53 protein-coding genes and 4 tRNA genes (1 of these 57 running past the window's edge) are annotated in these 57,671 nt (G+C 53.8%); 42 read left to right on the top strand and 15 right to left on the bottom strand.

Annotated features, from left to right (window positions below):
• The 11 genes from rffC to JQ822_RS22570 all read left to right on the top strand — a co-directional run.
• Positions 1-329, top strand: the final stretch of a protein-coding gene (rffC, locus tag JQ822_RS22620) for a dTDP-4-amino-4,6-dideoxy-D-galactose acyltransferase (protein ID WP_213135356.1). Its footprint begins 349 nt before the window's first position; 329 of the gene's 678 nt are visible here — the last part of the coding sequence; its start codon lies off the left edge, out of view; the stop codon is at positions 327-329.
• Positions 330-333: 4 nt separating this feature from the next.
• Positions 334-1,464 carry a dTDP-4-amino-4,6-dideoxygalactose transaminase gene (gene rffA, locus JQ822_RS22615; protein WP_213135355.1) on the top strand — a complete coding sequence of 377 codons (1,131 nt, stop codon included), beginning with the start codon at positions 334-336 and terminating at the stop codon, positions 1,462-1,464.
• Position 1,465: 1 nt separating this feature from the next.
• On the top strand, positions 1,466-2,716 hold the full coding sequence (gene wzxE / locus JQ822_RS22610; RefSeq protein WP_213135354.1) for a lipid III flippase WzxE: 1,251 nt from the start codon (positions 1,466-1,468) through the stop codon (positions 2,714-2,716).
• Complete coding sequence (locus tag JQ822_RS22605) at positions 2,713-3,792, top strand: TDP-N-acetylfucosamine:lipid II N-acetylfucosaminyltransferase (protein WP_213135353.1); 1,080 nt, start codon at positions 2,713-2,715, stop codon at positions 3,790-3,792. Before wzxE ends, JQ822_RS22605 begins: the two co-directional genes overlap by 4 nt.
• Positions 3,789-5,141 (top strand): ECA oligosaccharide polymerase, encoded by a 1,353-nt coding sequence (gene wzyE / locus JQ822_RS22600; protein ID WP_213135352.1) that lies wholly within the window; start codon positions 3,789-3,791, stop codon positions 5,139-5,141. Before JQ822_RS22605 ends, wzyE begins: the two co-directional genes overlap by 4 nt.
• 2 nt (positions 5,142-5,143) lie before the next feature.
• The gene (gene wecG / locus JQ822_RS22595; protein WP_213135351.1) at positions 5,144-5,884 is read left to right on the top strand and encodes a lipopolysaccharide N-acetylmannosaminouronosyltransferase; all 741 of its coding nucleotides are present in this window, start codon (positions 5,144-5,146) and stop codon (positions 5,882-5,884) included.
• A 279-nt stretch (positions 5,885-6,163) separates the two neighbouring features.
• Entirely contained in the window at positions 6,164-7,549 is a 1,386-nt protein-coding gene (thrP, locus tag JQ822_RS22590; RefSeq protein WP_213135350.1) for a bifunctional threonine/serine APC transporter ThrP, read from the top strand.
• 102 nt (positions 7,550-7,651) lie between these two features.
• Positions 7,652-7,728, top strand: a tRNA-Arg gene (locus JQ822_RS22585).
• A 56-nt stretch (positions 7,729-7,784) separates the two neighbouring features.
• Positions 7,785-7,860, top strand: a tRNA-His gene (locus tag JQ822_RS22580).
• A 20-nt stretch (positions 7,861-7,880) separates the two neighbouring features.
• Positions 7,881-7,967, top strand: a tRNA-Leu gene (locus tag JQ822_RS22575).
• A 41-nt stretch (positions 7,968-8,008) separates the two neighbouring features.
• Positions 8,009-8,085: transfer RNA gene (locus JQ822_RS22570), tRNA-Pro, on the top strand.
• 406 nt (positions 8,086-8,491) lie between these two features.
• Here the strand turns inward: JQ822_RS22570 and hemY are convergent.
• From hemY to hemC, 4 genes are read right to left on the bottom strand one after another with little or no spacing between them, the layout of a single operon-like run.
• The gene (gene hemY / locus JQ822_RS22565; protein WP_213135374.1) at positions 8,492-9,691 is read right to left on the bottom strand and encodes a protoheme IX biogenesis protein HemY; all 1,200 of its coding nucleotides are present in this window, start codon (positions 9,689-9,691) and stop codon (positions 8,492-8,494) included.
• A gap of 2 nt (positions 9,692-9,693) precedes the next feature.
• A complete protein-coding gene (hemX, locus tag JQ822_RS22560) occupies positions 9,694-10,899 on the bottom strand; it encodes a uroporphyrinogen-III C-methyltransferase (protein ID WP_213135348.1) in 1,206 nt (401 codons plus the stop codon).
• 21 nt (positions 10,900-10,920) lie between these two features.
• Positions 10,921-11,661 (bottom strand): uroporphyrinogen-III synthase, encoded by a 741-nt coding sequence (hemD, locus tag JQ822_RS22555; RefSeq protein ID WP_213135347.1) that lies wholly within the window; start codon positions 11,659-11,661, stop codon positions 10,921-10,923.
• Positions 11,658-12,599 (bottom strand): hydroxymethylbilane synthase, encoded by a 942-nt coding sequence (hemC, locus tag JQ822_RS22550; protein WP_213135346.1) that lies wholly within the window; start codon positions 12,597-12,599, stop codon positions 11,658-11,660. The genes hemD and hemC overlap by 4 nt, the downstream gene beginning before the upstream one ends.
• Before the next feature lie 389 nt (positions 12,600-12,988).
• On the opposite strand from hemC, the gene cyaA reads away from it, so the two are divergent.
• Positions 12,989-15,535, top strand: a complete 2,547-nt coding sequence (gene cyaA / locus JQ822_RS22545; protein WP_213135345.1) for a class I adenylate cyclase — start codon at positions 12,989-12,991, stop codon at positions 15,533-15,535.
• A 40-nt stretch (positions 15,536-15,575) separates the two neighbouring features.
• Here cyaA and cyaY read toward each other — a convergent pair whose 3' ends face one another.
• From cyaY to JQ822_RS22530, 3 genes are read right to left on the bottom strand one after another with little or no spacing between them, the layout of a single operon-like run.
• Positions 15,576-15,896 carry an iron donor protein CyaY gene (cyaY, locus tag JQ822_RS22540; protein ID WP_213135344.1) on the bottom strand — a complete coding sequence of 107 codons (321 nt, stop codon included), beginning with the start codon at positions 15,894-15,896 and terminating at the stop codon, positions 15,576-15,578.
• A gap of 54 nt (positions 15,897-15,950) precedes the next feature.
• A complete protein-coding gene (locus JQ822_RS22535) occupies positions 15,951-17,258 on the bottom strand; it encodes a DKNYY domain-containing protein (RefSeq protein WP_213135343.1) in 1,308 nt (435 codons plus the stop codon).
• On the bottom strand, positions 17,255-18,727 hold the full coding sequence (locus tag JQ822_RS22530) for a DKNYY family protein (protein WP_213135342.1): 1,473 nt from the start codon (positions 18,725-18,727) through the stop codon (positions 17,255-17,257). Before JQ822_RS22530 ends, JQ822_RS22535 begins: the two co-directional genes overlap by 4 nt.
• Before the next feature lie 187 nt (positions 18,728-18,914).
• Here JQ822_RS22530 and lptM point away from each other — a divergent pair, with 187 nt between their 5' ends.
• From lptM to corA, 8 genes are all read left to right on the top strand, one after another.
• Positions 18,915-19,118, top strand: coding sequence for an LPS translocon maturation chaperone LptM (lptM, locus tag JQ822_RS22525; RefSeq protein ID WP_213135341.1), 204 nt, complete (start codon positions 18,915-18,917; stop codon positions 19,116-19,118).
• Positions 19,119-19,154: 36 nt separating this feature from the next.
• On the top strand, positions 19,155-19,979 hold the full coding sequence (gene dapF, locus JQ822_RS22520; RefSeq protein ID WP_213135340.1) for a diaminopimelate epimerase: 825 nt from the start codon (positions 19,155-19,157) through the stop codon (positions 19,977-19,979).
• Positions 19,976-20,683: a DUF484 domain-containing protein gene (locus tag JQ822_RS22515; protein WP_135323728.1), complete on the top strand. Its 708-nt coding sequence runs from the start codon at positions 19,976-19,978 to the stop codon at positions 20,681-20,683. The genes dapF and JQ822_RS22515 overlap by 4 nt, the downstream gene beginning before the upstream one ends.
• Entirely contained in the window at positions 20,680-21,582 is a 903-nt protein-coding gene (gene xerC / locus JQ822_RS22510) for a tyrosine recombinase XerC (RefSeq protein WP_135323727.1), read from the top strand. Before JQ822_RS22515 ends, xerC begins: the two co-directional genes overlap by 4 nt.
• The gene (yigB, locus tag JQ822_RS22505) at positions 21,582-22,298 is read left to right on the top strand and encodes a 5-amino-6-(5-phospho-D-ribitylamino)uracil phosphatase YigB (RefSeq protein ID WP_213135339.1); all 717 of its coding nucleotides are present in this window, start codon (positions 21,582-21,584) and stop codon (positions 22,296-22,298) included. Before xerC ends, yigB begins: the two co-directional genes overlap by 1 nt.
• Positions 22,299-22,362: 64 nt before the next feature.
• Positions 22,363-24,525 (top strand): DNA helicase II, encoded by a 2,163-nt coding sequence (uvrD, locus tag JQ822_RS22500; RefSeq protein ID WP_213135338.1) that lies wholly within the window; start codon positions 22,363-22,365, stop codon positions 24,523-24,525.
• A 148-nt stretch (positions 24,526-24,673) separates the two neighbouring features.
• Positions 24,674-24,730 (top strand): YsgD/CorL family protein, encoded by a 57-nt coding sequence (gene ysgD / locus JQ822_RS24470; protein WP_212723238.1) that lies wholly within the window; start codon positions 24,674-24,676, stop codon positions 24,728-24,730.
• Between the two features lie 154 nt (positions 24,731-24,884).
• On the top strand, positions 24,885-25,835 hold the full coding sequence (corA, locus tag JQ822_RS22495) for a magnesium/cobalt transporter CorA (protein ID WP_213135337.1): 951 nt from the start codon (positions 24,885-24,887) through the stop codon (positions 25,833-25,835).
• A gap of 42 nt (positions 25,836-25,877) precedes the next feature.
• Here corA and rarD read toward each other — a convergent pair whose 3' ends face one another.
• Both rarD and yigI read right to left on the bottom strand, forming a co-directional pair.
• Entirely contained in the window at positions 25,878-26,774 is an 897-nt protein-coding gene (gene rarD, locus JQ822_RS22490) for an EamA family transporter RarD (RefSeq protein WP_213135336.1), read from the bottom strand.
• A gap of 51 nt (positions 26,775-26,825) precedes the next feature.
• Positions 26,826-27,293 (bottom strand): acyl-CoA thioesterase YigI, encoded by a 468-nt coding sequence (gene yigI, locus JQ822_RS22485; RefSeq protein ID WP_213135335.1) that lies wholly within the window; start codon positions 27,291-27,293, stop codon positions 26,826-26,828.
• A 165-nt stretch (positions 27,294-27,458) separates the two neighbouring features.
• On the opposite strand from yigI, the gene pldA reads away from it, so the two are divergent.
• From pldA to rhtC, 3 genes are all read left to right on the top strand, one after another.
• On the top strand, positions 27,459-28,328 hold the full coding sequence (gene pldA, locus JQ822_RS22480) for a phospholipase A (protein ID WP_213135334.1): 870 nt from the start codon (positions 27,459-27,461) through the stop codon (positions 28,326-28,328).
• An 88-nt stretch (positions 28,329-28,416) separates the two neighbouring features.
• Entirely contained in the window at positions 28,417-30,246 is a 1,830-nt protein-coding gene (recQ, locus tag JQ822_RS22475; RefSeq protein ID WP_213135333.1) for an ATP-dependent DNA helicase RecQ, read from the top strand.
• Between the two features lie 63 nt (positions 30,247-30,309).
• A complete protein-coding gene (gene rhtC, locus JQ822_RS22470; RefSeq protein WP_096758919.1) occupies positions 30,310-30,930 on the top strand; it encodes a threonine export protein RhtC in 621 nt (206 codons plus the stop codon).
• Between the two features lie 45 nt (positions 30,931-30,975).
• On the opposite strand, the gene rhtB is transcribed toward rhtC, so the two are convergent.
• Positions 30,976-31,596, bottom strand: coding sequence for a homoserine/homoserine lactone efflux protein (rhtB, locus tag JQ822_RS22465; RefSeq protein ID WP_135323720.1), 621 nt, complete (start codon positions 31,594-31,596; stop codon positions 30,976-30,978).
• Positions 31,597-31,706: 110 nt separating this feature from the next.
• Here rhtB and pldB point away from each other — a divergent pair, with 110 nt between their 5' ends.
• The 3 genes from pldB to JQ822_RS22450 all read left to right on the top strand — a co-directional run bounded on the left by pldB (position 31,707) and on the right by JQ822_RS22450 (position 34,513).
• Positions 31,707-32,723, top strand: coding sequence for a lysophospholipase L2 (gene pldB, locus JQ822_RS22460; RefSeq protein ID WP_213135332.1), 1,017 nt, complete (start codon positions 31,707-31,709; stop codon positions 32,721-32,723).
• Positions 32,724-32,737: 14 nt separating this feature from the next.
• The gene (gene yigL, locus JQ822_RS22455) at positions 32,738-33,538 is read left to right on the top strand and encodes a sugar/pyridoxal phosphate phosphatase YigL (protein ID WP_213135331.1); all 801 of its coding nucleotides are present in this window, start codon (positions 32,738-32,740) and stop codon (positions 33,536-33,538) included.
• Positions 33,539-33,613: 75 nt separating this feature from the next.
• Positions 33,614-34,513: a carboxylate/amino acid/amine transporter gene (locus tag JQ822_RS22450; RefSeq protein ID WP_213135330.1), complete on the top strand. Its 900-nt coding sequence runs from the start codon at positions 33,614-33,616 to the stop codon at positions 34,511-34,513.
• Here the strand turns inward: JQ822_RS22450 and metR are convergent.
• Complete coding sequence (gene metR, locus JQ822_RS22445) at positions 34,401-35,354, bottom strand: HTH-type transcriptional regulator MetR (RefSeq protein WP_213135329.1); 954 nt, start codon at positions 35,352-35,354, stop codon at positions 34,401-34,403. The genes JQ822_RS22450 and metR overlap by 113 nt on opposite strands.
• 248 nt (positions 35,355-35,602) lie before the next feature.
• On the opposite strand from metR, the gene metE reads away from it, so the two are divergent.
• Positions 35,603-37,864: a 5-methyltetrahydropteroyltriglutamate--homocysteine S-methyltransferase gene (gene metE / locus JQ822_RS22440; RefSeq protein ID WP_213135328.1), complete on the top strand. Its 2,262-nt coding sequence runs from the start codon at positions 35,603-35,605 to the stop codon at positions 37,862-37,864.
• 55 nt (positions 37,865-37,919) lie between these two features.
• Here the strand turns inward: metE and JQ822_RS22435 are convergent, their stop codons facing one another.
• Positions 37,920-38,729, bottom strand: coding sequence for a dienelactone hydrolase family protein (locus JQ822_RS22435; protein ID WP_213135327.1), 810 nt, complete (start codon positions 38,727-38,729; stop codon positions 37,920-37,922).
• Between the two features lie 266 nt (positions 38,730-38,995).
• On the opposite strand from JQ822_RS22435, the gene udp reads away from it, so the two are divergent.
• The 9 genes from udp to tatD all read left to right on the top strand — a co-directional run bounded on the left by udp (position 38,996) and on the right by tatD (position 46,934).
• Positions 38,996-39,757 (top strand): uridine phosphorylase, encoded by a 762-nt coding sequence (gene udp, locus JQ822_RS22430; protein ID WP_003828923.1) that lies wholly within the window; start codon positions 38,996-38,998, stop codon positions 39,755-39,757.
• A gap of 140 nt (positions 39,758-39,897) precedes the next feature.
• Positions 39,898-41,328: a DNA recombination protein RmuC gene (gene rmuC, locus JQ822_RS22425; RefSeq protein ID WP_213135326.1), complete on the top strand. Its 1,431-nt coding sequence runs from the start codon at positions 39,898-39,900 to the stop codon at positions 41,326-41,328.
• Between the two features lie 94 nt (positions 41,329-41,422).
• Positions 41,423-42,178: a bifunctional demethylmenaquinone methyltransferase/2-methoxy-6-polyprenyl-1,4-benzoquinol methylase UbiE gene (gene ubiE, locus JQ822_RS22420; protein ID WP_096758910.1), complete on the top strand. Its 756-nt coding sequence runs from the start codon at positions 41,423-41,425 to the stop codon at positions 42,176-42,178.
• Between the two features lie 13 nt (positions 42,179-42,191).
• Positions 42,192-42,797, top strand: coding sequence for a ubiquinone biosynthesis protein UbiJ (gene ubiJ / locus JQ822_RS22415; protein ID WP_213135325.1), 606 nt, complete (start codon positions 42,192-42,194; stop codon positions 42,795-42,797).
• Entirely contained in the window at positions 42,794-44,434 is a 1,641-nt protein-coding gene (gene ubiB / locus JQ822_RS22410) for a ubiquinone biosynthesis regulatory protein kinase UbiB (RefSeq protein WP_213135324.1), read from the top strand. The genes ubiJ and ubiB overlap by 4 nt, the downstream gene beginning before the upstream one ends.
• A gap of 78 nt (positions 44,435-44,512) precedes the next feature.
• Complete coding sequence (tatA, locus tag JQ822_RS22405) at positions 44,513-44,767, top strand: Sec-independent protein translocase subunit TatA (RefSeq protein WP_096758907.1); 255 nt, start codon at positions 44,513-44,515, stop codon at positions 44,765-44,767.
• A gap of 3 nt (positions 44,768-44,770) precedes the next feature.
• Positions 44,771-45,319 (top strand): Sec-independent protein translocase protein TatB, encoded by a 549-nt coding sequence (tatB, locus tag JQ822_RS22400; RefSeq protein WP_213135323.1) that lies wholly within the window; start codon positions 44,771-44,773, stop codon positions 45,317-45,319.
• Between the two features lie 2 nt (positions 45,320-45,321).
• A complete protein-coding gene (gene tatC / locus JQ822_RS22395; RefSeq protein ID WP_135323707.1) occupies positions 45,322-46,110 on the top strand; it encodes a Sec-independent protein translocase subunit TatC in 789 nt (262 codons plus the stop codon).
• Between the two features lie 41 nt (positions 46,111-46,151).
• A complete protein-coding gene (gene tatD, locus JQ822_RS22390; protein ID WP_213135322.1) occupies positions 46,152-46,934 on the top strand; it encodes a 3'-5' ssDNA/RNA exonuclease TatD in 783 nt (260 codons plus the stop codon).
• Between the two features lie 7 nt (positions 46,935-46,941).
• Here the strand turns inward: tatD and rfaH are convergent, their stop codons facing one another.
• The gene (rfaH, locus tag JQ822_RS22385) at positions 46,942-47,430 is read right to left on the bottom strand and encodes a transcription/translation regulatory transformer protein RfaH (RefSeq protein ID WP_213135321.1); all 489 of its coding nucleotides are present in this window, start codon (positions 47,428-47,430) and stop codon (positions 46,942-46,944) included.
• Positions 47,431-47,610: 180 nt separating this feature from the next.
• On the opposite strand from rfaH, the gene ubiD reads away from it, so the two are divergent.
• On the top strand, positions 47,611-49,104 hold the full coding sequence (gene ubiD / locus JQ822_RS22380) for a 4-hydroxy-3-polyprenylbenzoate decarboxylase (protein ID WP_213135320.1): 1,494 nt from the start codon (positions 47,611-47,613) through the stop codon (positions 49,102-49,104).
• Between the two features lie 40 nt (positions 49,105-49,144).
• Positions 49,145-49,846 (top strand): NAD(P)H-flavin reductase, encoded by a 702-nt coding sequence (fre, locus tag JQ822_RS22375; protein ID WP_213135319.1) that lies wholly within the window; start codon positions 49,145-49,147, stop codon positions 49,844-49,846.
• 185 nt (positions 49,847-50,031) lie between these two features.
• On the opposite strand, the gene fadA is transcribed toward fre, so the two are convergent.
• The gene (gene fadA / locus JQ822_RS22370; RefSeq protein ID WP_213135318.1) at positions 50,032-51,195 is read right to left on the bottom strand and encodes an acetyl-CoA C-acyltransferase FadA; all 1,164 of its coding nucleotides are present in this window, start codon (positions 51,193-51,195) and stop codon (positions 50,032-50,034) included.
• Positions 51,196-51,204: 9 nt separating this feature from the next.
• Positions 51,205-53,394: a fatty acid oxidation complex subunit alpha FadB gene (gene fadB, locus JQ822_RS22365; RefSeq protein ID WP_213135317.1), complete on the bottom strand. Its 2,190-nt coding sequence runs from the start codon at positions 53,392-53,394 to the stop codon at positions 51,205-51,207.
• Positions 53,395-53,583: 189 nt separating this feature from the next.
• On the opposite strand from fadB, the gene pepQ reads away from it, so the two are divergent.
• The 4 genes from pepQ to hemG are packed head-to-tail and all read left to right on the top strand — an operon-like array spanning position 53,584 to position 57,576.
• A complete protein-coding gene (gene pepQ / locus JQ822_RS22360) occupies positions 53,584-54,915 on the top strand; it encodes a Xaa-Pro dipeptidase (RefSeq protein ID WP_213135316.1) in 1,332 nt (443 codons plus the stop codon).
• Complete coding sequence (locus JQ822_RS22355; RefSeq protein WP_213135315.1) at positions 54,915-55,529, top strand: IMPACT family protein; 615 nt, start codon at positions 54,915-54,917, stop codon at positions 55,527-55,529. Before pepQ ends, JQ822_RS22355 begins: the two co-directional genes overlap by 1 nt.
• A 38-nt stretch (positions 55,530-55,567) precedes the next feature.
• Positions 55,568-57,019, top strand: a complete 1,452-nt coding sequence (gene trkH / locus JQ822_RS22350) for a Trk system potassium transporter TrkH (RefSeq protein WP_213135314.1) — start codon at positions 55,568-55,570, stop codon at positions 57,017-57,019.
• Between the two features lie 11 nt (positions 57,020-57,030).
• Positions 57,031-57,576, top strand: a complete 546-nt coding sequence (gene hemG / locus JQ822_RS22345; protein ID WP_213135313.1) for a menaquinone-dependent protoporphyrinogen IX dehydrogenase — start codon at positions 57,031-57,033, stop codon at positions 57,574-57,576.
• Positions 57,577-57,671 lie beyond the last annotated feature (95 nt).

The raw sequence follows: 57,671 nt of genomic DNA, 5'->3' as shown, positions 1-57,671 counted from the left end.
CAGATGCCAGCGCGCGTTTCTACGCGCAGTGGATTGAAAATGCCGTATTGGGTACGTTTGACCATCAGTGTCTTGTTTTTCGCACGCAGGCAGGCGATATCCGTGGTTATGTCTCGCTGCGTGAACTGAATGATACCGACGCACGTATTGGCCTGCTGGCCGGTCGCGGTGCGGGCGCAGAACTGATGCAGGCCGCGCTTTGCTGGGCGCAGGCTCGCGGTAAAACAACATTGCGCGTGGCGACCCAGATGGGTAACACCGCCGCGCTTAAACGTTATATACAGAGCGGTGCCAATGTAGAAAGCACTGCGTACTGGTTATACAGGTGACAAAATGATTCCATTTAACGCACCGCCGGTGGTGGGCACTGAGCTTGATTATATGCAGTCTGCGATGAGCAGCGGCAAGCTATGCGGCGACGGCGGCTTTACCCGTCGTTGTCAGCAGTGGCTGGAGCAGCATTTTGGCAGCGCGAAAGTGCTGCTGACGCCGTCCTGTACCGCTTCGCTTGAGATGGCGGCACTGTTGCTGGACATCCAGTCAGGCGACGAAGTGATTATGCCAAGCTACACATTTGTCTCCACCGCCAACGCCTTCGTGCTGCGCGGGGCAAAAATCGTCTTTGTGGATATCCGCCCGGATACGATGAACATTGATGAAACGTTGATTGAAGCGGCAATAACCGACAAAACCCGTGCTATCGTGCCGGTACATTATGCGGGCGTTGCCTGCGAAATGGATACCATCATGGCGCTGGCGGCAAAGTACAACCTGTTTGTGGTGGAAGATGCCGCTCAGGGCGTCATGTCAACCTACAAAGGTCGGGCGCTGGGCACGATTGGTCATATTGGCTGCTTTAGCTTCCATGAAACGAAAAACTACACTGCGGGTGGTGAAGGCGGTGCGACGCTGATCAACGATAAAAAGTTAATTGAACGTGCAGAGATCATCCGCGAAAAAGGCACAAACCGCAGCCAGTTTTTCCGTGGTCAGGTAGATAAGTATACCTGGCGTGATATCGGCTCCAGCTATCTGATGTCCGATCTGCAGGCTGCCTATCTGTGGGCACAACTGGAAGCGGCAGATCGTATCAATCAGCAGCGTCTGGCGCTGTGGCAGAATTATTATGATGCGCTGGAGCCGCTGGCGCGCGCCGGGCGTATTGAGCTGCCTTCCATACCGGACGGATGCGTGCAGAACGCCCATATGTTTTACATCAAGCTGCGCGATATCGACGATCGTAGCGCGTTGATCGGCTTCCTGAAAGAAGCCGAAATCATGGCGGTGTTCCACTATATCCCGCTACACGATTGCCCGGCTGGCGATAAATTTGGCGAGTTTGTCGGTGACGATCGTTACACCACCAAAGAGAGTGAACGCCTGCTGCGTTTACCGCTGTTTTACAATCTGTCGCCGGTTAACCAGCGCACAGTGATTACGACCTTACTCAACTACTTCGCCTGATATGTCGCTTGCTAAAGCGTCCCTGTGGACTGCAGCCAGTACGCTGGTAAAAATTGGAGCGGGCTTGCTGGTAGTGAAGCTACTTGCTGTTTCATTTGGCCCGGCGGGCGTGGGGCAGGCGGGTAATTTCCGCCAGATGGTCACCGTGCTGGGCGTGCTGGCGGGGGCCGGAATTTTCAACGGCGTCACGAAGTACGTTGCACAGCATCATGACGATCCGGCGCGGTTACGCAACGTGGTCGGTACCTCGTCTGCGATGGTGCTGGGGTTCTCCACACTGATGGCCGCCATTTTTTTGCTGGCGGCAGCGCCGATCAGCCAGGGATTGTTTGGTCATACCCATTATCAGGGACTGGTGCGTCTGGTTGCGCTGGTACAGATGGGCATTGCCTGGGCGAACCTGCTGCTGGCGCTGATGAAAGGCTTTCGAGATGCCGCGGGGAATGCGCTGTCGCTGATTGTCGGTAGCTTGGTGGGCGTGGTGGCCTATTATGGCTGCTATCGTCTCGGAGGCTATGAAGGCGCGCTGCTGGGCCTAGCGCTGGTGCCTGCGCTGGTGGTGCTTCCCGCTGCAGCGATGTTGATTAAACGTGGGACTATCCCGCTGCATTACCTGAAACCCTGCTGGGATAACGGTCTGGCCGGGCAGTTAAGCAAATTCACGCTGATGGCGTTGATCACCTCCGTGACGCTGCCGGTGGCGTACGTGATGATGCGAAACCTGCTGGCTGCGCAGTACAGCTGGGATGAGGTTGGGATCTGGCAGGGGGTGAGCAGCATTTCCGATGCGTATCTACAATTTATCACTGCTTCATTCAGCGTTTACTTGCTGCCGACGCTGTCGCGTTTGACTGAAAAGCATGATATTTCGCGCGAGGTGGTGAAGTCGCTGAAGTTTGTGCTACCGGCGGTTGCCGCCGCGAGTTTTACCGTCTGGCTGCTGCGTGACTTTGCTATCTGGCTGCTGTTTTCCGCGAAATTTATCGCGATGCGAGATTTGTTCGCCTGGCAGCTGGTGGGCGATGTCCTGAAAGTGGGAGCCTACGTTTTTGGTTATCTGGTGATCGCGAAAGCGTCGCTGCGGTTTTATATTTTGGCTGAAATTAGCCAGTTCACGTTATTGACGGCATTTGCCCACTGGCTGATCCCCGCACACGGTGCTCTGGGAGCAGCACAGGCGTATATGGCAACGTATGTGGTCTATTTTTCTCTCTGTTGCGGCGTATTTTTACTCTGGCGTAGGCGGGCATGACAGTACTGATTCACGTTCTGGGATCGGATATCCCTCACCATAACCAAACCGTACTGCGGTTTTTCAACGATTCGTTGGCCGTGACGAGTGAGCACGCGCGCGTGTTTATGGTTGCCGGTCAGGATGCGGGATTCAGTGAGAGCTACCCGGCGTTATCGCTGAGTTTCTACGGCGGGAAAAAGGCGCTGGCAGAGGCGGTCATCAAGAAAGCAAAAGCAGATCGTCAACAGCGTTTCTTTTTCCACGGTCAGTTCAATACCAGCCTGTGGCTGGCGCTTCTGAGTGGGGGAATTAAGCCTGAGCAGTTTTACTGGCACATCTGGGGCGCTGATTTATATGAAGTCTCCAGTGGCCTGAAATTCCGCCTGTTTTACCCGCTTCGTCGGATGGCGCAAAACCGTGTGGGCGGCGTATTTGCCACTCGCGGGGATTTACGCTATTTCGCCGAACAACATCCGCGCGTACGCGGTGAGCTGCTCTATTTCCCGACGCGCATGGATCCGTCGCTCAATACGATGAGTAACGGGTGTGAACGCAGCGGGAAAATGACGGTTCTGGTGGGAAACTCCGGCGATCGCAGTAATGAACATATTGCCGCGCTGCGTGCCGTCCATCAGCAGTTCGGCGACACGGTGAATGTGATTGTGCCGATGGGTTACCCCGCCAATAACGCAGCGTATATAGATGAAGTTCGTCAGGCTGGCCTGGCTTTGTTTAGTGTGGAAAATCTGCAAATTCTCAGTGAAAAACTGGAGTTTGAGGCTTATCTGGCATTACTCCGGCAGTGCGATCTGGGCTACTTTATTTTTGCCCGTCAGCAGGGGATTGGAACCTTGTGTCTGTTGATTCAGGCTGGTATTCCGTGTGTACTCAACCGTGAAAATCCCTTCTGGCAGGATATGGTGGAACAGAATCTCCCGGTGTTATTTACCACTGATGAGCTCAATGAGGGCGTCGTACGCGAAGCGCAGCGTCAGCTGGCCTCAGTCGATAAAAGCAGTATTACCTTCTTTAGCCCGAATTACCTGCAACCATGGCATCACGCGCTGAAAATTGCTTCCGGAGAAACGCTATGAGCCTGATGCAATTCAGCGGTCTGTTGGTGGTGTGGCTGCTCTCCACGCTGTTTATCGCCACGTTGACCTGGTTTGAGTTCCGACGCGTGCGCTTTAACTTCAATGTGTTCTTCTCATTGCTGTTTTTATTGACGTTTTTCTTCGGTTTCCCGTTGACCAGCGTGCTGGTGTTCCGCTTTGACGTCGCGGTGGCACCGCCGGAAATTCTGCTGCAGGCGTTGCTTTCCGCCGCCTGTTTCTACGCCGTCTACTATGTGACCTATAAAACCCGCTTACGCAGGCGAGCGGCAGAAAAACTGCGTAAGCCGCTGTTTACTATCAATCGCGTTGAGGCTCATCTGACGTGGATATTATTGATGGCGATCGCATTGGTTAGTGTGGGCATATTCTTTATGCACAACGGCTTCCTGCTGTTCAGGCTGCAATCCTACAGCCAGATCTTCTCCAGCGAAGTCTCCGGTGTGGCACTGAAACGCTTCTTTTACTTTTTCATCCCGGCGATGCTGGTGGTCTACTTTCTGCGTCAGGACAGCAAAGCGTGGCTGTTCTTCCTGGTGAGCACCGTCGCGTTTGGCTTGCTGACCTATATGATTGTTGGCGGGACGCGCGCCAATATCATCATCGCCTTTGCCATCTTCCTGTTTATCGGCATTATTCGCGGCTGGATTTCGCTGTGGATGCTGGCGGCTGCGGGCGTGCTGGGCATTGTCGGGATGTTCTGGCTGGCGCTGAAGCGCTACGGCATGAACGTCAGCGGCAACGAAGCGTTTTATACTTTCCTGTACCTGACGCGCGACACCTTCTCGCCGTGGGAAAATCTGGCGCTGTTGCTGCAGAATTACCACAATATCGAGTTCCAGGGACTGGCCCCGATCGTCCGTGATTTCTACGTGTTTATCCCGTCCTGGCTGTGGCCTGGGCGACCGAGCATTGTACTCAACTCGGCGAACTACTTTACCTGGGAAGTGTTGAACAACCACTCGGGTCTGGCGATTTCACCTACGTTGATTGGTTCGCTGGTGGTGATGGGCGGGGCGTTGTTTATCCCGCTGGGCGCGATCGTGGTTGGGCTTATCATTAAATGGTTCGACTGGCTGTACGAGTTAGGAAACCGCGAGACAAATCGCTATAAGTCGGCGATTTTGCACAGTTTCTGTTTTGGCGCCATTTTCAATATGATCGTTTTAGCACGTGAAGGTCTGGATTCGTTTGTCTCGCGAGTGGTCTTTTTCCTCGTGATTTTTGGTGCCTGTCTGCTGGTGGCAAAACTGTTGTTCTGGCTGTTTGACAGCGCCGGACTTATCCATAAACGCATAAAATCGCTGCCCCGGACACAGGTTGAAGGATAGTAATGACTGATAACACTACTGCGCCGCTGTATTCACTGCGCGGGTTAAAACTGATTGGCTGGCGCGATATGCAGCATGCGCTGAATTACCTGTTCGCCGAAGGACACCTCAGGCAAGGGACGCTGGTGGCGATCAATGCCGAGAAAATGCTGACGGCGGAAGATAATCCAGAAGTTCGCGCGCTGATTGATGCCGCCGAATTTAAATATGCCGATGGGATTAGCGTGGTGCGCTCGGTGCGTAAAAAATTCCCGCAGGCGCAGGTTTCACGCGTGGCAGGTGCCGATCTTTGGGAAGCATTAATGGCGCGAGCCGGGCGGGAAGGCACGCCGGTCTTCCTGATTGGCGGCAAGCCAGATGTTCTGGCGCAAACAGAAGCAAAACTGCGTGCGCAGTGGAACGTTAATATTGTCGGCAGCCAGGACGGCTATTTTACGCCACAACAGCGTCAGGCATTGTTTGAGCGCATTCACGCCAGCGGTGCGCAGATTGTGACGGTGGCGATGGGCTCACCGAAACAAGAAATTTTTATGCGTGATTGTCGGCAGGTTCATCCCGATGCGCTGTATATGGGGGTGGGTGGCACCTACGACGTGTTTACCGGTCACGTAAAGCGTGCGCCTAAAGTCTGGCAAAAGCTCGGACTGGAGTGGCTGTACCGCCTGCTGTCGCAGCCGAGTCGCATTACCCGTCAACTTCGCTTATTGCGCTATCTGCGCTGGCACTACACCGGCAATCTCTGAACCCCTCTCGTTTCTGCTACGTAGCGCATTCTGCTGAGTGTGCTACTTATTCTCAACATAATCGCTGCTTTCTCATACAATCTATTCATTTTTTGAATGCTTTAATTGCCATTTAAGCGATTTTAGGAAACCATTCGCAACAATCATTACAGTGCCGTGGTGTTTTTGGTGCCAGCCGTACAGCGGTCGGCGCCGTATGGCCTGTTATGGCAAAAAAACGATGTACCCATAACGATAACCGGTCATACCGGAAAGCATGCAAACACAACAAGAGGATTTATGGCAGAAAGTAAACCTGAGCTACAGCGTGGGCTGGAGGCTCGTCATATCGAATTAATTGCCCTTGGTGGCACCATTGGCGTCGGATTGTTTATGGGGGCCGCCAGTACGCTGAAATGGGCGGGACCGTCGGTCCTGTTGGCGTATATTGTCGCCGGGCTGTTCGTCTTTTTCATTATGCGCTCCATGGGCGAGATGCTATTCCTCGAGCCGGTTGCCGGTTCGTTCGCGGTATATGCCCACCGTTACATAAGCCCCTTCTTCGGCTATCTCACCGCCTGGTCGTACTGGTTTATGTGGATGGCGGTGGGGATCTCGGAGATCACCGCCATTGGCGTCTACGTCCAGTTCTGGTTCCCGGAAATGGCGCAGTGGATACCCGCGTTGATTGCAGTTGGGTTAGTGGCGCTGGCAAATCTGGCGGCAGTTCGTCTGTACGGCGAAATTGAGTTCTGGTTTGCCATGATCAAAGTGACCACCATCATTGTGATGATCGTCATTGGGGTCGGCGTCATCTTCTTCGGCTTTGGTAATGGTGGTCAGGCGATTGGCTTTGGTAATCTGACCGAACACGGTGGCTTTTTTGCCGGCGGCTGGAAAGGCTTCCTGACCGCATTGTGTATCGTGGTAGCTTCATATCAGGGCGTGGAGCTGATCGGCATCACGGCGGGTGAAGCCAAAAACCCCCAGGTCACGTTGCGCAGTGCGGTAGGGAAAGTACTGTGGCGTATCCTGATTTTCTACGTCGGCGCGATTTTCGTTATTGTCACTATTTTCCCGTGGAATGAAATTGGCAGCAACGGCAGCCCGTTTGTTCTCACCTTTGCCAAAATTGGTATTACCGCAGCGGCAGGGATTATTAACTTTGTGGTCCTGACGGCGGCGCTATCTGGCTGTAACAGCGGGATGTATAGCTGCGGTCGTATGCTGTACGCACTGGCGAAGAATCGTCAGTTGCCCGCAGTTGTCGGAAAAGTCTCTCGTCATGGCGTGCCGGTTGCCGGCGTTGCGATTTCTATTGCCATCTTGCTGATAGGCTCGTGCCTGAACTACATCATTCCCAATCCGCAGCGGGTGTTCGTTTATGTCTATAGCGCCAGCGTGCTGCCGGGGATGGTGCCGTGGTTTGTGATCCTGATAAGCCAGCTGCGTTTTCGCAAGGCGCACAAAGAAGCGATTGCCAGTCATCCTTTCCGCTCTATTCTGTTCCCGTGGGCGAATTATTTGACGATGGCGTTCCTGATTTGCGTATTAATCGGTATGTACTTTAATGAAGATACCCGAATGTCGCTGTTTGTGGGGATGGGCTTCTTGCTGGCCGTGACGCTCATTTATAAGGTTTTTGGTCTGAACAGACATGGGATCAGCCAAAAATTGAAGGAATAAGCGACAAAACGCACAAACCATGACCAAACGATAATTTATTTTAAAAAAGCACTAGACAGCAGACCGAGACCTCCGTAATATCCAGCCCCGCAACGGCGCTAAGCGCCCGTAGCTCAGCTGGATAGAGCGCTGCCCTCCGGAGGCAGAGGTCTCAGGTTCGAATCCTGTCGGGCGCACCATTTAGTGAGGTGCCGGAGCTGCGGTGGTTTTAATACCGCGTAAAAGATTTGCAGTGGTGGCTATAGCTCAGTTGGTAGAGCCCTGGATTGTGATTCCAGTTGTCGTGGGTTCGAATCCCATTAGCCACCCCATTAATTTAAAGTTGTGAAATGCGAAGGTGGCGGAATTGGTAGACGCGCTAGCTTCAGGTGTTAGTGTTCTTACGGACGTGGGGGTTCAAGTCCCCCCCCTCGCACCACGACTTAAAGAATTGAACTAAAAATTCAAAAAGCAGTAAAACGGCGAGTAGCGCAGCTTGGTAGCGCAACTGGTTTGGGACCAGTGGGTCGGAGGTTCGAATCCTCTCTCGCCGACCAATTTTGAACCCCGCTTCGGCGGGGTTTTTTGTTTTTTGATTTCCCTCTCTCAGCCCTCATTCCCACGAATTGCCTGATGTCTTAAAAAGTCCGAATACCTGGTTTTTGCAGTGCAATCGTGGCATGCGTTGTGCAATAATATACGGGTAGATGCTCATTCCATCTCTTATGTTCGCCATCTGGCCTCATAAACTCAGGAATGACGCAGAGCCGTTTACGGTGCTTATCGTCCACTGACAGATGTCGCTTTAGCCTCATCAAACACCATGGACATAACGTTGAGTGAAGCACCCATTTATGTTGTCATACAGACCTGTTTAACGCCTGCTCCAAAAGAGCGGGCGTTTTTTTATTTATGCCTCATTGAAAATGCCCGGTAAGCGAAGCGTCACCGGGCAATGGGGAATTACTGCGGGGGATTGTTGTTCTGCAGTGTTAGCATCAGGCCATCACGACGCATCGTCGCGGCTTCTTCCGGCTGATGCAGTCTGTCCAGCGCGTCGGCAAGCCAGGCGTAGTCGTAGGCATCCGGGCGTTGTTTAAGCGCGGCACGGAAGGCGAGCGTGGCTTCCTGCCATTCACCGTGTTTCATCAATGACTGACCGAGCGTACTCCACAGCAATGGGCGATCGCCCACGGCTTTAATCTGCTGGCGCAGTACTTTTTCTATCTGCTCAGGATTGTTGGTTTTCAGACGCGGGATTGGCAGCACCAGACGGTCATCATACTGGCGCTTCAGGCCGTCGATGATGATTTGCTGTGCCGTATCATGATCGTCGCACTCAATCAGATGCTCAGCCATTGCTACCTGCAGGGCAACCTGATGACGGGTTTTACGATTCTGGTTTTTCCACCATGCGCGTAGCCCCTCGCTGCCCTGATCGGCGCGAACCTGATCCATCAGACCAACCCAGGCCTGCTGTTCCAGCATGGCGCGGTGTTCTTCATCGCCCACGCGCGCTTTCGCCATGGAAGGAATGATATCCAGTAAGGAACTCCACGCGCCGGTGCGAATGTAAGCCTGCTCAGCCAGACGCAGCACTTCCGGATGACGTGGCGTCACTTCCAGCAGTTTGTCTACGCTGTGGCGCGCGGCGTGATTTTCATTACGCGCCAACTGCAGGCGAACGCGGGCGATCTCTACCGGAATTGTATCGTTCCCCGCGAGCTCCGTTGCGCGTTCGAGGTGTTGGTTGGCACGCGCTTCGTCACCGCGCTGCTGAGCCGCTTCTGCCGCCAGCAGGTAATTCACCACCGGCTGTTCTGCGTGATCGGCATTCTTCGACATCAGTTTTTCAACCTGCTGATAGTCGCCTTCTGCCAGCTTGAGCAGTGCCTGTTCGGTTTGCTTACGTGCGCGACGACGCTTGCGACCGACAAACCACCCACGGGTATGTGCGCCAGTGCGTAAAATTCGGCGCAACAGCCATTCAATCGCAAACAGGACGACCATGGCGACGATCAGGATGATCACCAGACCCGTCACGCTGGTTTCGATGTTGTAGTTATCCGTCTGGATCAGTACGTAGCCCTGATGACCGGCGATCATCGGACCGATGACGATCCCGGCGATCAGCAGCACAAAGAGCAATAATACTTTTAGCATCATTATTCTCCCTGCGGCGCGGTTGCCGGCGTGTCAGCCTGAGGTGCAGGTGCAGGTGCAGGTGCAGGTGCAGGTGCAGGTGCAGCTTCGGCCGGAGAGGTTGTCGGCTGGGCCAGTAAATTACGCACGCGTGTCTGCATGAGTTTCTCGAGAATCGCCTGGCTTTGCAGCGTGTCCGGCACGTTCATGCTGATGCTTTGCTGGCTTAGCTGATCCACTTCGTCAAGAAATGCTTTAGTGGTTGCATCGTCGGTATCGTAGTAGGCGCGTACCCAGGTGGAGACATTTTCCAGCGCCTGGCGCCAGGTCTCTTCCTGATGACGCGGCACGGCCTGTGCGGCGACTAACAGACGGGAACGGATATTTTCGCGCAGGTAAACGTCCTGGTTCGGTGCCAGCAGCGGGACGGCTGTTTCATCGCGACGGCGAATGGTAATAAAGCTGTCCATAAAGTTCTGCCAGCTTTTTTGCAGATTGACGCGCCATTCGCTAATGGAGCTGGAAAGCTCGCTGCTGTCGGAATCCATTGGCGAATCATCGGTGTCGTTGTCGGCCAGACGCAGGTTATCAATCTGGTTAGAAAGCTGATTCACTTTCAGGATAATGCCGTCGTAGTCGACTTGTGAAACCGCAGACAGGCTGGCGATATCATCGGTGATAGCGCGACGGACGGTAATTAAACTGGGATCGTTCATATCCGCCAGGCTGGCGTCGGCGCTTTTCAGTAACGTCGCTGCGGTGGTAACGTCCTGATCGCTCCATAATTTGCGACCGGCCAGTTTCACCAGGAAATCAGCCTGTGCCAGCAGCCAGGTTTTTGCATCGCTGCCGGAGATGGTGGCGACTTTCTGTTGGACTTCATCAAGCTGTTTGACCAGCGCAGCCTGCTGGCGGCTGGCTTCATCCAGCTGCGTTGCCTGCTGTTTAATAATGCCTTCCAGCTCGCTCTTCTGGCTTTCCTGCGCTTTTTGCAGCGCGGTGAGCTGACTCGCCAGCGCATCGCTGGTTGCGGTCTGCGTTGTTGCCTGCTGTTTCCCCCAGCCATACAGACCCACGCCCGCCGCCAGAGCAATAGCAATCGCCACGGCACTCAGGATCAGTGCGGTGTTGTTGTGACTCTTTTTTTCTGCTTTGACTGGCTGTGGTGTGGTTTCCACGGCCTCCCTGGTCTCTTCAACCACGGCGGAGGATTTTTCTTGTTCCGTCATTATGGCATCCCATTATGAGAGTTATTGTAATGCGCGCAGTAGCGCATCGTTGTCGGCGTTATCAGCGACCTTAATATCTTGCCAGCCCAGTTCCCGGGCGAGGTGCGCCAGACGCTCACTGACGACCAGCAGCCGACAGCGTAGTAACCAGTGCTCGCGATACCACTGCGGAATAAGCGACCAGAGCTGTTGTAGCATTTCTCCGCTGGTGACAACCACCGTCGTCACGCCGCGCGAATGCCAGCGCATCGCTTCTTCTGCTCCATCGTAGTATTTTGCACTACGTTGATAACATTCACAAAAATCAACATCGGCTCCACGCGCCGTCAGGGTTTCACCTATCAACTCCCGACCGCCGTTGCCGCGTAAAATAAGCGCGCGTTTTCCCGCAATATTTTGTAATTCAGGTAATTGTAGCAAGACTTCGCTGATTTCCCGATCCAGCGGATAGTGAATATTGCATCCGCTAACGGTATGCAGCGCCAGCGCCGTTGTGCGGCCGATGGCAAAATAGCGCGGGAGAGAGGGCCAGTTAGCCCCTTGCTGCTGAAGCTCGGCATCGGCAAAGGTGACGGCGTGCTGCGAGAGGGCGAAGACCAGATCGTTTTCCGTGAGCGCCGAGAGTCGGGAGGCAAGCGTCGCCAGTTCCCGACCCGGCGAAAACTCGATCAGCGGAAAACTCCAGGCCACCTGCCCCAGTGTGCGCAGACGGCTCACTAACTCTTCCCCTGCGGGAGACGGGCGGGTGACCAGGATACTCATGCAGGCGCTTCTCCGTTGTAGACTTCAGCCAGAATGGCGCGCGCGCCGTTCTCTAACAGTTCTTCCGCCAGAGAAATGCCCATTTGCTCGGCATCCTGTGGTGCGCCGCGACGTTCTCCGCATACCATCTGCGATCCGTCTGGTGCGCCGACCAGCGCCCGCAGCCAAATCTCACCGTTAATGAGTTCAGCATAGCTGCCAATCGGTACCTGACATCCCCCTTCCAGCCGGGTGTTCATGGCGCGTTCAGCTTTGACGCGCAGGGCGGTTTCTTCATGGTTGAGCGGCGCCAACAGCGCCTGGGTACGTAGATCGTCAAGTCGACATTCTATGCCCACTGCGCCTTGCCCGACAGCGGGCAGAGAGACTTCCGGCGGCAGCGCGGTGCGGACTCGCGACTCAAGACCTAAGCGTTTTAACCCGGCGACCGCCAGAATAATGGCATCATAGTCGCCGTTATCCAGTTTGCCGAGACGCGTGCCTACGTTGCCGCGCAGCGAGCGGATGATGAGATCCGGGCGACGCTTCGCCAACTGGCACTGGCGACGCAGGCTGGAGGTCCCAACGATGCTGCCTGCCGGGAGTTCATCCAGCGAGTGGTATTTATTTGAGACAAAAGCATCGCGTGGATCTTCGCGTTCACAGATTGTGACCAGCCCAAGTCCTTCAGGGAACTCGACCGGCACATCCTTCATGGAATGCACGGCGATATCGGCGCGTTTTTCCAGCAGCGCGACTTCCAGCTCTTTAACAAACAAACCTTTCCCCCCGACCTTCGCCAGCGGGGTATCCAGGATCACATCGCCACGGGTCACCATAGGGACCAGTTCCACGATCAGACCGGGGTGGTTTGCCATCAAGGCGTCTTTGACATAATGTGCCTGCCAGAGCGCAAGGGGGCTTTGGCGTGTGGCAATTCTCAAAACATTGTCTAACATGCTTGTTACCGTCATTATCAATCATTGACCATCCTAACATCCTTATCAAAGGGATGTCAGCGTTACGCTCAAACGTTAGTGAGAGGAAAAGGCGCTGCATCATCACTGGCAGTGATTAATGACGAGATACCTCCCGACCGTATGAAGGAATTTACACGTAACGAACGGTGCTACACTTGTATGTAGCGCATCTTTCTTTACGGTCAATGAGCAAGGTGTTAAATTGATCACGTTTTAGACCATTTTTTCATCTGTAACTAATAAAAGTGCAGGTGAAAAAGGTAACGGTTATTTTTGACATACGGTTTATCCGGATTGATGACGATGGTGGTGAGCGTTTGTACCGCAGCCATCGACGCCATGACGGATGCAACATCAGGCGATACGTCTTGTACCTCTATATTGAGACTCTGAAACAGAGACTGGATGCCATAAATCAACTGCGTGTAGATCGCGCGCTTGCTGCCATGGGACCTGCTTTCCAGCAGGTATACAGTCTGCTGCCGACATTATTGCACTATCACCATCCGCTGATGCCGGGTTACCTCGATGGTAACGTTCCCAAGGGCATATGCTTTTACACGCCTGATGAAACCCAACGCCACTACCTGAACGAGCTGGAGCTGTACCGCGGTATGTCACCGCAGGACCCCCCGAAGGGCGAATTGCCGATTACCGGCGTTTACTCGATGGGCAGCACCTCTTCAGTCGGGCAAAGCTGTTCTTCTGACCTGGACATTTGGGTCTGCCATCAATCTTGGCTTGATAGCGAAGAACGGCAGCTGCTGCAGCGTAAATGTAGCCTACTGGAAAGTTGGGCCGCCTCGCTGGGCGTGGAAGTCAGTTTCTTCCTGATTGATGAAAACCGTTTCCGTCACAATGAAAGCGGCAGTCTGGGTGGTGAAGACTGTGGCTCGACGCAGCATATCCTGTTGCTTGATGAATTTTATCGCACCGCCGTGCGCCTCGCGGGTAAACGTATTCTGTGGAATATGGTGCCGGGCGACGAAGAAGAGCATTACGACGATTACGTCATGACGCTCTACGCGCAGGGCGTGCTCACGCCAAACGAATGGCTGGATCTGGGCGGGCTCAGTTCGCTCTCCGCCGAAGAGTACTTTGGCGCCAGCCTCTGGCAGCTGTACAAGAGTATCGACTCCCCGTACAAAGCGGTGCTGAAAACACTGCTGCTGGAAGCCTATTCCTGGGAATATCCTAATCCACGCCTGTTGGCAAAAGACATTAAACAGCGCCTGCACGACGGCGAGATCGTCTCTTTTGGTCTCGATCCGTACTGCATGATGCTGGAACGCGTGACCGAATACCTCACGGCAATTGAAGATCCGACACGTCTGGATTTAGTGCGTCGATGTTTCTACTTAAAAGTGTGTGAGAAACTGAGCCGCGAGCGCGCCTGCGTGGGCTGGCGTCGTGAAGTATTAAGTCAGTTAGTGCAAGAGTGGGGCTGGGACGATGCCCGCCTGACCATGCTGGACAACCGCGCTAACTGGAAAATTGACCAGGTACGTGAAGCGCATAACGAACTACTCGATGCGATGATGCAAAGCTATCGCAATCTGATCCGCTTTGCGCGTCGTAACAACCTCAGCGTCAGCGCCAGTCCGCAGGACATCGGCGTGCTGACTCGTAAGCTGTATGCCGCGTTTGAAGCGTTGCCGGGCAAGGTGACGCTGGTAAACCCGCAGATATCTCCGGATCTCTCGGAACCGTATCTGACCTTTATCCATGTGCCGCCGGGCCGTGCCAACCGTTCGGGTTGGTATCTCTACAACCGCGCGCCGAACATGGATTCGATCATCAGCCATCAACCGCTGGAATATAACCGCTACCTCAACAAACTGGTGGCGTGGGCCTGGTTCAACGGCCTGCTGACCTCGCGTACGCATTTGTTTATTAAGGGCAACGGCATTGTTGATTTGCCGAAGCTGCAGGAGATGGTCGCCGACGTATCGCACCACTTCCCGCTGCGTCTGCCTGCGCCCACACCGAAAGCGCTTTACAGCCCGTGCGAAATTCGCCATCTGGCGATTATCGTTAACCTTGAATATGACCCGACAGCGGCGTTCCGTAATCAGGTAGTGCATTTTGATTTCCGTAAGCTGGACGTCTTCAGCTTTGGTGAAGAACAAAATTGCCTGGTCGGTAGCGTAGACCTGTTGTACCGCAACTCGTGGAACGAAGTGCGTACGCTGCACTTCAACGGCGAGCAGGCGATGATTGAAGCGTTAAAAACGATTCTCGGCAAAATGCACCAGGATGCGGCGCCGCCGGACAGCGTCGAGGTTTTCTGTTATAGCCAGCATTTACGTGGCCTGATCCGCACCCGCGTCCAGCAACTGGTGTCTGAGTGTATCGAACTGCGCCTTTCCAGTACGCGCCATGAAACCGGTCGCTTCAAAGCGCTGCGCGTTTCCGGGCAGACGTGGGGATTGTTCTTCGAGCGCCTGAACGTATCGGTACAGAAGCTGGAAAATGCCATTGAATTCTACGGCGCGATTTCACACAACAAGCTGCACGGTCTTTCCGTCCAGGTTGAGACTAACCATGTGAAATTGCCGTCGGTGGTGGATGGTTTTGCCAGTGAAGGGATCATTCAGTTCTTTTTCGAAGAAACGGGTGATGAGCAGGGCTTTAATATCTACATTCTGGATGAGAGTAACCGGGTCGAGGTTTATCACCATTGCGAAGGCAGCAAAGAAGAGCTGGTCCGCGATGTCAGTCGCTTTTACTCATCGTCGCACGATCGCTTCACTTACGGTTCCAGCTTCATCAACTTTAACCTGCCGCAGTTCTATCAGATTGTGAAAACCGACGGTCGTGCGCAGGTGATTCCGTTCCGTACCCAGCCGATTAATCCGGTTCCTCCGGCTAATCAGGATAACGACACGCCGATGTTGCAGCAGTATTTTTCGTGAACATGATGCCGGATAAGCGAAGCGCATCCGGCAATAACACTTAGCGGAAGCTAACGGCTTCGCCCGCCTGTTGCGTAGCCGCCTGTTCCAGCAGATCCCAGAAGCTTTCGCCGCTACGGTCGCAAATCCATTCGTCACCTTTCAGGTCAAAATGGTAGCCGCCCTGTTTGGTCGCCAGCCACACCTGATGCAGCGGCTCCTGACGGTTAATAATAATCTTGCTGCCGTTCTCAAAGCTGATGGTCAGCACGCCGCCGTTAATCTCACAATCGATATCGCTGTCGCCATCCCAGTCGTCCAGACGCTCTTCAATGGTCATCCATAGGGTGTCGGCAAGGCGATGAAATTCACTGTCGTTCATTTTTTTATCCTGTTTTTCGTGATGACCGCAGTATAACGAGATGGGGTCACAGCTTCAAAGTTTGCCCTTACGGCACGAAGATGCATTGGTAATAATAATAACGTCTCTCTTATCCTCTTCCTTACTGGAGAGGGTGGTTTGCGCTGGGCATGGCGATAGGGTTTTAAAAACTTGGGTGTCCGACCAAGTATAAACATAACGATCGTCATAGGCGAAGCGGTCCGTTTTAGTCAGGGACCCAACGGTTTCCATGACCTGAACATCCTGAGACCACCTGCTGTTGTGAACAAAATAGATGTGCTGTCTTCCGCCATTGAAGATTCTGCCAATCACTAAATCTGGGGCATCGAGCGTGATGACGTCGAGCCGATCTTCTCCAAATGGTGATAATCTGGTGATATACAGATGATCCTGATATTGCGCAATGCGGTTAGTGATTAGATGGAACTGCTCCGGATCTATGTTGGGCACCTCCCGCCATGAACTCCATTCGAGATTACGCGAGAGCTGCTTGCGCCAATGGACGGTCTTTTCACCGATTTCAAACGAATCTTCGTCATCGGCTGCGACTATTTTTCCCGCCAGACTGCCAAAGAGGTAACGATGTTCTCCATGTTTATCGCGGTACACCAGCAATGAATTGGGGAGCCAACGTATGATGTGGAAGGTGTCAACATCAACGCCTGTAATACGCCTGCCATTGAGAAATATGCTCTGTTGGCTGCGGATGAGTAGATCGCGAGAATGATCGCGATCGCTGGGCGGGTACAGACGCTGGGTATTCCCCCACCATTTGCTCTGTATTACGCTGAAATTCTTACTGCTGGCCTGTCTGCGTCCCAATAAGTAAAGATTATGTCGGTCAACCAGCGTGGTGCTGTTACCTTCGATAGCTTTTAGCGTCGCCAGATCAACCTGAGACGCGCCGCTATTGCTTTCGGTGCGTTGACCGTCAAAATAAAGGCTGTATTTATCGACGGCGAAGCGGCCCAGCGCCTGGAAGCTGGCTATATCGACCGTTGGTGCACCGGGAAGATTGTTTACTATTTTTCCGCGCCAGAGAATAACATGGCCGTCCGTCACCCAGTGATATTCCTCTTGATTCGCGTTTACTTGATCGCTCGGTATATAGCCAGTCACCAGTTCCCGTTCGCCAGAAATATTTGCTACAAGACGCAAGTTGCCCCTTTGAATTTCCGGGAATTGGCTAACAATTTTTTTTTGCTCCCCATAGCCTGCAGCGTAAATCATGATGCCTTGCTCGTTGTAATAATCATACCCTTCAGCCTGTATGGCGGAAGTGATAAACGCGCCCCCCAGTAGTACGAGTAGCTGAGAGATTCTTTTCCCCAGACTATTCATTTTGTCGCCTCATCGCGTTGGGTAGGAATAAATTCGCCATCATCGGTAATTTTTCCGTCCAGATGCCCGGTTTTGTAATTAACCCAGTAACCGTATCCGGAGTGATCTTCCTGCCATTTCACTCGCACGGCCTGTGGGTTTGCGGTGCGATAGCGCCATAGCTGTATACCATCGAAGTCATAGACATACTGGTCGTCGCGGGCGAACCATTGTCTGCGATAAGAGCCGTCATCAAGATGTGCTTCACGCTCGCTGGGGATATGGTTATCAAACAAGATCAGCGGTCCGGCGGAGTCAAACACTTGCAAACCGGAATTGCCTTGCCAGCCTTCTTCTCTTGTGAGCAGATAACCGTGGTGCTTACCAGCATTGAAGCGTTTGTTGATTACCAATTTTGGGCTATCAAGAGTAACGATATCCAGCGTACGTTCGCCGGATTCCGTTTTCCTTATGACGTACAGCTTGTCCTGGTACTGTGCGACGGTATCGCTAATTGGGTGAAACTGTTCCGGGTCGAGACCGGGCAGTTCTTCCTGCTGGCAATCGGGCCCCTTACGCCAGGAGACATGGTGTTCCTGTAAATTAAATACGGCACACTGGAGTGCCTTGTCTCTGTCCAAATTACCCTGATTCAGCACTTTGCGATGCTGACCGTTTTTATCTCGCCAGCTTAATAACGAACCGGGCATCCAGCGCACGATGGTGAAGGTGCCCGGATCGGCATCTAGCTGTTCACCGTTGATCATTATCGCTGTTCGTGTGCGGGACAGCGTATCCCACGGGCCGAAAGGAACGGCGACACAGGGATTAAACGCGGAGGAAAAATTTCCACGCTGATCCCAGGATTTTTGCGTCAGTAGGGTATAGCTGTCGGGGTCAGCAAGACGGTGTCCGTTAACATACAGGAAGTTAGCGTCACGCAAAACCAGCCCCAGGAAAGCCGGTTTCCAGGGCAGGTGATACTCCACCTGATGCAACGTTTTAACATCCACACGATTTTTACCGCCATTATCATCGGTGCGTTCGCCTTCGTAATAGAGGCTGTTTTTATCAGCAGCAAAGTCGCCCCAGGACTGAAATGAAGCAATGTCGACCGGCGGTGTATCCGGAGGGTTTTGCACAACCTCACCAGCGTAGAGGATATAACGGCCATCGCTGTGGTACGAATAATGGGGAAACCAGGCCTGCGCGCCCTCAGTAAGGTAGTCGGTCGTCAGATCAGTCAGTGAGGGTTCTTTTTCCCAATCTTCTTGCGTTGTTGGGTCAATTAATAAGTTTGCTAAGCGGCGTAGGCGCTTATAATTCACGTCAGGGAGAGAAAGATTTGTCTCTTCATTGGGGCGCAGGTACATCACGCCGTTTCCTTGCCGCTGATAAACATTGTGTTCTGGTTCGTCCAGCCGACATCCCCAAGCAGGCGGAAGTAAAAGAGAAAGAGACAAAAGACAAAACAAGTTGCGATATTGCATAAATCCATCTTGGCGAGGCATACCACTTAGAAAAGCCTAAGCAAACCATATTCTCCGATCTGAATACACTGCAATCATAGCAACCCGCTGTTTTTCAGACTCCACAAAGGTACGCTAAACGCTTGCTTTTACGTCTTCTCCTGCGATGATAGAAAACAGAAAGTATGAACTTTACAGGCAATCCATAATGAAAAACGTGTTTCAGGCACTCGCTGTACTTCTTACTCTGTTCAGCCTGACGGGCTGTGGTCTGAAAGGGCCACTCTATTTTCCGCCAGCAGATAAAAACGCGTCGCCGCCGACGAAGCCAGTTGATACGCAATCGCAGTCCACAGTGCCCGATAAAAACGATCGGGCAACGGGAGATGGGCCTTCCCAGGTAAATTACTAAAGCGAAGTCTCTGTACCCGCGTGAACGGAGTGAACGATGCAATTCTCTAAAATGCATGGCCTTGGCAACGATTTTATGGTCGTCGACGCGGTAACGCAGAATGTCTTTTTTTCACCGGAGCTGATCCGCCGCCTGGCCGACAGGCATCTTGGCGTTGGGTTTGATCAACTGCTGGTGGTTGAACCGCCGTATGACCCGGAGCTGGATTTCCATTACCGCATCTTTAATGCTGACGGCAGTGAAGTGTCGCAGTGTGGTAATGGTGCCCGTTGTTTTGCACGCTTTGTACGCCTGAAAGGGCTGACCAATAAACGTGACATCCGCGTCAGTACGGCGAATGGCCGTATGGTATTAACCGTGACGGACGACGAGCTGGTACGGGTCAATATGGGCGAGCCCAATTTTGAACCTTCGCAGGTGCCTTTTCGCGCGAATAAAGCAGAGAAGACCTATATTATGCGCGCGGCCGAGCAGACAGTATTGTGCGGCGTGGTATCAATGGGAAATCCGCACTGCGTCATTCAGGTTGATGATGTGGAGACGGCTACGGTGGAAACTCTGGGGCCAGTACTGGAAAGCCACGAACGCTTCCCTGAGCGCGCCAATATCGGATTTATGCAAGTGGTGAAACGCGAGCACATCCGGCTGCGCGTCTACGAGCGCGGGGCGGGTGAAACGCAGGCCTGTGGCAGCGGTGCGTGCGCCGCTGTGGCTGTCGGTATCCAGCAGGGCCTGCTGGCAGAAGAAGTGCGCGTGGAGTTACCGGGCGGTCGCCTTGATATCGCCTGGAAAGGCCCGGGTCATCCGTTGTATATGACTGGCCCGGCGGCACATGTCTACGACGGATTTATTCATCTATGAAGCAACCAGGGGAAGAACTACAGGAAACGCTCATGGAACTTGACGATCGAGCGGTCGTCGATTATCTGCAACGTCATCCTGAGTTTTTTATCCGTAATGCACAAGAGGTTGAAGCGATGCGCGTCCCGCACCCGGTGCGGGGGACGATCTCTTTAGTTGAATGGCATATGGCTCGGGCACGTAATCATATCAACGTGCTTGAAGAAAACATGACGCTATTGATGGAACAGGCAAACGCCAACGAAAGCCTGTTTTATCGCCTGTTAAATCTGCAAGGACGGCTGGTGGCGGCCAGTAGCCTTGACGACATGCTGATGCGATTTCATCGCTGGGCGCGTGAGTTGGGGCTGGCAGGGGCGACGGTGCGTCTGTTCCCGGATCGCTGGCGACTGGGCGCGCCCTCAAAGTTTACCCATCTGGCATTAAGTCGTCAGGCCTTTGAACCGCTGCGTATTCAGCGCCTTGGGCAGTCACAACACTATCTGGGGCCGCTCAACGGTCCGGAGTTGCTGGTGATGATGCCGGAGGCGAAAGCGATAGGCTCAGTAGCGATGTCGATGCTGGGGCAGGATGGCTCTCTTGGCGTGATGCTGTTCAGCAGCCGTGATGTTAACCATTACCAGCAAGGGCAGGGAACGCAGCTATTGCAGGAAATCTCGCTGATGTTGCCGGAACTGCTGGAGCGCTGGATTGAACGCGTATGACCGACTCACCGCTTTCTCAGGACGTTGCACGTTTCTTACGCTATCTGGGCGTGGAGCGTCAGCTTAGCCCGATCACGCTGCTCAATTACCGGCGTCAGCTTGATGCCATCATCGCGATAGCCGGAGAAACCGGTCTGCAAAGCTGGCAACAATGTGATGCTGCGAGGGTTCGCAGTTTTGCCGTGCGCAGTCGCCGCAACGGTCTGGGACCGGCGAGTCTGGCTTTGCGCCTCTCCGCATTACGCAGTTTCTTCGACTGGCTGGTCAATCAGGGGGAGCTGAAAGCTAACCCGGCAAAAGGCATTTCTGCGCCGAAAGCACCGCGTCACCTGCCGAAAAATATCGATGTGGATGACGTTAACCGGTTGCTGAATATCGATCTCAACGACCCCCTCGCCGTGCGTGACCGGGCAATGCTTGAGGTGATGTACGGCGCGGGGCTGCGTTTGTCGGAACTGATTGGGCTGGATATTAAACATCTCGATCTCGACACCGGCGAAGTGTGGGTGATGGGTAAAGGCAGCAAAGAGCGCCGCCTGCCGATTGGCCGTAATGCGGTGGCGTGGATTGAACATTGGCTGGATCTGCGCGGGCTCTTCGGCAGTGACGAAGACGCGCTGTTTCTGTCAAAATTGGGCAAACGTATCTCCGCGCGTAACGTGCAGAAACGCTTTGCCGAATGGGGAATTAAGCAGGGGCTGAACAGCCACGTGCATCCCCATAAACTGCGCCACTCGTTCGCGACCCATATGCTGGAGTCGAGCGGTGACCTGCGCGGGGTGCAAGAGCTGTTGGGACACGCCAACCTCTCTACCACCCAAATCTATACCCATCTTGATTTTCAACACCTGGCTTCAGTGTACGATGCGGCGCATCCGCGCGCCAAACGGGGGAAATAATGCGTTTTTACCGGCCTTTGGGGCGTATTTCTGCGCTCACCTTTGACCTTGATGATACCCTTTACGATAACCGTCCCGTTATCACGCGCACCGAACAGGAAGCGCTCGCTTTTGTACAGAATTACCATCCGGCGTTGAATTCGCTGCAAAATAGCGACCTCCAGCGCTTACGCCAGGCCGTACGCGACGCCGAACCGGAAATCTACCACGACGTTACCCAATGGCGTCACCGGGCCGTAGAGCGCGCCATGCTGGAGGCGGGTTTGTCAGAGGCAGAAGCCAGAATGGGGGCGAACGCCGCGATGATGAATTTCGCCAAATGGCGCAGCCGCATCGATGTCCCGCAGGCGACGCATGACACGCTGAAGGTGCTGGCCCGCAAGTGGCCGCTGGTGGCGATCACCAACGGTAACGCGCAGCCGGAGCTGTTTGGCCTGGGCGATTACTTTGAGTTTGTGCTGCGTGCTGGTCCCGACGGGCGATCAAAACCGTTCAGCGATATGTACGCGCTGGCGGCAGAAAAACTGAATATGCCGATGGGTGAAATATTGCACGTGGGTGACGACCTGACGACAGACGTCGCCGGGGCAATTCGCTGTGGGATGCAGGCTTGTTGGATCAAACCGGAAAATGCTGACCTGATGCACACCGCTGACAGCCGTTTGCTGCCGCATATCGAAATTTCACAGTTGGCATCTCTGACCTCGCTGATATAATCACCAACAACTCTGTATAAATTCCCAGGGGTCCGGCTGGGCCCTGTTGATTCCGGCGGTGCCAATGGACGTTTCTTATCTGCTCGATAGCCTCAATGACGAACAGCGCCAGGCTGTGGCCGCGCCACGCAGCAACATGTTGGTTCTGGCAGGCGCGGGGAGTGGTAAAACGCGCGTGCTGGTGCACCGTATCGCCTGGTTACTGACGGTAGAGAACAACTCGCCGTACTCCATTATGGCGGTAACCTTTACCAACAAAGCGGCGGCGGAAATGCGCCACCGTATTGGTCAGATCATGGGAACCAGCCAGGGCGGTATGTGGGTGGGAACCTTCCACGGGCTGGCGCACCGGCTGCTGCGCGCACACCATATGGATGCAAACCTGCCGCAGGATTTCCAGATCCTCGACAGCGAAGACCAGCTGCGTCTGCTGAAGCGCCTGATCAAAGCGATGAACCTGGATGAGAAGCAGTGGCCGGCGCGCCAGGCAATGTGGTTTATCAACAGTCAGAAAGACGAAGGGCTACGACCGCACCATCTGCAGAGCTATGGCAATCCGGTCGAGCAGACCTGGCAGAAAGTTTACCAGGCCTACCAGGAGGCGTGTGACCGCGCCGGGCTGGTGGATTTCGCCGAGCTGCTGCTGCGCGCCCACGAACTGTGGCTCAACAAGCCGCATATCCTGCAGCACTACCGTGAACGTTTTACCAATATCCTGGTGGACGAATTTCAGGATACCAACAACATTCAGTACGCGTGGATCCGCCTGCTGGCGGGCGACACCGGCAAAGTGATGATTGTCGGCGATGACGACCAGTCAATCTACGGCTGGCGCGGGGCGCAGGTGGAGAACATCCAGCGCTTCCTTACTGACTTCCCGGGCGCAGAAACCATTCGTCTGGAGCAGAACTATCGCTCGACCAACAATATCCTTAGCGCGGCCAACGCCCTGATTGAAAACAACAACGGGCGTCTGGGCAAAAAGCTGTGGACCGACGGCGTCGACGGTGAGCCGATCTCACTCTATTGTGCGTTCAACGAACTCGATGAAGCGCGCTTTGTGGTTAACCGTATCAAAACCTGGCAGGACAATGGCGGTCAGCTTACACAGTGCGCCATTCTCTACCGCAGCAACGCCCAGTCGCGCGTGCTGGAAGAGGCGCTGTTACAGGCCAGCATGCCGTACCGTATTTACGGTGGGATGCGCTTCTTCGAACGGCAGGAAATCAAAGATGCACTCTCCTACCTGCGCCTGATCGCCAACCGCAACGACGATGCCGCGTTTGAACGCGTGGTAAATACCCCAACGCGCGGTATTGGCGATCGTACTTTAGATGTGGTGCGCCAGACTTCACGTGACCGCCAGCTAACGCTGTGGCAGGCCTGCCGGGAGCTGCTGCAAGAGAAAGCGCTCGCCGGACGCGCCGCCAGCGCCTTACAGCGCTTTATGGAGCTGATTGACGCCCTGGCGCAGGAAACCGCCGATATGCCGCTGCACGTGCAAACTGACCGGGTGATTAAAGACTCCGGGCTGCGCATGATGTACGAGCAGGAAAAAGGCGAGAAGGGCCAGACGCGTATCGAAAACTTAGAGGAACTGGTGACGGCAACGCGCCAGTTCAGCTACAACGAAGAAGACGAAGACTTAATGCCGCTGCAGGCGTTCCTGTCTCACGCCGCGCTGGAGGCGGGTGAAGGGCAGGCGGATACCTGGCAGGATGCGGTGCAGCTGATGACGCTGCACTCGGCGAAAGGCCTGGAGTTCCCGCAGGTATTTATCGTGGGGATGGAAGAAGGTATGTTCCCCAGCCAGATGTCGCTGGATGAAGGTGGTCGCCTCGAAGAAGAGCGTCGCCTGGCCTACGTGGGCGTCACCCGCGCGATGCAGAAGCTGACGCTGACCTACGCCGAAACGCGTCGCCTGTACGGCAAAGAGGTTTACCATCGTCCATCGCGCTTTATTGGCGAGCTGCCGGAAGCCTGCGTGGAAGAGGTTCGTCTGCGTGCCACGGTTAGCCGCCCGGTGAGCCATCAGCGGATGGGCACGCCAATGGCAGAAAACGACACCGGCTACAAGCTCGGTCAGCGTGTGCGCCATGCCAAGTTTGGTGAAGGGACTATCGTCAACCTCGAAGGTAGCGGGGAACACAGCCGTTTGCAGGTAGCGTTCCAGGGGCAGGGGATCAAATGGCTGGTTGCCGCCTACGCGAGGCTGGATACGGTATAACTTTCAGAAAAATATCATTATTTTGTAACGATCTGCTAGCCTTACTGATGAGAAGGTAATTTATCCAGACTAGCGTTTCGTTGCGTGTTGACGTCAAAATTTTGCTGGCGTAACATGCGCGCACGATTACGCTAAGAGGACATTCGCCTTGGACACACCCAGTAGATACTGGCTCATTATCCTGTCATCCAGGATCAACTCCTAAGGCTATCCCTTTTTGCTGATAGCCTTCGCGGTTGTCAGCGACCTTCTGTTTTTTCCCGTCGCGCTGAGTCAGGCTGTTTAATGGTCTGAAACCCAATTTGTTTCTGTGTGCCCACCGAACTGTCCGATAATTTTTTGCATTGGGAGTCCCGGTCATGCTGAGCGCATTTCAACTGGAAAACAATCGTTTAATACGTCTTGAGGCGGATGAGATTGAGCATCTTGCCAGTTCGGTTTGGGTCGATTTAGTCGAGCCGGATGACGATGAACGAAACCGTGTGCAAAAGGACTTGGGCCAGAATCTGGCTACGCGCCCTGAACTGGAAGACATCGAAGCATCCGCACGTTTCTTTGAAGACGAAGACGGCCTGCACATTCACTCCTTCTTCTTTTATGAAGATGCCGACGATCACGCGGGCAACTCAACCGTCGCATTTACCATTCGCGAAGGCCGCCTGTTTACCCTGCGTGAACGCGAACTACCGGCATTTCGCCTGTATCGCATGCGTGCGCGCAGTCAGGCGATGGTCGACGGCAACGCCTATGAGCTGCTGCTTGATCTGTTCGAAACGAAAATCGAACAGCTGGCGGATGAGATAGAAAATATCTACAGCGACCTGGAAAAACTCAGCCGCGTAATTATGGAAGGGCGCCAGGGCGATGAATACGACGAAGCGCTTTCCACGCTGGCGGAGCTGGAAGATATCGGCTGGAAAGTTCGCCTGTGTCTGATGGATACCCAGCGCGCTCTGAACTTCCTGGTGCGCAAGGCGCGTTTGCCGGGCAGTCAGCTGGAGCAGGCGCGTGAGATCCTGCGCGATATCGAATCTCTGCTGCCGCACAACGAATCACTGTTCCAGAAGGTGAACTTCCTGATGCAGGCGGCGATGGGTTTTATCAACATTGAGCAGAACCGCATCATCAAGATCTTCTCGGTGGTCTCCGTGGTGTTCCTGCCGCCGACGCTGGTGGCGTCCAGCTATGGGATGAACTTTGAGTTCATGCCGGAACTGCACTGGAGCTTCGGTTACCCTGGGGCGATTGTCTTTATGATGCTCGCGGGTCTGGCGCCGTATCTGTACTTTAAGCGCAAGAACTGGCTGTAATATTTTAGCCGGATGGCGGCAGCGTCATCCGGCACAACAACGTTAAAGTCCCCTTTGCGTTCTGCGTAGGGTGTAAATCGCATCCATCACGAAAATAGCCAGCGCCACCCAGATAAACGCGAACGTCACCATCTTATCCGCACCCGGCACCTCGCCGTAGAACGTCACCGCCAGCAGGAACATCAGCGTGGGTCCGATGTACTGGAAGAAACCCAGTGTGGAAAGACGCAGACGGGTCGCTGCACCGGTAAAGCACAGCAGCGGAATGGTAGTTACGACGCCTGCGGCAATCAGCAACAGATTGAGCGACATCGGGTTCTGTCCCATATGGCTGGTTGGGCTATCGGCAATGCCAAACAGATAGATTGCGGCCACAGGTAAAAGCCACAGAGTTTCAATCAGCATACCGGTTTGCGCCTCGACGGCGATCTTCTTACGCACCAGGCCATAAAAAGCAAAGCTGAAGGCCAGACCGAGCGCAATAATCGGCAGCGAGCCGAATGTCCACAATTGCACCAGTACGCCGCAGGCGGCTAACAGAACGGCCAGCCACTGCATGCGGCGAAAGCGCTCACCGAGGAAAATCATACCCAGCACAATATTCACCAGCGGGTTAATAAAGTAGCCGAGGCTGGCTTCCAGCATATGGTGGTTGTTGACCGCCCAGATAAAAAGCAGCCAGTTTCCGCCGATGAGCACCGCAGAGAGCGCCAGCAGGAAAACCTTCTTTGGCGTTTGCAGCAGCGTTTTGATCCCCGACCACTGGCGGCTGACGCTCATCAAAACCACCATAAAGAAAAACGACCAGATCACGCGGTGCGTCAGGATCTCATCTGCGGGGACGTAGTAAATCAGCTTAAAATACGCGGGTGCAATGCCCCAAATAAAATAGGCAGCAAGAGCGAGTAATACGCCCTGCCGCGTTTGCTTAGCATCCATCGGGAAAACTCATTTCAGAAATGTAACCGCAGTTTACCTTGTTTCAGGCACCTACCCCACCATATAAGTCGCGGTGGCGCTGGCGATATAAAGCTGCTCTTCGTTATGCAGTTCCACGCGTGCGACGGCAACCTTATTACCCGCCCGCAGCAGGCTGCTGGTGGCGGTAAAGCGATTCCCTCTGCCTGGGCGCAGGTAATCAACGCGCAAATCGATGGTGCCCATGCGCGACATCCGCTGACGCAGTTCGTCCTCGCTGATGGTTTCGTGACGCGTCAGCGTACTACCAACGCACACCAGCCCGGCGGCGACGTCGAGTGCTGAGGCGATCACGCCGCCATGCAGAATGCTGTGTGCCCAGTTGCCAACCATCATCGGTTGGTTGTTAAAGGCCAATTGGGCAAACTCTTTTTCGTAGCGTTCCAGCTCCAGCCCCAGCGCCCGGTTAAACGGCATATGATAGACAAACATTTCGCCCACTAATTTCAGCGCTTGCTCAGCAGTAAGTACGGCAGACATACAATCCCTAACTCTCAATAGTTAATGAGGTGTTGATATTATGCTTCTTAATTGTTGTTTTCTACTTTAAGACGGGATAACTAACGAGGAACTCTCTAAGTATGTAGAATACCTGCCAGATAATTATACAATTCATCAATATTTTGGTTCAGGAGAACAGTACCGATGCGGGCGATTCTGGGGTGGTTATTACCAGCAGTCATGTTGCCGTTGACCGCGTATGCGCAGGAAGCGACAGTAAAAGAGATTCATGATGCACCTGCTGTACGCGGCAGTATTATTGCCAATATGCTGCAAGAGCATGACAATCCTTTCACGCTTTATCCTTATGACACCAACTATCTCATCTACACCAATACCAGCGACATGAACAAAGAAGCGATCAGCAGCTATAGCTGGTCCGAAAATGCGCGCAAAGATGAGGTGAAGTTTCAGCTAAGCCTGGCGTTTCCGCTCTGGCGTGGGATTTTAGGGCCGAACTCGGTGCTTGGCGGCTCCTATACTCAGAAATCCTGGTGGCAGCTGTCCAATAGCGAAGAGTCTTCCCCGTTTCGCGAAACCAATTATGAACCGCAATTGTTCCTCGGTTTCGCCACCGATTATCGCTTGGCCGGTTGGACGCTCCGCGATGTCGAAATGGGTTATAACCATGACTCCAACGGTCGTTCTGACCCAACCTCGCGTAGCTGGAACCGCTTGTATACCCGCCTGATGGCAGAAAACGGTAACTGGCTGGTGGAAGTGAAACCGTGGTACGTCATCGGCAGCACTGACGATAACCCCGACATCACCAAATATATGGGCTACTATCAGCTCAAACTGGGTTATCACCTCGGTGACGCCGTCTTAAGCGCAAAAGGTCAGTACAACTGGAATACTGGTTACGGCGGCGCTGAGTTGGGTGTCAGCTATCCCATCACAAAACATGTTCGCCTTTATACCCAGGTCTACAGTGGTTATGGCGAGTCGCTGATTGACTATAACTTTAATCAGACGCGCGTTGGTGTGGGCGTAATGCTCAACGATATCTTCTGATCGGCATTGAGAGTATTTTAATCATTGCAGTTTCTCTCTCAGGCGCTGAAAATAGCGCCTGTTTTTATTTAAGGTTAACGGGGTTAATGTGGCGCAGGCGGAAGTGTTGAATCTGGAAATGGGCGCCAAACAGGTTTTGCAGGAAACCTTTGGCTACCAACAGTTTCGCCCTGGTCAGGAAGAAATCATCGACACCGTGATCTCTGGCCGCGACTGCCTGGTCGTTATGCCAACCGGTGGTGGTAAATCCCTCTGTTATCAAATTCCCGCATTATTGCTGAACGGCCTCACCGTTGTCGTTTCGCCACTGATTTCCCTGATGAAAGACCAGGTCGATCAGCTGCTGGCAAACGGCGTGGCGGCGGCGTGCCTGAACTCTACCCAGAGTCGTGAACAGCAGCAAGAGGTGATGGCGGGCTGTCGCAGCGGGCAAATCCGCCTGCTGTACATTGCACCCGAGCGCCTGATGCTGGATAACTTCCTTGAAAATCTGGCGCACTGGAATCCGGTACTGCTGGCGGTTGATGAAGCGCACTGTATTTCCCAGTGGGGGCATGATTTCCGCCCGGAATATGCCGCGCTGGGCCAGCTGCGTCAACGCTTCCCCGCACTGCCGTTTGTGGCACTCACGGCCACCGCCGATGACACCACCCGGCTGGATATCGTCCGTTTGCTTGGGCTTAACGATCCCCTCATTCAGATCAGCAGCTTCGACCGCCCGAATATTCGCTACATGCTGATGGAGAAGTTTAAGCCGCTCGATCAGCTGATGCGCTACGTACAAGAACAGCGCGGCAAGTCCGGCATTATTTACTGTAACAGCCGCGCGAAGGTTGAGGACACAGCAGCACGCCTGCAAAGTCGCGGCATCAGCGCTGGGGCGTATCATGCCGGACTGGAAAACAGCGTGCGCGCCGACGTACAAGAGAAATTCCAGCGTGACGATCTGCAAATCGTTGTCGCGACCGTGGCTTTTGGTATGGGAATTAACAAACCCAACGTGCGCTTCGTGGTGCATTTTGATATCCCGCGTAACATTGAGTCCTACTATCAGGAAACCGGGCGTGCCGGGCGTGATGGCCTGCCTGCAGAAGCGATGCTGTTTTACGATCCGGCAGATATGGCGTGGTTACGCCGTTGTCTCGAAGAGAAACCCGCCGGACAACTGCTGGATATCGAGCGTCATAAGCTCAACGCGATGGGGGCCTTTGCCGAGGCGCAAACCTGTCGCCGTCTGGTGCTGCTGAACTATTTTGGCGAAGGTCGTCAGGAGCCGTGCGGTAACTGCGATATTTGTCTCGACCCGCCAAAACAGTACGACGGATTAATGGATGCGCGTAAAGCGCTGTCGACGATTTACCGCGTTAACCAACGTTTTGGTATGGGCTATGTCGTCGAGGTTCTGCGTGGGGCAAATAACCAGCGTATTCGTGAGATGGCCCATGACAAACTGCCGGTCTATGGCATAGGTCGTGAACAGAGCCACGAGCATTGGGTCAGCGTAATTCGCCAGCTTATTCATCTCGGGCTGGTCACGCAGAATATTGCCCACCACTCCGCGTTACAGTTAACCGAAGCTGCTCGCCCGGTACTGCGCGGTGACGTTCCGCTACAGCTTGCCGTACCGCGTATTGTGGCGCTGAAACCGCGCGCAATGCAGAAATCCTTTGGCGGCAACTACGATCGCAAGCTGTTCGCCAAATTGCGTAAGCTGCGTAAAGCCATTGCCGATGAAGAGAATATCCCGCCATATGTGGTTTTCAACGACGCCACGCTGATAGAAATGGCCGAGCAAATGCCGGTTTCACCGAGCGAAATGCTGAGCGTCAACGGCGTGGGAATGCGTAAACTTGAGCGTTTTGGCAAAGAGTTTATGGCACTTATCCGCGCACATGTTGACGGTGACGACGAAGAGTAGTCAGCCAGGCAAAAAAGTGCCAGGATGGTGACTCTCTGAACTATTCCCCCGCGAGTCATTTATATGTTAACGCTATTTTTTACCGTTGCGTTGGTACACATCGTAGCGCTGATGAGTCCTGGCCCCGATTTTTTCTTTGTCTCTCAAACGGCGGTGAGCCGTTCGCGCAAAGAGGCAATGATGGGCGTGCTGGGCATTACCTGCGGCGTCATGGTCTGGGCGGGCGTGGCGCTGCTCGGCCTGCATCTGATCATCGAAAAAATGGCCTGGCTGCACACCATTATTATGGTTGGCGGTGGTCTGTATCTGTGCTGGATGGGGTATCAGATGCTGCGCGGTGCGTTTAAAAAACAGGACGTTGCAGCACCCGCGCCGCAGGTTGAACTGGCGCAGAGCGGACGCAGTTTTTTAAAAGGTCTGCTGACCAATCTGGCGAACCCTAAAGCCATTATCTATTTTGGCTCCGTCTTCTCGCTGTTTGTCGGCGACAACGTCGGTACCGCTGCCCGTTGGGGCATTTTCGCGCTGATTATCGTTGAGACGCTGGCCTGGTTTACCGTGGTTGCCAGCCTGTTTGCGCTGCCGAAAATGCGTCGTGGCTATCAACGTCTGGCGAAGTGGATTGACGGTTTTGCCGGCGCGCTGTTCGCGGGTTTCGGTATTCACCTGATTATTTCGCGCTGATTTTCCTGTGGGCCGGATGCGCGGCAGCGACATCCGGCACCGTCATCAGGCATGCCGTGCCGATGCCAGCAGGGCGCCTATCAGCATAAACAGCGAACCAAACACTTTGTTCAGGGCTTTCATTTGTTTTGGCCCCTTAATCCAGCCAGCAATGCGGGTGGCCAGCGTCGCGTAACCGATCATCACAATAATATCGACCACGATGGTGGTGACACCCAGCACTACATACTGCATCAACTGCGGCTCCTGCGGCATGATGAACTGCGGGAACAGGGCAGCGAGAAACACAATGCTCTTCGGATTGGTCAGGTTGACGAATACCGCGCGTTTGAACAGACGGCTGCGTGATTGCGTATTTGCCATGGTGTTCAGGTCGATGGCTCCCGCCGCGCGCCATTGCTGAATACCTAGCCAGATCAGATAGGCCGCCCCTGCCCACTTCAGCACCTCAAAGGCGATCACCGAACGTGAAAATAGCGTTCCCAGCCCTACGCCGACCAGCACGATATGAATGCCAAGCCCGGTCTGCAAACCGGCAATTGACGCAGTTGCTCCCCGATAGCCATGGCTGATGGCGGTTGTCATGGTGTTGATCGCCCCTGAGCCTGGCGACAAGCTCAAAACAATGGACGTCAGCAAGTAAGCGAACCACCATTCAAAGGTCATGAGAAACTCCCGAATTGTCTATTTTTATGCCACAATACGCTACTGCCGTTAGGTTTTGTCAGAGACGGCGAAAAAAACGATTTTACTTGGTCAGCGAGGCTGGATACCCGATGTTTCAGCAGCAAAAAGACTGGGAAACAAGAGAAAACGCGTTTGCCGCTTTTTCCATGGGGCCACTGACAGATTTCTGGCATCAGCGGGAAGAAGCAGAATTCACCGGCGTAGATGATGTTCCCGTACGCTTTGTTCGCTTTCGTGCAGAAAAAAACGATCGCGTCATTGTTGTCTGTCCCGGGCGCATAGAAAGCTACGTAAAATACGCTGAACTGGCGTATGACCTGTTTTATTCTGGTTTTGACGTGCTCATTATCGACCACCGTGGCCAGGGGCGTTCCGGGCGTATGCTGTCGGACCCACATCGCGGTCATGTGGATAACTTTAATGACTATGTCGACGATTTGACCGCCTTCTGGCAGCAGGAAGTGCAGCCTGGTCCGTGGAGAAAACGCTATATACTGGCGCATTCCATGGGTGGGGCCATCGCCACGCTGTTCCTGCAACGCCACCCTAATCAGTGTGATGCTATTGCTCTCAGCGCCCCGATGTTTGGGATCGTGATGCGCTTTCCCGACTGGATGGTGCGCCACATTCTTGACTGGGCAGAAGGGCATCCGCGTATTCGTGAAGGTTATGCGATGGGAACCGGGCGCTGGCGGGCGCTGCCATTCGGGATGAATTCGCTAACGCATAGCCGGCAGCGCTATCGGCGTAACCTGCGCTTCTATGCGGATGATCCGAAGCTGCGAGTCGGCGGGCCAACCTATCACTGGGTGCGTGAAGGCATTCTGGCGGGTGAGCAGGTGCTGGCTGGGGCGGGAGATGACGCGACCCCGACATTGCTTATTCAGGCTGAAGAAGAGCGTGTGGTGGATAACCGCATGCACCATCGTTTTTGTGAACTCCGCGCCGCAGCGGGCCATCCTGTAGAAGGGGGTCAGCCGCTGGTCATCAAAGGCGCGTACCATGAGATCCTTTTTGAAAAGGACGCAATGCGCTCAGTCGCGCTCAACGCCATTGTTGAATTTTTCGACAGGCATAACACATCCAGCGGACACCGCTTTGCTTAGAGGTTTAATTTTTTATGTATCAGGTAGTTGCATCTGATTTAGACGGTACGCTGCTTTCCCCCGACCATACCCTGTCCCCTTATGCCAAAGAGACGTTGAAACTGCTGACGGCTCGCGGCGTTAACTTTGTATTTGCGACCGGCCGTCATCATATCGATGTGGGGCAAATTCGCGACAACCTCGGCATTAAGTCCTACATGATCACCTCCAACGGTGCGCGTGTGCATGATACTGATGGGAATCTTGTGTTCTCCCATAACCTGGATCGCGACATTGCCAGCGATCTGTTTGGCGTGGTGAATGCGAACCCGGACATCGTGACCAATGTTTATCGCGAGGATGAGTGGTTTATGAACCGCCATCGTCCGGATGAAATGCGTTTCTTCAAAGAAGCGGTGTTTAACTACTCGCTGTTCGAGCCCGCGTTGCTGGAGCCGGAAGGTGTCAGTAAAGTGTTTTTCACCACCGATTCTCACGAAACCCTGCTGCCGTTGGAGCAGGCGATCAACGCCCGTTGGGGCGATCGTGTGAACGTCAGCTTCTCCACGCTGACCTGTCTGGAAGTTATGGCGGGCGGTGTGTCGAAAGGCCATGCTCTGGAGGCGGTGGCAAAAGCGATGGGCTTTAGCCTGAAAGACTGTATCGCTTTTGGTGACGGGATGAACGACGCGGAAATGCTCTCGATGGCAGGAAAAGGCTGCATCATGGGCAACGCGCACCAGCGTCTGAAGGATCTGCATCCTGAGCTGGAAGTGATTGGCCTCAATGCCGACGATGCTGTGCCGCACTATCTGCGCGATCTCTTTTTAAAGTAATTGTTCTTTAGTTGACCAGTTGTCAACTAAACTCTTCGCTACAATGGGTGACCCTTTTGTTCAGAGACATCCATTGTGGCGCTACTCATCATTACCACTATTTTGTGGGCCTTTTCTTTTAGCCTGTTTGGCGAGTACCTTGCCGGTCATGTCGATAGCTATTTTGCGGTGCTGGTGCGCGTTGGACTGGCGGCGCTGGTCTTCCTGCCTTTTCTGCGTACCCGCGGGCATAATGTAAAAACCATTGGCTTGTACATGCTGGTGGGGGCCATGCAGCTTGGCATCATGTATATGCTGAGTTTCCGCGCTTATCTGTATCTGACGGTTTCTGAGTTGCTGTTATTTACCGTCCTGACGCCGCTCTATATCACGCTGATTTATGACCTGATGAGCAGACGCCGTTTACGCTGGAGCTACGCGTTTAGCGCGCTGTTGGCGGTGATCGGCGCAGGGATTATTCGTTACGATCAGGTGACCAGCCATTTCTGGACCGGCCTGCTGCTGGTACAGCTTTCCAATATTAGTTTTGCCATCGGTATGGTGGGCTATAAGCGTCTGATGGAAACCCGCCCAATGCCGCAGCACAACGCGTTTGCCTGGTTTTATATGGGGGCGTTGCTGGTAGCGATCGTTGCCTGGTTTATATTAGGGAATGCGCAAAAAATGCCTGAAACTACGCTGCAGTGGGGGATTCTGGTGTTCCTCGGCGTGGCGGCATCGGGCATTGGTTACTTTATGTGGAACTACGGCGCAACGCAGGTGGATGCGGGCACGCTGGGTATCATGAACAATATGCATGTGCCTGCGGGGCTGTTGGTTAACCTGGCCATCTGGCACCAGCAGCCTCACTGGCCAAGCTTCATCATTGGTGCGGCTGTGATAGTGGCCTCACTGTGGGTACATCGAAAGTGGGTCGCTCCGCACTCCGCACAAACGGCAGGTGATCGCAGGCGTGATTCCGCGCTGAGCGAATAAACGCTTCCGTGACCGGCTGACGCTGTTCGCCATCGCGCACAGCGGCGTACAGTCGGCTCCACAATCCATCACCCAGGGTTTTGGTGACCACCAGACCCTGGCGTTCAAAACTCTCTACCACCCAGTGCGGCAGGGCTGCAATGCCCATTCTGGCTGCTACCATCTGGATCAGCAGCAGGGTGTTATCCACGCTCTTCAGCGACGGGCTAACGCCAGCAGGCTGCAGGAAATTCCGCCAGACATCCAGTCGGCTGCGCTGTACCGGATAAATCAGCAGGGTTTCGCTGGCTAAATCTTCCGGTGTTACCTGCGTTTTACTGGCTAGCGGGTGATCGGGCGCCAGTACCAGACGAACTTCAAAATCGAACATCGGTGAATAGTGCAGCCCGCTGCGTGGCAGAATGTCGGATGTCATCACCAGGTCCAGCTCATCCTGTTGCAGAGCAGGTTGCGGATCGAACGTCACGCCAGATTTAAAATCCATCTCTACCTGTGGCCAATTAGCACGGAAATTTTCCAGCGCGGGCGTCAGCCACTGAATACAACTGTGGCATTCAATCGCGATGCGCAGTCGGGTTTGCTGCGGTTCATTGCATGCCTGAAGCGCGCGACCGATTTGTGGCAATACCTGGTTTGCCAGTTGCAGCAAAATTTCGCCCTGTGGCGTAAAGCGCAGCGGCTGGCTTTTACGCACAAATAGACGAAAGCCGAGGCGTTGTTCCAGATCGCTGAACTGGTGAGACAGGGCGGATTGGGTCTGATGCAACGTCGCTGCAGCGCCTGCCAGCGAACCACTGTTCCGCAACGCCTGTAGCGTTTTCAGATGCTTAATCTCGATCATGAAAGTCCTTCACTTCGGCATGAATAAATTGCGCTTGAGGATTATACAGTACCTGCCAATTATAGATGTGTAAACATCTGGACGTCCAAAACTCGTCATATTTCGACTTGCAGATGCGTTGGCTTCCTCGCTTACCCCAGTCACTTACTTCAGTAAGCTCCTGGGGATGCGCTGTGTCGCCGCCTTCCTGCAAGCCGAACTATTTAGAGTTTTTGCTTCAGATTCAATAAAATAAGAGAGGAAGAAAAATGACAATATTGAATCACACCCTCGGTTTCCCTCGCGTTGGCCTGCGTCGCGAGCTGAAGAAAGCGCAAGAAAACTACTGGGCAGGTAACGCCTCTCGTGAAGAATTACTGGCAACGGGTCGCGAGCTGCGTGCCCGTCACTGGGATCAGCAAAAACAGGCTGGCGTTGACCTGCTGCCGGTGGGCGATTTTGCCTGGTACGATCACGTGCTGACCACCAGTCTGCTGCTGGGTAACGTCCCGGCCCGTCATCAGAACAAAGATGGTTCCGTCGATATTGACACCTTATTCCGCATTGGCCGTGGTCGTGCACCGACCGGTGAACCGGCGGCGGCGGCAGAAATGACCAAATGGTTTAACACCAACTATCACTACATGGTGCCGGAGTTCACTAAAGGCCAGCAGTTCAAACTGACCTGGACTCAGTTGCTGGATGAAGTGGACGAAGCGCTGGCGCTTGGCCACAAAGTGAAGCCTGTGCTGCTGGGACCGGTAACCTACCTGTGGCTGGGCAAAGTGAAGGGCGAACAATTTGATCGCCTGAGCCTGCTAAACGACATTCTGCCGGTTTACCAACAGGTGCTGGCAGAGCTGGCAAAGCGTGGCATTGAGTGGGTTCAGATTGATGAACCGGCGCTGGTGCTGGAGCTGCCCCAGACATGGCTGAACGCCTTTAAACCAGCGTATGACGCGCTCACCGGTCAGGTGAAGCTGCTGCTGACCACCTATTTCGAAGGCGTCACGCCGAACCTGGATACCATCACCGCGCTGCCAGTGCAGGGCCTGCACGTAGACTTCGTTCACGGTAAGGATGACGTCGACGAGCTGCACAAGCGCCTGCCAGCCGACTGGCTGCTCTCTGCGGGTTTGATTAACGGGCGTAACGTCTGGCGTGCCGATTTGACCGAGAAATATGCACAAATTAAGGGGATTGTCGGCAAACGTGCGCTGTGGGTAGCCTCTTCCTGTTCTCTGCTGCACAGCCCGATCGATCTGAGTGTCGAAACTCGCCTCGATGCGGAAGTAAAAAGTTGGTTCGCCTTCGCCCTGCAAAAATGCGGCGAGCTGGCACTGCTGCGCGATGCGCTGAACAGCGGTGAAACCGCCGCGATTACCGAATGGAGCGCCCCGATTCAGGCTCGTCGCCATTCTACCCGCGTACACAATGCGGCAGTCGAAAAACGGCTGGCGGCGATCACCGCGCAGGATAGCCAGCGTACCAACGCTTATCCGGAACGCGCGAGAGCGCAACGTGCCCGCTTTAATCTGCCTGCGTGGCCAACGACGACTATTGGATCCTTCCCGCAAACCACGGAAATTCGCGGCCTGCGTCTGGACTTCAAAAAAGGCAACCTGGATGCGGGTAACTACCGCACCGGTATTGCGGAGCACATCAAGCAGGCGATTGTTGAGCAGGAACGTCTGGGTCTTGACGTGCTGGTACACGGCGAAGCCGAGCGTAATGACATGGTGGAATACTTTGGCGAGCATCTGGACGGCTTCGTCTTTACCCAGAACGGTTGGGTGCAAAGCTACGGTTCTCGCTGCGTGAAGCCGCCGGTGGTGATTGGCGACGTCAGCCGCCCGCAAGCGATCACCGTGGAGTGGGCGAAATACGCACAGTCGCTGACCGACAAACCAGTAAAAGGTATGCTGACCGGCCCGGTGACCATTCTTTGCTGGTCGTTCCCGCGTGAAGATGTGACCCGTGAAACCATCGCCAAACAGATTGCGCTGGCGCTGCGTGACGAAGTGGCGGATCTGGAAGCGGCGGGTATCGGCATTATCCAGATCGACGAACCGGCACTGCGCGAAGGTTTGCCGCTGCGCCGCAGCGACTGGGCGGCGTATCTGGCCTGGGGGGTGGAAGCCTTCCGTATCAATGCTGCGGTGGCGAAGGATGAAACCCAGATCCACACCCACATGTGTTATTGCGAGTTTAACGACATTATGGATTCCATCGCTGCACTGGACGCGGATGTGATCACCATCGAAACCTCGCGTTCCGACATGGAGCTGCTGGAATCGTTCGAAGAGTTCGACTATCCGAACGAAATCGGGCCGGGCGTGTATGACATTCACTCGCCGAACGTCCCAAGCGTGGAGTGGATTGAAGCCCTGCTGAAGAAAGCGGAGCAGCGTATTCCGGCGGAGCGTCTGTGGGTCAACCCGGACTGCGGCCTGAAAACCCGCGGCTGGCCGGAAACCCGCGCTGCGCTGGCAAATATGGTCAAAGCAGCGCAGAATCTGCGTCAGGCGTAAAAACAAAAACGGAGGCTAATGCCTCCGTTTTGATGATCGGTTTGCCGGGCAATAATTATTTCTTCCCGCCATACTGCACGAACCACGCCAGCATTCTCTGCCAGCCGTCTTTTGCGGATTCCTCGTGATAGCTCGGGCGATAATCGGCGTTAAACGCGTGTCCGGCATCGGGGTAGACCACGATTTCCGTTTTGGCGTTCGCCGCGCGCAGTGCCTGGCGCATCGTCTCGACGGTCTCCTGTGGAATACTGGTGTCCTGAGCGCCATACAGCCCCAAAACAGGGGCGTTAAGATCGGTGGCGATATCGACGGGATGTTTGGGGGAGTTCAGCGTTTTGTCTCCGACCAGTTTGCCGTACCACGCCACAGCCGCTTTTAGCTGCGGATTATGCGCGGCATACAGCCAGGTGATGCGCCCGCCCCAGCAAAAACCAGTGATCATCAGCCGATGCGCGTCACCGCCGTTGCGCGAGGCCCAACTGGCGACGTGGTCCAGATCGGCCAGCACCTGAGAGTCCGGAACTTTTGCCACCAGACCGCTTAGCAACGTTGAAATATCGGCAAAATCATTCGGATCGCCAGTGCGGAAGTACAGCTCTGGTGCGACAGCCAGATACCCTTCCAGCGCCAGGCGACGGCAAACATCACGGATGTGTTCATGAACGCCAAAAATTTCTTGTACGACGATAACAACCGGTAGCGGACCCTCGCTCTGTTTCGGGCGTGCATGATACGCCGGCATATCATCGCCTTGAGACGGAATCGACGTTATACCCGCGATGATTTCGTTATCCGGGGTGTGAACTGCCGTAGCAGCAGGTGGGGATACAGCAGGTGCAAAGCCAGATTGTCGTGTTGTTGCCATGGTATTCTCCGTACCCTTAAGTATTTAGCCAAATAGCGCATCGTTAACTATAGACGCGTGCAACGAACCACATTGCCTTAAACGGTCTATCTTTTGTGCAAGGCTTGCCTGTATCGAGTTATTAATGTGATTTGTGTCACTATTTGACGGTAAGTTAATGCAATTGATTTACATCATAGTGATGGCTGTCACGAAAATATGTTCATGCCTTCGGTAAAGTATGTTTTTGCTTCTTCTGACAAAACCGATTCACAGAGGAGTTTTTTATGTCTAAGTCTGATGTTTTTCATCTCGGCCTCACTAAGAACGATTTACAAGGGGCTACGCTTGCTATCGTCCCTGGCGACCCGGAGCGTGTGGAAAAGATCGCCGCGCTGATGGATAAGCCGGTTAAGCTGGCATCTCATCGCGAGTTCACTACCTGGCGTGCTGAACTGGATGGTAAAGCAGTGATCGTTTGTTCTACCGGTATCGGTGGCCCGTCCACCTCTATTGCTGTAGAAGAACTGGCGCAACTGGGCATTCGTACCTTCCTGCGTATCGGTACGACCGGTGCTATTCAGCCGCATATCAATGTTGGCGACGTGCTGGTTACCACCGCGTCTGTTCGTCTGGATGGGGCGAGCCTGCACTTTGCACCGATGGAATTCCCGGCGGTTGCCGATTTCGAATGCACCACCGCGCTGGTGGAAGCAGCGAAATCTATCGGCGCCACCACCCACGTGGGCGTTACCGCCTCTTCTGATACCTTCTATCCAGGCCAGGAACGTTATGACACCTTCTCTGGTCGCGTAGTGAGCCGTTTCAAAGGCTCGATGGAAGAATGGCAGTCCATGGGCGTAATGAACTATGAAATGGAATCCGCTACGCTGCTGACCATGTGCGCAAGCCAGGGTCTGCGTGCCGGTATGGTTGCAGGTGTTATCGTCAACCGTACTCAGCAAGAGATTCCGAATGCAGAAACCATGAAGCAAACGGAAAGCCACGCAGTGAAAATCGTAGTAGAAGCAGCGCGTCGCCTGCTGTAATTCTCTCTTCTTTAAGAAAAGGCCGACGCGTTCGGCCTTTTTATTTTGCGTAGTACCTCGCAGGAAATTCCTTTTAAACTGGACGTTTATACAGCACAATTCTATTTTGTGCGGGTAAGTCGTTGCTGTAAGGGGGCGTAGTGGATATTTCGATAATGATAAGTGCCGTCGTGGCGTTAGCTGCAGGGCTGCTCGTGGGCTGGCTGGCGACAAAAGCGCGAGCCGACCAAATCCGCGCAGATCTTATCGAAGAACGGCGTGAACTGGATATTGCGCTAAGCGCTGCTCGTCAACAGCTGGCGCAGGAAGCCCACTGGCGTGAAGAGTGCGAGCTACTCAACAATGAACTCCGCAGCCTGCACAGCATTAATACCTCTCTGGAGGCCGATCTCCGGGAAGTCACTACACGGCTCGAAGCGACGCAACAGCATGCGGAAGAGAAAATCCGCCAGATGATCAACAGCGAACAGCGCCTGAGTGAGCAGTTTGAAAATCTGGCGAACCGTATTTTTGAGCACAGCAATCGCCGTGTTGATGAGCAAAACCGTCAAAGCCTGAATAGCCTGCTGACCCCCCTGCGTGAACAGCTGGACGGTTTTCGCCGTCAGGTGCAGGATAGCTTTGGCAAAGAGGCGCAAGAGCGTCATACCCTGGCGCACGAAATTCGTAATCTCCAGCAGTTGAACGCGCAGATGGCACAGGAAGCGGTTAATCTGACGCGGGCGCTGAAAGGCGATAACAAAACCCAGGGTAACTGGGGAGAAGTCGTCCTCACGCGGGTACTGGAGGCTTCCGGTCTGCGTGAAGGCTATGAATACGAAACCCAGGTCAGTATCGAAAACGACGCCCGTTCGCGGATGCAGCCGGATGTTATAGTCCGGCTACCGCAGGGAAAAGATGTGGTGATCGACGCGAAAATGACGCTGATCGCCTATGAGCGCTATTTTAACGCAGAAGATGACTACACCCGCGAAAGTGCGTTGCAGGAGCACATTGCTTCCGTGCGTAACCATATTCGTCTTCTGGGCCGTAAAGACTACCAGCAGCTTCCGGGGTTACGTACGCTTGACTATGTGCTGATGTTTATCCCCGTTGAGCCCGCATTTTTGCTGGCGCTGGACAGACAGCCCGAACTGATTACCGAAGCGCTCAGAAATAACATTATGCTGGTGAGCCCCACTACGCTGTTAGTGGCATTGCGCACCATCGCAAATTTGTGGCGCTATGAACATCAGAGCCGTAACGCGCAACAAATTGCGGACCGGGCCAGCAAGCTTTATGACAAGATGCGATTGTTTGTCGATGATATGTCGGCGATTGGCCAGAGTTTGGACAAGGCACAGGATAACTATCGTCAGGCGATGAAAAAGCTCTCTTCGGGGCGCGGAAACGTTCTGGCGCAGGCAGAAGCGTTCCGTGGATTAGGCGTTGAAATTAAGCGCGAGATTAACCCTGAACTGGTTGAACAAGCCACGGCTCAGGATGAAGAGTTTCGCTTACGTTCGGTCCCGGAGGCGCAACAAGACAAGACTTACCCCGATGAAGAGGCGGTAAATCAGCAATCAAACTAGCCCATTTGGGGTAGTGTAACCCGGCAGAAGGGTAGGGCAAATTGCCCCAATCTGTTACACTTCTCGAACATTTTTTGGATGAGCAGGCACTGAGATGGTGGATAATTCACAAGAAACGACGCACTTTGGCTTTCAGACCGTCGCTAAAGAGCAGAAAGCTGACATGGTGGCCCACGTTTTTCATTCTGTGGCGTCTAAATATGACGTTATGAATGACTTAATGTCATTTGGCATTCATCGTTTGTGGAAGCGCTTCACCATTGACTGCAGTGGCGTGCGCCGCGGACAGACGGTCCTGGATTTAGCCGGCGGTACGGGCGATCTGACGGCGAAGTTTTCTCGTATGGTGGGTGAAACCGGGAAAGTTGTTCTGGCGGACATCAATGACTCAATGCTCAAAATGGGTCGCGAAAAGCTGCGCAACATTGGCGTAATTGGCAACGTCGAGTACGTCCAGGCGAATGCGGAAGCACTGCCGTTCCCGGACAATACTTTTGACTGCATTACCATTTCGTTCGGCCTGCGTAACGTTACGGATAAAGACAAAGCGCTGCGTTCCATGTATCGCGTGCTGAAGCCAGGCGGACGTTTACTGGTGCTGGAATTCTCCAAGCCGATTATTGAACCGCTGAGCAAAGCGTATGACGCATATTCTTTCCACATTCTGCCGCGTATTGGTTCAATGGTGGCAAGCGATGCAGATAGTTACCGCTATCTGGCGGAGTCCATCCGCATGCATCCCGATCAGGACACGTTAAAAGCAATGATGCAAGATGCCGGGTTTGAAAGCGTTGATTACTACAACCTGACGGCGGGTGTTGTTGCGCTGCATCGTGGTTACAAGTTCTGACAGGAGATCGGGGATGCCTTTTAAACCCTTAGTAACCGCAGGCGTTGAAAATCTGCTCAACACCTTTCTGTATCGTTCACCAGCGCTGAAATTGGCCAGAATGCGTTTGCAAAGCAAGGTGCTGCGTGTAGATCTCAGAGGATTTTCGACGCCGCTAGTCCTGGTGTTTAGTGAGCGCCAGGTTGATGTACTGGGGGCATGGGAAGGCGAAGCTGATTGCACCGTGATCACACATGCCAGCGTGTTACCGAAATTGCGCGACCGGCAGCAACTCACGACGCTTATTCGCAGCGGTGAACTGGAAGTGCAGGGCGATATTCAGGTGGTGCAGAACTTTGTTGCACTGGCTGACCTCGCGGAGTTCGATCCCGCAGAGTTGTTAGCACCCTATACCGGCGATATCGTTGCGGAAGGGGTTAGCAAAGCCCTGCGTGGCGGGGCTAGGTTTTTATACCACACCGTTCAACGTCAGCAGCGTTACGTTGCCGAAGCGATCACCGAAGAATGGCGTATGGCCCCGGGTCAGCTTGAAGTTGCATGGTTTGCCGAAGAAATCGCTGCCGTTGAGCGTGCGGTCGAATCTCTGGCCAAACGGCTGGAAAAACTGGAGGCCAAATGACGCCAGGTGAAGTACGGCGCCTTTATTTCATCATTCGCACTTTCTTAAGCTACGGTCTTGATGAACTCATCCCCAAAATGCGTATTACGCTGCCGCTTCGGTTGTGGCGTTACACATTGTTCTGGATGCCTAACCGACATAAAGAAAAACCGCTGGGTGAGAGACTGAGACTGGCTTTGCAGGAGCTGGGGCCGGTGTGGATCAAGTTTGGTCAAATGCTTTCCACTCGTCGTGATCTTTTTCCTCCGCAAATTGCCGATCAGCTTGCACTTTTACAGGATCGGGTGGCCCCATTTGATGGTCAACGCGCAAAACAACAAATCGAAGAAGCCATGGGGGGACTCCCCGTTGAAGAATGGTTTGATGATTTTGACATCACGCCGCTGGCATCCGCGTCTATTGCACAGGTACACACTGCGCGGCTGAAATCGAACGGCAAAGAGGTGGTGATCAAGGTCATTCGCCCGGACATTCTGCCGGTCATCAGAGCGGATTTAAAACTGATCTACCGTCTTGCGCGTTGGGTGCCTCGTTTGCTGCCAGATGGACGCCGCCTGCGGCCAACGGAAGTGGTTCGTGAATATGAAAAAACGCTGATCGATGAGCTGAATTTGCTGCGCGAATCGGCGAACGCGATCCAGCTGCGACGTAATTTTGAAGACAGTCCGATGCTGTACATCCCTGAAGTGTATTCAGACTATTGCAGCCAGAACATGATGGTGATGGAGCGTATTTACGGTATCCCCGTTTCGGATGTGACCGCGCTTGAGAAGAACGGCACCAATATGCAGCTGTTGGCTGAGCGTGGCGTTCAGGTCTTCTTTACTCAGGTATTCCGCGACAGTTTTTTCCATGCGGACATGCATCCTGGAAATATTTTTGTCAGCTATGAACACCCTGAAAACCCGAAATACATTGGTATTGATTGCGGGATCGTTGGCTCGTTAAATAAAGAAGATAAACGCTACCTGGCTGAGAACTTCATTGCGTTCTTTAATCGCGACTACCGCAAGGTTGCCGAGCTGCACGTGGATTCTGGCTGGGTTCCGCCGGACACCAACGTTGAAGAATTTGAATTTGCTATTCGTACCGTGTGTGAGCCGATATTTGAAAAACCGCTGTCGGAGATTTCATTTGGTCACGTGCTGTTGAATCTGTTTAACACGGCACGTCGATTTAATATGGAAGTGCAGCCTCAGTTGGTGCTGTTACAGAAGACATTGCTATATGTCGAGGGTGTCGGACGACAGCTATATCCGCAGTTAGATTTGTGGAAAACGGCCAAGCCATTTCTTGAGTCGTGGATCAAAGATCAGGTCGGTATTCCTGCGCTTGTCAGGGCTTTTAAAGAAAAAGCACCGTTCTGGGTCGAAAAAATGCCAGAAATACCTGAACTTGTGTATGACAGTTTGCGCCAGGGCAAATATTTACAACACAGTGTTGATAAGATTGCGCGCGAGCTTCAGGCGAATCATGTTCGTCAGGGACAATCCCGTTATTTATTGGGTATTGGCGCAACGCTGCTGTTAAGTGGGACATTCCTGCTGGTAAGCCGCCCTGAGTGGGGACTGATGCCTGTCTGGCTAATGGCGGGCGGCGTTATTGCCTGGTTGATAGGCTGGCGCAAAATGCGCTGAATTTTTCATCGCTCAAGGCAGGTCGTGTAACGTATACTACGGTCTTATTAATTCATCATCTATGACAGAGGAACATGTATGGGTGGTATCAGTATCTGGCAGTTGTTGATCATTGCCGTCATCGTTGTACTGCTATTTGGCACCAAGAAACTCGGCTCCATCGGTTCCGACCTTGGCGCGTCTATTAAAGGCTTCAAAAAAGCGATGGGTGATGATGAGCCCAAGCAAGATAAAACCAGCCAGGATGCTGATTTTACTGCTAAGTCCATTACCGATAAGCAGGGCGAAGTGAAAAAAGAAGACGCCAAAAGCCACGATAAAGAGCAGGTATAATTCGTGTTTGATATCGGTTTTAGCGAACTGTTATTGGTGTTCGTGATTGGCCTCATCGTCCTGGGGCCACAACGATTGCCAGTGGCGGTAAAAACGGTCGCGGGTTGGGTTCGCGCGTTGCGCTCCCTTGCAACTACGGTGCAGAATGAACTGACCCAGGAGCTGAAGCTCCAGGAGTTTCAGGACAGCCTGAAGAAGGTTGAGAAAGCGAGCCTGACAAATCTGACGCCGGAGCTGAAAGCATCGATGGATGAACTGCGTGAAGCTGCGGAGTCGATGAAGCGTTCGTACAGTGTTAACGACGCTGAGAAAGCGAGCGATGAAGCGCACACCATCCATAATCCGGTGGTGAAAGACAGTGAAGCACAGCACGAGGGTGTCACCCCGGCTACCGCTGAAGCGCAGGCAAGCTCGCCGGAGCAAAAACCGCAATCCACGGGTGTTAATTCGCCGGAACCGACGGAAACCGCTTCTGTAACGTTGATGGACGCAGAAAAGAAATCCGCCGCGCCTGTTGTCGAATCCTCCCCTTCGTCGAGTGATAAACCGTAAACATGGCTGTAGAAGATACCCAACCGCTCATCACGCATCTTATTGAGCTGCGTAAGCGACTCCTGAACTGCATTATCGCGGTAATCGTGATCTTTCTGGCGTTGGTTTACTTTGCCAACGACATTTATCATATGGTTGCGGCACCGCTGATCAAGCAAATGCCGCAGGGTGCGACGATGATCGCCACAGATGTGGCCTCGCCGTTCTTTACCCCGATAAAGCTCACCTTCATGGTGTCACTAATTCTGTCAGCGCCAGTGATCCTGTACCAGGTATGGGCCTTTATTGCGCCTGCTTTATACAAGCATGAACGCCGTCTTGTTGTGCCGCTGCTGGTCTCAAGTTCGCTGCTGTTCTATATCGGTATGGCGTTCGCTTACTTTGTCGTCTTCCCGCTGGCGTTTGGTTTCCTTGCCAATACGGCCCCGCAGGGCGTACAGGTCTCGACGGATATTGCCAGCTACCTCAGCTTCGTGATGGCGCTATTTATGGCCTTTGGCGTCTCTTTCGAGGTTCCCGTTGCCATTGTGCTGCTGTGCTGGATGGGCATTACGACACCAGACGAGTTACGTAAAAAACGCCCTTATGTTGTGGTGGGCGCATTTGTCGTGGGGATGTTACTGACCCCGCCAGATGTCTTCTCGCAAACGCTGTTGGCAATACCGATGTACTGCTTGTTTGAAGTCGGTGTTTTCTTCTCCCGTTTCTATGTCGGTAAGCGACGTACGCGAGACGAAGATAACGAGGCCGAGAACGAAAAAGCTGAAGCCGCCGATAAAACCGAAGAATAAATTCAACCGCCCGTAAGGGCGGTTGCCATATGGGAGGAAGCATGTTTGATATTGGCGTTAATTTAACCAGTACGCAATTTGCAAAAGACAGGGATGACGTGGTGGCTCGCGCCTTTTCTGCCGGTGTGAACGGCATGCTTTTGACCGGAACTAACCTGCACGAAAGCCAGCAGGCGTTAAAGCTGGCACAGCATTATCCGCATTGCTGGTCTACGGCGGGCGTCCACCCGCATGATAGTAGCCAGTGGCAATCCTCAACCGAAGAGGCTATTGTGGCGCTGGCAAACCAGTCAGAGGTGGTTGCCATTGGTGAATGCGGCCTGGATTTCAATCGTAATTTCTCCACGCCGCAGGAGCAGGAACGGGCATTTGAGGCGCAATTACGCATAGCCGCTGAGCTGCAGATGCCGGTTTTCATGCATTGCCGCGATGCACATGAGCGCTTTCTGACGTTGCTGGAACCCTGGCTGGACAGTCTTCCAGGCGCTGTGTTGCACTGCTTTACCGGTTCTCGTCAGGAGATGCAGGAATGTGTGGATAGAGGGCTGTATATTGGCATCACCGGATGGGTCTGCGATGAACGTCGGGGAATGGAACTGCGGGAGCTGTTGCCGTTTATCCCGGTGGAAAGGCTACTGATTGAAACCGATGCCCCTTATTTACTCCCCCGCGATTTAACGCCGAAACCGGCTTCACGGCGTAATGAGCCTGCGCACTTGCCGCACATTCTTGAGCGTATTGCGCACTGGCGCGGGGAAGATCCTCAACGCCTGGCTGCAGCAATCGACGCCAATGTCAGAACGCTATTCGAAGTCACTTTCTGAAGCGGGTTTAAAGTTTTCGAAAACCGGTGTTTTTCACGCTCTGCTTAACCTCTTTATTCAGCAGGTTGAGCAGAAGCATGGAGCGTGCCTCGCCATCAGGTTCGGTGAAAATCGCCTTCAATCCTTCAAATGCACCTTCGGTGATAATCACGCTATCTCCCGGCTGTGGTGTTTCCGGATCAACAATCCCCTCCGGCTTGTAGATGGAAAGCTGGTGAATAACGGAAGATGGAACCGTTGCCGGTGTCGCACCAAAGCGGACGAAATGACTGACGCCACGTGTGGCATTGATGGTGGTGGTGTGGATCACTTCCGGGTCGAATTCGACAAACATGTAGTTTGGGAAAAGCGGTTCACTGACTGTAGTACGTTTTCCACGCACTATTTTTTCCAGGGTGATCATGGGTGTCAGACAGCCCACCGCCTGTCTTTCAAGGTGTTCCTGGGCACGCTGAAGTTGCCCACGTTTGCAGTACAGTAAATACCAGGCTTGCATAATAACTCTTATCCGCTTGTTCTGAGCGCAAGCATAGCAAAAGCCATGCGCTAAGTTAAATTATACACTTCACCCTCCAAGCTGCTTCTTTGTTGGCTGCCAGAGTTCACGCTAATTTAACAAAAATACAGCATCACAATGATGAACGCCGTATAATGAGGCGCTTACGAAGAGGCCACAATGGACGCCATGAAATATAACGACTTACGCGACTTCCTGACGTTGCTTGAACAGCAGGGCGAGCTCAAACGCATTACGCTTCCAGTGGATCCTCATCTGGAAATAACCGAAATTGCCGATCGCACGCTGCGTGCGGGCGGACCCGCGTTGCTGTTTGAGAACCCTAAAGGCTATTCGATGCCGGTATTGTGCAACCTGTTTGGCACGCCAAAGCGTGTTGCTATGGGGATGGGACAAGAAGATGTCTCAGCGCTAAGGGAAGTGGGTAAGCTGTTGGCGTTTCTGAAAGAGCCGGAGCCGCCAAAAGGATTTCGCGATCTGTTTGATAAGCTGCCGCAGTTCAAGCAGGTTTTGAATATGCCGACCAAACGGCTGCGCGGTGCGCCTTGTCAGCAAAAAATCGCGTCAGGCGATGACGTCGATCTCAACCGTATTCCAATCATGACCTGTTGGCCGGAAGATGCCGCACCGCTGATCACCTGGGGGCTTACCGTTACGCGTGGCCCGCATAAAGAGCGGCAGAATCTGGGTATCTACCGTCAGCAGTTGATCGGCAAAAACAAGCTCATCATGCGCTGGCTTTCCCATCGTGGCGGTGCGCTTGATTATCAGGAGTGGTGTGCAGCCCATCCTGGTGAGCGTTTTCCGGTTGCTGTAGCGCTGGGGGCCGATCCGGCAACGATTTTGGGCGCGGTGACGCCAGTGCCTGACACGTTATCGGAATACGCATTTGCCGGATTGCTGCGCGGAACCAAGACTGAAGTGGTCAAATGTATTTCCAACGATTTGGAAGTGCCAGCCAGTGCCGAAATTGTGCTGGAAGGGTATATCGAACCGGGTGAAATGGCTCCGGAAGGACCGTATGGCGACCATACGGGTTACTACAATGAAGTAGATAGCTTCCCGGTCTTCACCGTCACACACGTTACCCAGCGTGAAGATGCGATTTATCACTCCACCTATACCGGACGTCCACCTGATGAACCTGCCGTGCTGGGCGTGGCGTTGAACGAAGTGTTCGTGCCTATTTTGCAAAAGCAGTTCCCGGAAATCGTCGATTTTTACCTGCCGCCGGAAGGCTGTTCCTATCGACTGGCGGTTGTCACGATCAAAAAACAGTACGCGGGCCATGCCAAACGCGTCATGATGGGCGTTTGGTCGTTTTTACGTCAGTTTATGTACACCAAATTTGTTATTGTCTGCGATGATGATGTTAACGCACGTGACTGGAATGATGTGATTTGGGCGATTACCACCCGTATGGACCCGGCCCGGGACACGGTGCTGGTAGAGAATACGCCCATTGATTACCTGGATTTTGCCTCGCCGGTCTCCGGCCTGGGTTCAAAAATGGGACTGGATGCCACCAATAAATGGCCGGGCGAGACCCAACGTGAATGGGGCCGTCCGATTAAAAAAGATCCTGAAGTGACCGCGCGTATTGACGCAATTTGGGATGAACTAGCCATCTTTAATGACGGCAAAAGCGCCTGAGGCGCGATCGTTTTGCCTATTGATCCGACAGAGAGAGCGCATGACAACCTTAAGCTGTAAAGTGACCTCGGTAGAAGCTATCACTGACACCGTATATCGCGTCCGTTTAGTGCCAGACGCGGCGTTTTCCTTTCGTGCTGGTCAGTATTTAATGGTCGTGATGGATGAACGAGATAAGCGTCCGTTCTCCATGGCATCAACGCCGGATGAGCACGGATTCATTGAGCTGCACGTGGGCGCCTCTGAGCTTAATCTGTATGCCATGGCCGTTATGGATCGAATACTGAAAGACCGGGAGATTAAGGTCGACATTCCGCATGGCGAAGCCTGGTTGCGCGATGAAGACGATCGTCCGCTGATTCTGATTGCTGGCGGTACGGGGTTCTCTTACGTTCGTTCCATTCTGCTTACCGCGCTGGCGCGTAATCCAAATCGTGACATTACGATTTACTGGGGCGGGCGTGAAGAGAAGCATCTTTACGATCTCTCTGAGCTGGAATCCCTGTCAGTTAATCACCCTAATCTGCGCGTTGAGCCAGTGGTTGAACAGCCTGAAGCTGGCTGGCGTGGTCGTACGGGGACCGTATTAACGGCAGTATTGCAGGATCACGGTACGCTGGCGGAGCATGATATCTACATTGCCGGGCGTTTTGAGATGGCAAAAATCGCGCGCGATCTGTTCTGTAATGAGCGTCAGGCGCGTGAAGACCGCCTGTTTGGTGACGCATTCGCGTTTATTTAAGCAATAAAAAACCCGCCCCTGACAGGCGGGAAGAACGGCAACTAAACTGTCTCTCTTCGCCAATGACGCCATAACTGCGTTGGCTGCGCTCGTTCACCCGAATCACTTACTTGAGTAAGCTCATCGGGATTTGCTCGCTTGCCGCCTTGTTCTGACGTCATTGGCTTTGAGATACTTTTCCTGATTTACACTCTCTCAAACACCGTCGCGATACCCTGACCTAACCCGATACACATCGTCGCCAGACCAAACTGCACGTCTTTACGCTCCATCAGGTTCAGTAAGGTTGTGCTGATACGCGCGCCAGAACATCCCAGTGGATGACCCAGGGCGATCGCGCCGCCGTTGAGGTTGATCTTCTCGTCAATCTGCTCCATCAGCCCCAGATCTTTAATACACGGCAGGATCTGCGCGGCAAAGGCTTCATTCATCTCAAACAAACCGATGTCACTGACAGAAAGCCCGGCTTTTTTCAGCGCCAGCTTTGAGGCTGGAACCGGGCCGTAACCCATGATTGACGGATCGCAGCCGACCACCGCCATTGAGCGGATGCGCGCGCGCGGCGTCAGACCCAGCTCGCGGGCGCGGCTCTCGCTCATCACCAACATGGCAGCGGCACCGTCGGAGAGAGCGGAAGAGGTACCGGCAGTAACCGTGCCGCTGACCGGATCAAACGCCGGACGCAGGGTGGACAACGCTTCGACGGTGGTTTCCGGGCGGATAACTTCGTCGTAGTTAAACTGTTTCAACACGCCGTCGGCATCATGACCACCGGTCGGGATGATTTCGTTTTTAAACGCGCCAGACTGCGTGGCGGACCAGGCGCGAGCGTGTGAACGTGCGGAGAAGGCATCCTGCATTTCACGGCTGATACCGTGCATACGGGAGAGCATTTCCGCCGTCAGGCCCATCATACCGGCGGCTTTTGCCACGTTGCGGCTCATACCTGGATGAAAATCAACGCCGTGGCTCATTGGCACGTGACCCATATGCTCTACACCGCCAATCAGGCAAGCCTGTGCGTCGCCAGTCATAATCATGCGTGCTGCGTCGTGCAGCGCCTGCATTGATGAACCGCATAAACGGTTGACGGTAACAGCCGGGACGGAGTGCGGAACTTCCGCCAGCAGCGCGGCGTTACGGGCAATATTGAACCCTTGCTCCAGCGTCTGCTGCACACAACCCCAGTAAATATCATCGAGCGCCGCTGGCTCCAGCGCCGGATTACGCGCCAGCAGGCTACGCATTAAGTGTGCGGAGAGATCTTCCGCCCGCACGTGGCGAAACGCGCCCCCTTTCGAACGGCCCATCGGGGTACGGATCGCATCAACAATTACAACCTGTTCCATTGTGACTCCTTAAGCCGTTTTCATGTCGCCGACCGGACGGGCAGGCTCAACCGGGGGATAGTACGGTTCGTTATGACGCGCTTTATTACGCAATCCTTCCGGCACCTCATACAGCGGGCCGAGGTGCTGGTATTGCTGCGCCATATCGAGATATTTCGCGCTGCCGAGCGTATCCAGCCAGCGGAACGCGCCTCCGTGGAACGGAGGGAAGCCAAGACCGTAAACCAGTGCCATATCGGCTTCAGCCGGGCTGGCGATAATGCCTTCTTCCAGGCAGCGCACCACTTCGTTGACCATCGGGATCATCATGCGGGCGATAATCTCGTCATCGCTGAAATCGCGCTTCGGCTGACTGACGTCTGCCAGCAGGCCATCAACAGTGGCATCCTCTTCTTTCTTCGGCTTGCCTTTGTTGTCTTCTTTATAACGCCAGAATCCGAGACCATTTTTCTGGCCAAAGCGGCTGGCGTCGAACAGGGCGTCGATCGCGTCGCGATAATCCTTCTGCATCCGCTGCGGGAAGCCTGCGGACATCACCGCCTGCGCGTGATGTGCGGTATCAATACCGACCACGTCCAGCAGATAAGCTGGGCCCATCGGCCAGCCAAACTGTTTCTCCATTACTTTATCGACCTTGCGGAAGTCTGCGCCATCGCGCAGCAGCTGGCTGAAACCTGCGAAGTAAGGGAATAGCACGCGGTTAACAAAGAAGCCGGGGCAATCGTTGACCACAATCGGCGTCTTGCCCATTTTGCTGGCCCAGGCGACGACTTTGGCAATGGTCTCATCCGAGCTTTTCTCGCCGCGAATGATCTCTACCAGCGGCATGCGGTGCACCGGGTTAAAGAAGTGCATCCCACAGAAGTTTTCCGGGCGTTTCAGCACGCTGGCCAGTTCGCTGATTGGGATCGTCGAGGTGTTCGACGCCAGAACAGCATCCGGGCGCACCTTATCTTCGGTCTCTGCCAACACCGCTTTTTTCACTTTCGGATTTTCAACAACCGCTTCCACGACTACGTCCACACGCTCAAAGCCGGTGTAATCCAGGGTTGGATGGATAGTGGAAATTACGCCTGCCATTTTCAGACCGTCAATCTTGCCGCGCTCAAGCTGTTTATTCAGCAGTTTGGCCGCTTCGGTCATGCCCAGCGTCAGTGATTTGTCATTGATGTCCTTCATGATAACCGGCACGCCTTTCCAGGCCGACTGATAGGCGATACCGCCGCCCATAATGCCCGCGCCCAGCACCGCAGCCTGTTTCGGTGTCTCAATATCTTTCGTCAGTTTTTTCGCTTTCGCTTTGACGAACTGATCGTTGAGGAAAATACCAACTAACGCGCGGGCCTCAACGGTGTGAGCCAGTGGAACAAAGCTTTTGTTTTCCAGATTCAGCGCTTCTTCACGACCAAAGCGGGCGGCGGCTTCAATGGTTTTTACTGCGGTGATCGGCGCCGGGTAATGTTTACCCGCGGTCTGCGCGACCATGCCTTTGGCGATGGTAAAGCTCATTGCCGCTTCAATTTTGCTGAGCTTCAGCGGTTCCAGCTTCGGCTGGCGTTTGGCCTTCCAGTCGAGATCACCGTTGATTGCCTGACGCAGTACTGCCATCGCGCCATCAAACAGTTTCTCCTGCTTCACAATGCCATCAACCAGGCCGATTTTCAGTGCCTGCTCGGCACCGACATCTTTACCTGCGGCAATAATTTCCAATGCGCTGTCTGCTCCCAGCATGCGTGGCATACGCACAGAACCACCGAAGCCCGGCATAATACCCAGCTTGGTTTCCGGCAGTCCGATGCGCAGGTCTGGGGTTGCCAGACGGTAGTCGGTTGCCAGTACGCACTCGCAACCGCCGCCCAACGCATAGCCGTTTACTGCAGACAGGGTTGGGACAGGCAGATCTTCCAGGCGATTAAAGACGCTATTGGCAAAGTGCAGCCACTGGCTTAGTTGTTCTTCAGGAACGAGGAACAGCGAAAGGAATTCGGTGATATCAGCACCGACAATAAAGGCCGCTTTATTAGAACGCAGCAGCAACCCTTTTAAATCGTGTTGTTTTTCCAGCACATCCAGCGCATGGCCGAGGCTGGCTACGGTTGCAGTGTCGAGTTTATTGACCGAGCCAGGGGCATCGAACACCAGTTCGGCGATGCCATCTTCCAGCCAGTCGAGGTACAGGGTGTCGCCTTTGTAAAGCATGTCAGTCTCCTGAATCCGCAAGGTGATCTGGTCATACCAGATGAATCGAAGTGTGTGTTTTATGTTAATAAAATGCAAATGAATGATTAAAGAAATGACGGGCAGATCACGCTCGGTAGAAATCACGCAGTCATAAAGCGATGTGCTAAGATGCGGAGACTTGAGGTCAAAAAAACAGAAGGGAAAATAATGGAATCACTGGCCGCACTCTATAAAAATCATATCGTTACATTACAAGAACGTACGCGCGACGCGCTGGCGCGTTTCAAGCTCGATGCGTTACTTATTCACTCCGGCGAGCTGGTTAACGTTTTTCTCGATGACCATCCGTATCCGTTCAAGGTCAATCCGCAGTTTAAAGCCTGGGTACCCGTCACGCAGGTTCCTAACTGCTGGTTGCTGGTGGATGGCGTGAATAAGCCGAAACTGTGGTTCTACCTGCCAGTTGATTACTGGCACAACGTTGAGCCGCTGCCGACGTCTTTCTGGACCGAAGAAGTTGAAATCATTGCACTGCCAAAGGCCGATGTGATTGGTAGCCAGCTGCCTGCCGCGCGCGGCAATATCGGGTACATCGGCCCGGTTCCGGAGCGTGCGCTGCAGCTGGACATTGCGGCCAGCAACATCAACCCGAAAGGCGTAATCGACTACCTGCATTATTACCGTTCGTACAAAACAGATTATGAACTGGCCTGTATGCGTGAAGCGCAAAAAATGGCGGTGAGCGGTCATCGTGCCGCGGAAGAGGCCTTCCGTTCCGGCATGAGTGAGTTTGATATCAATCTGTCTTACCTGACCGCCACGGGGCATCGCGACACCGACGTACCTTACAGCAACATCGTCGCGCTTAACGAACATGCTTCCGTGCTGCATTACACCAAGCTGGATCATCAGGCTCCGTCTGAAATCCACAGCTTCCTGCTGGACGCCGGGGCGGAATATAACGGCTATGCGGCAGACCTGACGCGTACCTGGTCGGCGAAAAGCGACAACGACTATGCGCATCTGGTGAAGGATGTGAATGACGAGCAACTGGCGCTGATTGCCACTATGAAAGCGGGCACCAGCTATGTGGACTACCACATTCAGTTCCATCAGCGCATCGCGAAGCTGCTGCGTAAGCATCAAATCATCACCGGCATGAGTGAAGAGGCGATGGTGGAAAACGATCTTACCGGACCGTTTATGCCGCACGGTATTGGTCACCCATTGGGTCTGCAGGTCCATGATGTTGCAGGGTTTATGCAGGATGATAGCGGTACGCATCTCGCTGCGCCGTCGAAATACCCGTACCTGCGCTGCACGCGCGTGCTGCAACCGGGCATGGTCCTGACCATCGAGCCGGGCATTTACTTTATCGAATCACTGTTAGCGCCATGGCGTGAAGGGCAGTTCAGCAACCACTTCAACTGGCAGAAAATTGATGCGCTGAAGCCGTTCGGCGGTATTCGTATTGAAGACAACGTGGTTGTCCACGAGAACCATATCGAAAATATGACCCGGGATTTGAAACTGGCGTAATGGACAGTTGGTTAATCCCTGCGGCGCCGGTTAGCGTCGTTGAAGAGATCAAAAAAAGCCGCTTCATTACGCTGCTCGCCCACACGGACGGCGTAGAGGCGGCGAAAGCCTTTGTCGAGTCAGTCAAAGCGGAACACCCGGACGCCCGGCACCATTGCGTGGCGTGGGTGGCGGGTGCGCCGGATGATTCGCAACAGTTGGGCTTTTCGGACGACGGTGAACCGGCGGGTACGGCAGGTAAACCGATGCTTGCTCAGCTAATGGGCAGCGGCGTCGGCGAGATAACTGCGGTGGTGGTGCGCTACTACGGCGGTATTCTTCTCGGTACCGGTGGGCTGGTAAAAGCCTATGGCGGTGGTGTGAATCAGGCGCTGCGGCAATTAACAACGCAGCGCAAGACGCCGTTAACCGAATATACTTTGCAGTGTGAGTACGGCCAACTGGCCGGTATTGAAGCACTGTTGGGGCAGTTCGACGGTAAAATCGTTTCCAGTGATTACCAGGCATTCGTTCAGCTACGGGTAGCGCTTCCTTACGCGAAAGTGGATGAATTTTCAGCAAAGCTGGCGGATTTTAGTCGAGGTTCATTGCAATTGTTAGCGATTGAAGAATAATCCCCACCTCATTTTAAAGAACTAAGGAAGCGGCAGAGATGCATTTTCGCGCCATTACCCGAATCGTTGGACTACTGGTCATCTTATTCTCGGGGACAATGATCATCCCCGGACTGGTAGCGCTCATCTACCGTGATGGGGCGGGTCGTGCATTTACGCAAACTTTCTTTGCCGCGCTGGCGATTGGCTCCATGCTGTGGTGGCCGAACCGTAAGGAAAAGGGTGAGCTGAAATCACGCGAAGGCTTTCTTATCGTGGTCCTGTTCTGGACCGTGCTGGGCAGCGTGGGTGCGCTACCGTTTATCTTTGCGGAAAGTCCTAATCTAACGATCACCGATGCGTTTTTCGAATCCTTCTCCGGCTTAACCACCACCGGGGCTACTACGTTGGTGGGACTGGATTCATTGCCACACGCGATTCTCTTTTATCGACAGATGCTGCAATGGTTCGGCGGGATGGGGATCATCGTGCTGGCGGTGGCTATTCTGCCGATTCTTGGTGTCGGTGGGATGCAGCTCTACCGGGCAGAAATGCCGGGGCCGCTGAAAGATAATAAAATGCGTCCGCGTATTGCCGAAACGGCGAAAACCCTGTGGCTTATCTATGTATTGCTGACGGTGGCCTGCGCGCTGGCGCTGTGGTTTGCCGGTATGCCTGCGTTTGACGCTATTGGTCATAGCTTTGCCACCATTGCTATCGGCGGCTTCTCAACGCACGACGCCAGCGTGGGCTATTTCGACAGCCCCACGATCAACACGATTATTGCTATCTTCTTGCTGATCTCCGGGTGTAACTATGGCCTGCACTTCTCTTTATTAAGCGGGCGTAGTCTGAAGGTTTACTGGCGCGACCCGGAATTCCGTATGTTCATCGGGGTACAGTTGACGCTGGTGGTTGTTTGTACGCTGGTGCTGTGGATACACAATACCTATGGTTCAGCGCTCACGACGATCAATCAGGCCTTTTTCCAGGTGGTGTCGATGGCGACCACCGCGGGGTTCACCACGGACAGCATTGCCCGCTGGCCGCTGTTCCTGCCGGTACTGTTGCTGTGTTCTGCCTTTATTGGTGGCTGCGCCGGGTCAACGGGCGGTGGCTTGAAGGTGATTCGTATCCTGCTGCTGTTTAAGCAGGGTAACCGTGAACTGAAACGTCTGGTCCACCCGAATGCGGTTTACAGTATTAAGCTGGGTAATCGTGCATTGCCGGAACGTATTCTCGAAGCGGTATGGGGATTCTTCTCGGCCTATGCGTTGGTCTTTATTATCAGTATGCTGGCGATTATCGCGACCGGTGTAGATGACTTCTCCGCTTTTGCTTCAGTTGTCGCGACGCTGAATAACCTGGGGCCAGGGCTGGGTGTGGTTGCCGACAACTTTGCCAGCATGAATCCGGTGGCGAAATGGATCCTGATTGCCAATATGCTGTTTGGTCGTCTGGAAGTCTTTACTCTACTGGTACTCTTTACCCCTACCTTCTGGCGTGAATAATGGAGTAACACGTGAAAACACTGATTCTTTTTTCTTCCCGGGATGGACAAACGCGCGAAATTGCCGAGTATCTGGCTTCTGAGCTCAAAGAGCTGGGCATCTGGGCGGATGTGCTTAATTTACATCGTACCGCGGAACCTGACTGGCAAAATTATGACAGCGTGGTGATTGGCGCATCGATTCGCTACGGTCATTACCATGCTGCTTTTCAGGAGTTTGTGAAAAAGAACGCTACGCGGCTGAATTCGATGCCGAGCGCGTTCTACTCCGTTAACCTGGTTGCCCGTAAACCGGAAAAGCGCACACCGCAAACCAACAGCTATGCGCGCAAGTTTCTGATGAGTTCGCCGTGGCGGCCGGATCGCAGCGCGGTAATTGCTGGGGCTTTGCTGTATCCCCGTTATCGTTGGTATGACCGCGTCATGATCCAACTGATTATGAAGATGTCAGGCGGTGAAACGGATACGAATAAAGAAGTGGTGTACACCGACTGGGAACAGGTTGCGGGTTTTGCTCGGGAAATAGCGCAATTAACCAGCAAGACGTCGCTAAAATAAACACAAAGAATAAAAAATACGCACTTGGAAGATTATTTTAAATTTCCCCTTGTCAGCCTGAAATAACTCCCTATAATGCGCCTCCACTGACACGG

This window comes from Citrobacter sp. FP75, assembly GCF_018342065.1.
Lineage (GTDB): Bacteria > Pseudomonadota > Gammaproteobacteria > Enterobacterales > Enterobacteriaceae > Citrobacter.
The sequence above is the reverse complement of the archived record's forward strand: the minus strand, read 5'-3'. Positions and strand labels throughout refer to the sequence as shown.

Coding starts and splice junctions, on each gene's coding strand:
- wzxE (WP_213135354.1), top strand. CDS start 1,466: ATGTCGCTTGCTAAAGCGTCCCTGTGGACTGCAGCCAGTACGCTGGTA.
- pldB (WP_213135332.1), top strand. CDS start 31,707: ATGTTTCAGCAGCAAAAAGACTGGGAAACAAGAGAAAACGCGTTTGCC.
- rffA (WP_213135355.1), top strand. CDS start 334: ATGATTCCATTTAACGCACCGCCGGTGGTGGGCACTGAGCTTGATTAT.
- thrP (WP_213135350.1), top strand. CDS start 6,164: ATGGCAGAAAGTAAACCTGAGCTACAGCGTGGGCTGGAGGCTCGTCAT.
- JQ822_RS22605 (WP_213135353.1), top strand. CDS start 2,713: ATGACAGTACTGATTCACGTTCTGGGATCGGATATCCCTCACCATAAC.
- yigB (WP_213135339.1), top strand. CDS start 21,582: ATGCGTTTTTACCGGCCTTTGGGGCGTATTTCTGCGCTCACCTTTGAC.
- fadB (WP_213135317.1), bottom strand. CDS start 53,394: ATGCTTTACAAAGGCGACACCCTGTACCTCGACTGGCTGGAAGATGGC.
- uvrD (WP_213135338.1), top strand. CDS start 22,363: ATGGACGTTTCTTATCTGCTCGATAGCCTCAATGACGAACAGCGCCAG.
- xerC (WP_135323727.1), top strand. CDS start 20,680: ATGACCGACTCACCGCTTTCTCAGGACGTTGCACGTTTCTTACGCTAT.
- ubiD (WP_213135320.1), top strand. CDS start 47,611: ATGGACGCCATGAAATATAACGACTTACGCGACTTCCTGACGTTGCTT.
- fre (WP_213135319.1), top strand. CDS start 49,145: ATGACAACCTTAAGCTGTAAAGTGACCTCGGTAGAAGCTATCACTGAC.
- hemY (WP_213135374.1), bottom strand. CDS start 9,691: ATGCTAAAAGTATTATTGCTCTTTGTGCTGCTGATCGCCGGGATCGTC.
- JQ822_RS22515 (WP_135323728.1), top strand. CDS start 19,976: ATGAAGCAACCAGGGGAAGAACTACAGGAAACGCTCATGGAACTTGAC.
- lptM (WP_213135341.1), top strand. CDS start 18,915: ATGAAAAACGTGTTTCAGGCACTCGCTGTACTTCTTACTCTGTTCAGC.
- yigI (WP_213135335.1), bottom strand. CDS start 27,293: ATGTCTGCCGTACTTACTGCTGAGCAAGCGCTGAAATTAGTGGGCGAA.
- JQ822_RS22355 (WP_213135315.1), top strand. CDS start 54,915: ATGGACAGTTGGTTAATCCCTGCGGCGCCGGTTAGCGTCGTTGAAGAG.
- metE (WP_213135328.1), top strand. CDS start 35,603: ATGACAATATTGAATCACACCCTCGGTTTCCCTCGCGTTGGCCTGCGT.
- ubiE (WP_096758910.1), top strand. CDS start 41,423: ATGGTGGATAATTCACAAGAAACGACGCACTTTGGCTTTCAGACCGTC.
- ubiB (WP_213135324.1), top strand. CDS start 42,794: ATGACGCCAGGTGAAGTACGGCGCCTTTATTTCATCATTCGCACTTTC.
- JQ822_RS22435 (WP_213135327.1), bottom strand. CDS start 38,729: ATGGCAACAACACGACAATCTGGCTTTGCACCTGCTGTATCCCCACCT.
- tatA (WP_096758907.1), top strand. CDS start 44,513: ATGGGTGGTATCAGTATCTGGCAGTTGTTGATCATTGCCGTCATCGTT.
- pldA (WP_213135334.1), top strand. CDS start 27,459: ATGCGGGCGATTCTGGGGTGGTTATTACCAGCAGTCATGTTGCCGTTG.
- rfaH (WP_213135321.1), bottom strand. CDS start 47,430: ATGCAAGCCTGGTATTTACTGTACTGCAAACGTGGGCAACTTCAGCGT.
- cyaY (WP_213135344.1), bottom strand. CDS start 15,896: ATGAACGACAGTGAATTTCATCGCCTTGCCGACACCCTATGGATGACC.
- hemC (WP_213135346.1), bottom strand. CDS start 12,599: ATGTTAGACAATGTTTTGAGAATTGCCACACGCCAAAGCCCCCTTGCG.
- metR (WP_213135329.1), bottom strand. CDS start 35,354: ATGATCGAGATTAAGCATCTGAAAACGCTACAGGCGTTGCGGAACAGT.
- corA (WP_213135337.1), top strand. CDS start 24,885: ATGCTGAGCGCATTTCAACTGGAAAACAATCGTTTAATACGTCTTGAG.
- ubiJ (WP_213135325.1), top strand. CDS start 42,192: ATGCCTTTTAAACCCTTAGTAACCGCAGGCGTTGAAAATCTGCTCAAC.
- wzyE (WP_213135352.1), top strand. CDS start 3,789: ATGAGCCTGATGCAATTCAGCGGTCTGTTGGTGGTGTGGCTGCTCTCC.
- rhtC (WP_096758919.1), top strand. CDS start 30,310: ATGTTAACGCTATTTTTTACCGTTGCGTTGGTACACATCGTAGCGCTG.
- tatD (WP_213135322.1), top strand. CDS start 46,152: ATGTTTGATATTGGCGTTAATTTAACCAGTACGCAATTTGCAAAAGAC.
- trkH (WP_213135314.1), top strand. CDS start 55,568: ATGCATTTTCGCGCCATTACCCGAATCGTTGGACTACTGGTCATCTTA.
- hemD (WP_213135347.1), bottom strand. CDS start 11,661: ATGAGTATCCTGGTCACCCGCCCGTCTCCCGCAGGGGAAGAGTTAGTG.
- hemX (WP_213135348.1), bottom strand. CDS start 10,899: ATGACGGAACAAGAAAAATCCTCCGCCGTGGTTGAAGAGACCAGGGAG.
- JQ822_RS22535 (WP_213135343.1), bottom strand. CDS start 17,258: ATGAATAGTCTGGGGAAAAGAATCTCTCAGCTACTCGTACTACTGGGG.
- JQ822_RS22530 (WP_213135342.1), bottom strand. CDS start 18,727: ATGCAATATCGCAACTTGTTTTGTCTTTTGTCTCTTTCTCTTTTACTT.
- fadA (WP_213135318.1), bottom strand. CDS start 51,195: ATGGAACAGGTTGTAATTGTTGATGCGATCCGTACCCCGATGGGCCGT.
- udp (WP_003828923.1), top strand. CDS start 38,996: ATGTCTAAGTCTGATGTTTTTCATCTCGGCCTCACTAAGAACGATTTA.
- yigL (WP_213135331.1), top strand. CDS start 32,738: ATGTATCAGGTAGTTGCATCTGATTTAGACGGTACGCTGCTTTCCCCC.
- tatC (WP_135323707.1), top strand. CDS start 45,322: ATGGCTGTAGAAGATACCCAACCGCTCATCACGCATCTTATTGAGCTG.
- pepQ (WP_213135316.1), top strand. CDS start 53,584: ATGGAATCACTGGCCGCACTCTATAAAAATCATATCGTTACATTACAA.
- dapF (WP_213135340.1), top strand. CDS start 19,155: ATGCAATTCTCTAAAATGCATGGCCTTGGCAACGATTTTATGGTCGTC.
- rarD (WP_213135336.1), bottom strand. CDS start 26,774: ATGGATGCTAAGCAAACGCGGCAGGGCGTATTACTCGCTCTTGCTGCC.
- wecG (WP_213135351.1), top strand. CDS start 5,144: ATGACTGATAACACTACTGCGCCGCTGTATTCACTGCGCGGGTTAAAA.
- rhtB (WP_135323720.1), bottom strand. CDS start 31,596: ATGACCTTTGAATGGTGGTTCGCTTACTTGCTGACGTCCATTGTTTTG.